The following is a 48460-nucleotide window of genomic DNA, read 5'->3' as shown; positions in this document are numbered from 1 at the left end:
ATCCAGCATCCGGCTCTTGGCGGTTTTCGGGGCAGCGCGATACCGTGGTCCGAGGGAGGCGATGTATTCGCGGATGCTCTGCGGGCCCATGATGCCTCCTGCGCCCTCGGTAACAGGGGTTATGAGGCATCAGGACTTCGCCCGGTAACATTATTTATGAGGCAGATCGCGCCGTTGACGGATCGCGGTTCCCGTGTTAGGATGGCCGGAGTGCTTTATTACTCTATCGCTTTATCGAGGTAAAGTATGCGCGAGCGCTGGCAACTGATCCCGGCCGGGACCCGCGATTGGCTGCCCCGGCAGGCCGCCCGCATCCGCGCGGCGACCGGCGGCGTGCTCGCGGAAGCCGCGCGTTGGGGGTACCGTGAGGTCGCCACCCCGACGCTCGAGTACCTCGACGTGCTGGTGCTGGGCGAGGGCGCCGGCGCCGCGGACCGGCTGTTCAAGCTGGTCGACCGCGGCGGCGAGCTGCTGGCGCTGCGGCCCGAGATGACGACGTCGGTCGCGCGACTCGTCGCGACGCGGCTTCGAGACGAGCCGCTGCCCCTGCGCACAGCCTACGCCGGTCAGGTCTTCCGCGGCCGCGAGGCCGGTTCCGCGCGCCTCCGGGAGTTCCCGCAGGTCGGGTGCGAATTGATCGGCGCGCGGGGCGTCGACGCCGACGCCGAGATCGTGGCGCTGGCGGTCGCGTCCCTCCGCGCGGCCGAGGCGCCGGCGTTCACCCTGAGCCTCGGGCACGTCGGATTTCTGCAGGGTGTGCTGGCCGGCCTGGACCTCTCGGAGGCGGACGCCGCCGACGTGCGGGCCCTCCTCTACCAGAAGGACTTCGTCGGCCTCCGCGATCTGCTGGAGCGCCACCGCGCGCCGGCCGAACGCCTCGACGCCCTCATGGCCCTGCCGGCCCTGCGGGGCGCCGGTGCCCTGGAGGACGCCCGCCGGCTGGTGCACACGCCGGCCGGCCGCGCCGTCGTCCGGGATCTCGAGGCCCTCGTCGAGGCGCTCACGGCGCACGGAGTCGCCGACACGGTGACGATCGACCTGAGCATCATTCGCGACTTCGACTATTACACCGGCATCGTCTTCGAGGGGCACACGGCGTCCCTCGGCGCGCCGCTGCTGGGCGGCGGCCGGTACGACGCCCTGCTCGAGCGGTTCGGGGTGTCGCTGCCCGCCACCGGGTTCGCGGTCCGGATCGAGCGGGTGCTGGCCGCGGAGACGGCGGAGGGTCCGGGAGGCGGTGCGCCGGAGTGGGCGCCGGACGCGATGGTCGCGTGGGAGCCGGGATGCCGCGGCGGCGCGGCGGCCTGCGCGCGGGCGCTTCGAGCGCACGGCCTCGCCGTCGTGCTGGAAGTGCTTGACCGGTCCTGGGACGAGGTGGCGGCGGAGGCGGCGCGGCGGGGTGTGCCGCGTGCGATCCTGGTCGGCAACGGAACGGCCCGCGTCCGGGAGGGCGAGGCCCCCGAGCGCACCGTGCCCGTGGCGGACCTCGCCGCCGGGGTGGCGGCCGGGACCGTGGCGCGCGAGACGGTGTCATGACGCGCGCGCGCGACCCACGCGGCGCGGACCTCGTGACGATCGCGGTGCCGTCCGGCCGCCTGCTCGACGACACGATGCAGACGCTCGAGGCGGCCGGATACGTCGACGGCGACGCCTGGCGCACGAGCCGCCGCCTCATCGTGCCCGGCACGACCCCGGCGATCCGGTGCCTGATCGCCAAGCCCGTCGATCTGCTCACCTATGTCGAGCACGGCGCGGCCGACCTCGGCGTGGCCGGCAAGGATGTGCTGCTCGAGCAGGGCCGCGACGTCTACGAATTGGTCGACCTCGGCTTCGGCGCGTGCCGCGGCGTGCTGGCGTTTCCCGAGCCGCTCGCCGGGACCTGGGAGCGCCTCGTGCCGCTCCGGATCGCCACGAAGTATCCCCGGATCACCGAACGGCACTTCGGGAGCCGGGGCCGGCCGGTCGAGATCATTCCGATGAACGGGACCGTGGAATTGGCGCCGCAGGTCGGCCTGGCCGACGGCATCATGGATCTCGTGATGAGCGGACGCACGCTGCGCGAGAACGGCCTCGTCGAAGTGGCCGAGCTCTTCCCGTCGACGGCGCGCCTCGTGGTCAACCGCGTCAGCCTGCGCAGCCGCGCCGGCGCCGTCGCGTCGGTGATCGACGGCCTGCGCGCCGCAGTGGCCCGGCCGGCGTCCCCCGCCGAGGGACTCACGCCGCCCGGCGTAGACGGAGGGACCCCGTGGACGTGATCCGGTTGGCCGACGCCTCGCCCGAGCGCCTGCAGCGGATTCTCCGCCGCTCGAGCGCGGAAATCTTCGATCCCGCGCGGATGGCCCACGTCGGCGCCATCATCGCGGACGTCGAGCAGCGCGGCGATGCCGCGATCGTGGAGGCGACGGCACGGTACGACGGCGTGGCGCTGCCGCCGGAGGGGCTCGCGGTCGCGGGCGACGAGGTGCGGCGCGCGCACGACGCGATCGACGACGGACTGCGGACGGCGCTGGTCGCCGCGATCGAGCGCACCCGCCGCTATAACGAGCGGCTGCGGCCCCCGTCGCTCGTCCTCGACGAGCTCGAAGCCGGTATTACGACCGGCGTGAAATGGTCGCCGGTGGACGCGGCCGGTCTCTACGTCCCGAGCGGCAAGGGTACGTTTCCGTCGACCCTCGTGACCCTCGTCACCCCGGCCGTCGTGGCCGGTGTGGACGAGATCGCGGTCGTGGTGGCGCCCCGGCCGGACGGCAGCGTGGATCCGGCGATTCTGGTCGCCGCCGACCTGCTCGGCGGGCCGCAGGTGTTCCGGTGCAACGGGGTGGCGGGCATCGCCGGGCTGGCCTGCGGGACGGCGACGCTGCCGCGCGTCCGCCTGCTGGGCGGGCCCGGCAACCCCTACGTCACGGCGGCGCAGATCGCGGTGCAGTCGCGGGGGGTGCGCCTCCTGTCGGTCCTCGGGCCAACCGAGTCAATGATCCTCGCCGACGAGGGCGCCGACGCGGACCGGCTCGCGCTCGACCTGTTGAACGAAGCGGAGCACGGCAGCGACTCCGCGGCGCTGCTCGTTACGGCGTCGGACGCGCTGGTGGCCGACGTCCAGGAGCACCTGCCGCGCTACCTGGCGCAGCTGCCGGAGCGCCGGCGCGCCTTTGCGGACGCGGCCATGCGCGACTACGGCGGCGCCGTCGTGGCCCGCTCGATGGAGGAGGCGGTCGCCTTCGTCAACCTCTACGCGCCCGAACACCTGCAGATCGCCACGCGCGATCCGCTCGCCACCCTCGCCGGCGTGCGGCATGCCGGCGAGGTGCTGCTGGGTCAGGACACGCCGTTCTCGGCCGCCAACTACGCGATCGGCGTCCCGGCTGCGCTGCCGACCAGCGGGTTCGCCCGCGTCGCCTCGGGGGTCACCGTGTTGAGCTATCTCAAAGCCACCTCGGTCGCCGCGCTCGATGCGCGGGGCCTCGCCGCGGTCCGGCCCGTCGTCGAGCGGCTCGGCCGGTACGAAGACTTCCCGGCACACGTGCTGGCGGTCACCGCCCGAGGATTGGACACGTGAGCCCCGTCTCGCGCGGGGCGAACGGCCGCACGGGACGCGCCTCGCGCGGCACGGGCGAGACGAAGGTCGAGGCGCGCTGGGACCTCGACGGCACGGGCCGGGCGGATCTCGCGACCGGCGTGCCGTTCCTCGATCACATGCTCGAGCAGATCGGGAGGCACGGCCGGTTCGACCTGTCCGTGGCGGCGTCCGGGGATCTCGAGGTGGACGCCCACCACACGGTCGAGGACGTGGGCGTCGCCCTCGGCCGCGCCTTCAAAGACGCCGTCGGCGACGGTGCCGGCATCTTCCGCTACGCGTCGGCCTACGCGCCGCTCGACGAGGCCCTCGTCCTCGCCGTGGTGGACGTGAGCGGCCGGCCGTACCTGCACTACGCGGTGCCGGTGGCGCGGCAGCGCCTCGGCGCCTACGACACCGACCTCACCGAGGAATTCTTTCGCGCCTTCGCGATGAACGCGGGCCTGACGCTCCACCTGATGCTCATCCACGGACGAAACGGCCACCACGTGATCGAGGCCGCGTTCAAGGCGCTGGCGCTCGCGCTCGATCGGGCGACGCAGCGGGATCCCCGCGTGACCGGGATCCCGTCGACCAAGGGAACGCTGGCGTGATCGTGATCGCGGACTATGGGGCCGGCAACCTCCACAGCATCAGCATGGGGCTTCGCCGGCAGGGGCTCGAGGTGCGGGTGACCGACGATCCGCGCGACCTCGACGGCGCCGCGGCCCTCGTCGTGCCGGGGGACGGCGCGTTCGGTCCGGCCATCGCCGAACTCCGCCGGCGCGGTTTCGCCGACCGGATCGTCGAGTACCTCCGCTCCGGCCGGCCGTTCCTCGGGATCTGTCTGGGAATGCAGCTGTTGTTCGAGGAGAGCAGCGAGGGCGGCCTGCACCGCGGTCTCGGCGTGCTGCCGGGCCGGGTCGTGCGTCTGCCCGCGGCGGTCAAGGTGCCGCACATGGGCTGGAACCAGTTGCGGGTCGACCGGCCGTCGCCGCTCCTCGACGGGATCGCGTCCGGCGCGTACGTCTACTTTGTGCACTCCTATCACTGCGCCCCGCCGGACCCCGCGCTCGTCGCGGCGACCGCGTCGTACGGCACGGAGATCGCGGCGGTGGCCGGAACCGGCAACGTCTGGGCGACGCAGTTTCATCCGGAGAAGTCCGGCGCGGTCGGCGAGCAGATCTTGCGCAACTTTGCGAGGTGGACGGCGGGTGTTGGTGCTGCCGGCGGTTGACATCCGAGGCGGCCGGGTGGTCCGGCTGATCCAGGGCGCGCGCGACCGCGAGCTCGTCTACGACGATCCCGTCGCCGCCTCGCAGCGCTGGACGGCGGCGGGGGCGCGGTGGCTCCACGTCGTGGATCTCGACGGGGCGTTCGGCGGCCGGCCCGGCAACCCGGACGCCGTGGAGCGGGTGCTCGCCTCGGCCGCGGTGCCGGTGCAGGTCGGGGGCGGGGTGCGGGATCTCCCGACGATCGAACGCCTCCTCGCCGCGGGGGCGGCCCGGGTTATCCTCGGCACGGCCGCGATCGGCTCCCCGGACCTCCTGCGGGACGCCTGCACGCGCTTCGGCGACCGGATCGCCGCGGCGATCGACGCCCGCGACGGACGCGTGGTGACCGAAGGCTGGACGACCGTGACGGACCTGAGCGCGACCGACGCCGCCGCGCGGGTGACGGACGCCGGCGTGCGGCGGATTGTCTACACGAACACGCGCCGCGACGGCATGCTGGGCGGTCCCGACCTCACCTCGCTCGCGGAGGTGCTGGCCGCGGTGCGCGTTCCGGTCATTGTGGCCGGCGGCGTGACGTCGGTCGAGGACGTGCGCCGGCTTCGGCCGTTCGAGTCCGCCGGTCTCGAGGGCGCGATCGTCGGCCGCGCGCTCTACGAGGGCAGCGTCCGGCTCGAAGCCCTGCTGACGGCGGCGGGCGACGCCGCGGAGGGTCCGTGATGCTGGCGCGCCGGGTCGTCGCGTGCCTCGACGTGAAGGACGGCCGCGTCGTGAAAGGCACGCGGTTCGTGAACCTGCGTGACGCCGGGGATCCCGTCGAGCTGGCCACCGTCTACGATCGGGAAGGCGCCGACGAGGTGGTGTTCCTCGACATCACGGCCAGCCACGAAGGCCGCGGGATCATGGAAACCGTCGTACGGCGCACCGCGGAGGTGCTGACGATCCCGTTCACGGTCGGCGGGGGACTGGCGACGGTCGGCGATCTTCGCCGGATGCTGCGGGCCGGCGCCGACAAGGTGGGCATCAACACCGCCGCGGTGCGGACGCCGAACCTGATCCGGGACGGCGCCGCGGAGTTCGGCAGTCAGTGCATCGTCGTCGCGATCGACGCCAGGTGCACCGGGACCGGCCGGTGGCAGGTCTACACGCACGGGGGCCGGCGGCCGGCGGGCCTCGACGCGGTCGCCTGGGCCGCGCGCGCCGCGGCGCTGGGGGCCGGGGAGATCCTGCTGACGAGCATGGATCACGACGGCCGCGAAGACGGCTTTGATCTCGAGCTCGTGCGGGCCGTGACCGGCGCCGTGCGGGTGCCGGTGATTGCCTCGGGCGGCGCCGGAACGCCGGCGCACTTCGTGGAGGCCGCGAGAGACGCCGGCGCGGACGCGGTGCTGGCCGCCTCTGTGTTTCACTATCGCACTTACAGCATCGCCGCGGTGAAGGCGGCGATGGCGGCGGCCGGAGTTCCGGTGCGGCCGGCGGTGGAGGGCCTCCTGGGATGAGCGACGCCGACAGGATCACGTACGACGCGTCGGGGCTGGTGACCGTCGTGGCCCAGGACGCGCACACCGGCGACGTGTTGATGGTCGCGCACATGACGCGGGAGGCCCTGGAACGCACGCTGGCCACGGGCCAGGCCTGGTACTGGAGCCGCAGCCGCCGCCGGCTCTGGAGAAAAGGCGAAACGTCCGGTCACACGCAGCGGGTCGTCGACGTCCGCGGCGACTGCGACGGCGACGCGATCGTCTTGAAGGTCGAGCAGACGGGCCCGGCCTGTCACACCGGCCGGCGGTCGTGCTTCTTCCGGACCGTCGCACCCGGCGGCCGCCTCGTGGAAGCGGACGGCGGCGCGTCCGGGGAGCCGGGGCCCGAGATCCTCGTGGAGTTGGCGGCGGTGCTCGCCGATCGGCGCCGCGCACCCAAGGCCGGGTCGTACACGGCGGGCCTCTTTGCCGAAGGCCTCGCCCGGCTCAACGAGAAGGTCATGGAGGAAGCGGCGGAGGTGGTCCGCGCGGCGCGCAAGGAGACGCCGGGGCGGCTCGTGGAAGAAGCGGCCGACCTCTGGTTCCACTCGCTGGCCCTGCTCATCTACCAGGGTATCGATCCCGCGCAGGTCTTCGCGGAGCTCGCCCGGCGGAGACGCTGAGGAACGGGGCTCGTGTGCGCTACGCGGTCTTCTCGGACGTCCATGGGAATCTCGAGGCCCTCGAGGCCGTGCTGGCGGACGCCGGCCGCCGGTCGCCGGACGCCTACCTGTGTCTGGGCGACGTGGTGGGCTATGGGCCCGATCCCAACGCATGTGTGGACCGCGTCCGCGGCCTCGGCGCCGCGGTCATTGCCGGGAACCACGATCGCGGGGCGGTGGGCCTGCTCGATACGGCGGCGTTCTCGCCGCTGGCCCGCGCGGCGATCGAGTGGACGGCCGGGGTGCTGACGCCGGAGAGCCGCGCCTTCCTCGCCGCGCTGCCCGACCGGCTGGAGTTCCCGACGTTTCTCGCCGTGCACGGGAGCCCGCGTGAACCGGTGGAGGAGTACATCCTGGATCTGCCCACCGCGCTCGCCGTGTTTGCCGAAAGCACCTTCACCGTGTGCCTCGTCGGGCACTCCCATCTGCCGGGAGTCTTCGTCTGCGACGCGGACGGACGCATCCGGGGGCAGGACCTGCGGCGGGGACACCCGGTGCGTCTTCTGCCGGCCGCCCGGTACATCATCAACGCCGGCAGCGTGGGCCAGCCGCGCGACGGCGATTCGCGCGCCGCCTATATGATCTTCGACGATGACGCCCGCACGGCGGCGCTCCACCGGCTGGCGTATCCGGTGGCCGAAACGCAGGCGAAGATGATGGCGCTCGGGCTCCCCCCGGTTCTGTCGCGCCGGCTCGCCGCCGGGACCTAGAAGCGCATCCGGAGGGAGCGCTTTTCGCACCGGCGAAGCGCTCGAACGTATCCCTGTCGCGGAGGGACGAGCGGTGAACGTACCAACCCGGTTGATGACCATCGACGATCTCCTCGCCATCCCGGTGCTCAACGATCCGCAACTGTCTCCGGACGGGACGCAGATCGCCTTCACGGTGACCCGCGCCGACCCCGACGCCAACACGTACCGCACCCACCTCTGGGTCGTGCCGGCGGCGGGCGGGGAACCGCGCCAACTCACCACGGCGTCGGCAAAGGAGACCTCCCCCCGCTGGTCCCCCGACGGCACCCGGCTCGTGTTCCTGTCCGACCGCGGCGGCGACAAACAGGTGTGGGTCATTGCCACGACGGGCGGCGAGGCGCGCCCGCTCACGTCCGGCAAGCTCGCGCCGGCGGATCCGGTCTGGTCCCCGGACGGCCGCTCGATCGCATTCGTGGGAAAACCCGAGGCGGATCGCGCGCGCAGCGAGAGCGGCGCCGCCGCCCCCGGCGTTGAATCCGACGTCAGAGTCATCTCGCGCCTGCGCTACAAGCAGGACGGCGAAGGTTTCTGGGACGGGCGTTGGAAGCAGATTTTTGTCGTCTCCGCCACCGGAGGCCCCGCGCGCCGGGTCACGGCCGGCGACTACGATCATCTGAGTCCCGCGTGGTCGCCCGACGGCGCGCTGCTCGCCTACACGGCCAACGCGTCCCCGGACGCGGATCTCAGCAACACAAGCGACGTGTGGGTCATCGGCGCCGGCGATGGCGGGACGCCGCGCCGGCTCACCGCGGGATTGGGCCCCCTGCAGGCGCCGGCATGGTCGCCCGACGGCCGGCTGCTCGCGTGCGTGGGGCACGATAACGCCTCCTGGGGCGCGACGAATTGGGGCGTGTGGACCGTGCCGGCGTCGGGCGGCGGCCCGGTCTGTCTCACCGCCCAGGAAGATCGCAGCGTCGGCCATCACATCATCACCGATGCGCGGGCCCACCCGTCCTCCGGCGGGCTGTGGTGGGCCGCGGACGGCCGGCGGGTGTTCTTCATGGTGACCGACGGCGGCAGCACGCAGATCGCCTCGATCGCGGCGCCGGAGGACGGCGCCGGGGTGAGCGGGACGCCGCCGGACCGCGCGTTCCGGTTCGAGACCCGCGGGGCGCACGAATTGATCGGTTGTTCGTTTGACCGCACCGCGCGGCGGGCCGCCTGCATCGAGAGCGATCCGCTGACGCCGGGCGAGATCGCGGTGTGCGATCTCGGGGGCGACCTCCGGCGCGTGACCGATCTCACGGGACCGGTCCTCCGGCCGATCGCGCTCGCGCGGCCGGAACGGATGCAATTCGAAACCGCCGAGGGCTGGACAGTCGAAGGCTGGGTGATGCGTCCGACCAACCCGATCCACGGGGAGCCGGTACCGGCCGTTCTCGAGATCCACGGCGGGCCGCACGGCGCGTACGGCCACGCGTTTTTCCACGAGTTTCAGGTGCTGGCGGCGCAGGGATACGCCGTGGTCTATCTCAATCCCCGGGGCAGCCAGGGCTACGGGCAGACCTTCACGGCCGGGACGCGCCACGACTGGGGCGGCAAAGACTACGAAGACCTCATGCACGGCCTGGATGCGGCGCTGGCCGCGCACCCCTGGATCGACGGCGAGCGTCTCGGGGTCGCCGGAGGCAGCTACGGCGGGTTCATGACGAACTGGATTGTGGGCCACACGCAGCGGTTCCGGGCGGCGGTGACGATGCGGAGCGTCAGCAACGCCTACAGCCAGTGGGGCACGTCCGACCTCGCGTACATGAAGGGGATGTGGGAGTATCCCGGCGATCCGTGGGAGGCGCCGCAGTTCTACCTCGAACGGTCACCGATTACCTACGTGCGCCAGATGCGCACGCCACTGCTCATTCTCCACAACGAGCAGGACCACCGCTGCCCGATCGAGCAGGGCGAGCAGTTGTTCGTCGCGCTGAAGAAGCAGGGGGTGCCGACCCTCTTTGTGCGGTTCCCCAACGAGAGCCACGACCTTTCGCGCAACGGACAGCCGCGCCACCGCCTGGAGCGCCTCCGGCACATCGTGGAGTGGTTCCGCACCTATCTCGCTCCCGCGGCGGCCGCCGCCCCGCCGGCCCCCGGCGCCCGGGACGCCGTCGCCGCCGACGAGTGACACGGATCTATACGAAGACGGGGGACGCCGGAGAGACCGGCCTGTTCGGCGGCCGGCGCGTCCGGAAAGACGATCCGCGGGTGTGCGCGTACGGCGCCGTCGACGAGCTGAACGCGGTGCTGGGCGTGGCGCGCGCGGCCGGGACGCCCGCGTCGATCGACCCCGTCCTCGAGCGCCTGCAGCACTACCTGTTCGACCTCGGGTCTGAGCTCGCGACGCCGCCCGCGGCCGCGGCGGCCGCGGGCGGCCACGCGAGCCACGTCACGGCGGCCTGGGTCGAGGCGCTGGAGCGGGAGATCGACCGCTTCGACGACGCGCTGCCGCCGCTGCGGGTCTTCATTCTGCCGGGCGGGACCCCCGCCGCCGCGGCCCTGCACCACGCCCGCACGGTCGCCCGCCGCGCCGAGCGCAAGATCGTGAGCCTCGCCGCACGCGAACCGGTGAACCCCGACCTGTTGAAATTCGTGAACCGGCTGTCAGACCTCTTGTTCGTCCTGGCGCGGGCCGCGAACCACGCCGCCGGCCGTCCGGACGTGGAGTGGCATCAGGCGCGGTAGGGCTACCGGCCGAATCGCCGCTGCCGCTGCTGGTAGCTGCGCAGGGCCCGCAGGAAGTCGACGTGGCGGAACGCGGGCCAGTAGACATCGCAGAAGTAGTACTCGCTGTACACGCTCTGCCACAGCAGGAATCCGCTGAGGCGCGTCTCCCCGCTCGTGCGGATGATCAGGTCGGGATCGTCGGCGCCCCCGGCGTACATGTGGCGCCCGATCTCTTCCGGAGTGAAGTGGCCGGCCAGGGCCTCGGCCGTCATGCCCGGCCGGAAGTGCGTCCGGACCAGGGACCGGACGGCGTCCGCGATCTCCTGGCGCCCGTTGTACCCGACGGCGATGTTCAAGAGACAGCCGTCGTGGCCGGCGGTGGCGCGCTCCGCGCCGGCGATCGCCCCGCGGAGCGAGGCGGGCAATGCCTCGAAGTGGCCGACCGCGCGGATACGGCGCCGGCTGCGGGCCGTCGCGGGATGCCGCGTCAGGTCGCCGATCTTCTGCTCGATGACCCCCAGCAACGGCAACACCTCGTCGGCGGGGCGTTCCAGGTTCTCGATGGACAGCACCCAGACCGTGACCTGGGGAATCCCGAGCGCCTCGCACCACTCGAGGACGTCGTCAACTTTGTCCGCGCCCCGTTGGTACGCGTCACGTGTGCTTAGCCCGGCCTCCTGCGCGTACCGCCGGTTGCCGTCCAGGATCAGGCCCACGTGCCGCGGCAGCGGCCCGCGGCGCAGCCGTCTGAGGAGCCGGCTTTCGTAGACGCGGTACAGGAGGCCGAGCAGCATCACTGGGTCTTCCGACGCAGCGATTTCCCGGTCGGTTCCGGCCTCGAGACCGCCGCCGGCGCTCCGGGCCGGTGTCGGGGTCGAGGCCGCGTTAGCCGGCGCGGCGGCTCAGCGCCCGTTCGATCTCCCCCATGAACGCCTCGGTCGTCAGGAACGGCTCGTCCGGCCCGATGAGCACGGCGAGGTCCTTCGTCATCTTGCCGCTCTCGACCGTCTCGACGCAGACCCGTTCGAGCGCGAGGGCGAAGTCGACGACGGCCGGCGTGCCGTCCATCTTCCCGCGGTACTGCAGGCCGCGGGTCCACGCGTAGATCGAGGCGATCGGGTTCGTCGACGTCGGCTTGCCCTGCTGGTGCAGGCGGTAGTGGCGCGTGACGGTGCCGTGCGCCGCTTCGGCTTCGACCGCCCGCCCGTCCGGGGACGTGAGGACCGACGTCATGAGGCCGAGCGACCCGTAGCCCTGCGCGATCGCGTCGGACTGCACGTCGCCGTCGTAGTTCTTGCACGCCCACAGATACCCGCCGGTCCACTTGAGGCTGGCCGCGACCATGTCATCGATCAGGCGATGCTCGTACGTGAGGCCGGCGGTCTCGAACCGCGCGCGGAAGTCGGCGTCGTAGACTTCCTGAAAGATATCCTTGAAGCGCCCGTCGTAGGCCTTGAGGATCGTGTTTTTCGTCGACAGATACACGGGGTACCCGCGGCCGAGCCCGTAGTTGAAGCACGCGCGGGCGAACCCGCGGATCGAGCCGTCGAGATTGAACATGCCGAGGGCGACGCCCGGCCCGTCGGCTTTGATGATCTCCCGCGTAATCGCCGCCTGCCCTCCCGCCCCGCCTGCGGGGTGACCAGGGGCCCCGCCCGCGGGGTGGTCGGGGGCCGGCGTGAACACGAGCGTGAGCGTGCCGGGCCCCGGGAAGCGGAAGTCCTGCGCCCGGTACTGGTCGCCGAACCCGTGGCGGGCGACGACGACCGGCTTGTCCCACTGGGGGACCAGGCGCGGGACGTTGCGGCAGATGATCGGCTCGCGGAAGATGGTGCCGTCGAGAATGTTGCGGATGGTCCCGTTGGGGCTCCGCCACATCTGCTTGAGCGAGAACTCCCTGACCCGCGTCTCGTCCGGCGTGATCGTGGCGCACTTGACGCCGACGCCGTGCTCGCGCACGGCGTGCGCCGCATCGACCGTGATCCGGTCGTCGGTCTCGTCGCGCCGCTGGATCGAGAGATCGTAGTACTTGAGGTCGACGTCGAGGTACGGCACGATCAGCCGCTCGCGGATCCAGTGCCACATGATCCGCGCCATCTCGTCGCCGTCCATCTCGACGAGCGGACGTTTCACCGTGATCTTCGCCATGACGGGCTCCTTCGTGCCGGCCGTCCCGCCCCGCGAAGCGGGGTCGCGGGCCCGCCGGCGGGTTACTTGCGCTCGCCCTCGCGCGGGAGTGGGGCGGCCGGGCCCCGGTAGGGCAGCGGCACGTACTCGACGGACGGCCGCCGCCGTCCCGCCTGCGGGTACAGCTCCATCAACTGGTAGACGGTGCGCGGCATCTCCGTCGACACCGTGAAACCGAGCGTGCGCGCTTCCGTCACGGTGATCGGATAATCGTGCGTCCACCGCCCGGTGGCGAGCTGGTCGGCGAGGGCCGCGGCCGGCTCGGGCGCGAGGCGGCGGGCCGCCAGCTCGACGACGGCGGCGTGGACCTGGCGCAGCGCCTTTTTCGCCACATCCGCGAGGATCAGCGTGTCGTCGTCCACCCGTTCGATCGGCTTGCGCTCCGCGACCCCGACCAGGGATGCCGCGGGGTACTGGCCGATCTGCGGATCGACCGGACCGAGCACCGCGTGCGCGTCCATGATGATCTCGTCGGCGGCGAGCGCGATCAGCGTCCCCCCGGACATCGCGTAGTGCGGGACGAAGACGGTAACCCGGCCGCGGTGGTCGGCCAGCGCGCGCGCGATCTGCTCCGCGGCCAGCACGAGTCCGCCCGGCGTGTGCAGGATCACGTCGATCGGCAGGTCGGATGGCGTGAGACGGATCGCGCGCAGCAGATCCTCGGAATCCTGGATGTCGATGTAGCGGGCGATCGGAATGCCGAGCAGCGCGACGGTCTCCTCCCGGTGGATCAGCGCGATCACGCGGCTCCCGCGCGCGCGCTCGAGGCCCTGCAGCGCCCGCAGGCGCGCGACCTGCTGCCACTGGCGTTGGAGAATCGGTTGAATGAACGAGATCAGGAAGAGAATCCAGAAGAGATTGCTGAGGTTCACCGGCGTCCTCCGCTGTGGAGCCCTTCGCGCCCGGGCGTATAGTATGCCGCGGAGAAGGAAACCCCCTTGTATGACCCGAACCGTGGAGAGAGATTCTTCGGATCGCCGAGTCGGCCAACCCGGACGGTTCCCATGAGCGAGCAGGCGGTCGAACGTTCATACGCGGCCGGAATTCCGTGGTGGCTGCAGCCGGCCGCCACGGTCACGGTGCTCACGGCGTTCGGCATCTACTCGATTTGGGTGGCGCTGCAGGGGCACGGGTATGTGGCCCCCTACCTCTCGCCCTTCTATTCGCCGCCGGTCCGGGTCAGCGGCATCCCCCTTTCGCCGGCGTTCTGGGTGCTCTGGGCGCCGCTCGGGTTCCGCGCCACGTGCTATTACTACCGCAAGGCGTACTACCGCTCATACTTTCTCGATCCGGTCTCCTGCATGGTGCCGGAGCGCCGCGGCGGCTACGCCGGCGAGACGCGGTTTCCGTTCATCCTCAGCAACTTCCACCGGTACTTTCTCTACGCCGCCATCATCGTGCTGCTCTTCCTATGGAAGGACGCGATCGACACGTTCTTCCCCGGCGGCCGGCCGTCGGTGCATCTCGGATCGCTGCTCTTTCTCGCGAACGTCGTCCTGCTCTCCGGCTACACGTTCGGCTGCCACGCCTTCCGGCACCTGGCGGGCGGCAACCTCGACTGCTACTCGTGCGCGCGGGGGGGCGCGCTGCGCGCGCGGCTCCGCACCGGCGTCGGCCGGCTGACGGCGCACCACGCCGCGTGGGCGTGGCTCAGCCTGTTTTCGGTCGGGCTGGCCGACGTGTACGTCCGGCTGCTCGGGGCCGGCGTGATCATCGATCCGCGAGTGTTCTGACCGGCGCGACCGCGATGAGAGGGAGACGGGCTCGTGGCTGACTGGTACGAACCGCATCAGTACGACGTCCTGATCGTCGGCGCGGGCGGCGCCGGACTGCGCGCCGCGATCGCGGCCGCCGACGCCGGCGTGTCGGTCGGCCTCATCAGCAAGTGTCTGCTCGGCAAGGCGCACACGGTGATGGCCGAGGGCGGGATCGCCGCCGCGCTCGGCAACCTGGACGCGCAGGACAACTGGGAAGTGCACTTCGCCGACACCATGCGCGGCGGGCAGCTGATCAACGACTATCGCATGGTCGAGATCTTCGCCCGCGAAGCGCCCGAGCGCGTCTACGAGTTGGAGCGCTGGGGCGGGCTCTTCGACCGGACGCCGGACGGGCGGATTCTCCAGCGGCCGTTCGGCGCGCACACGTACCGGCGGCTCTGCCACGTCGGCGACCGGACCGGGCTCGAGCTGATCCGCACGCTCCAGGAAAAGGCGATCCACTGCGGCATCGACGTGCACATGGAAGTGACGTTGACGCGCCTGCTCCGGGACGGTGACCGGATCGCGGGCGCGTTCGGCTACCGGAAGGAGACGGGCCGGTTCGTCATGTTTCGCGCGAAGGCCGTGGTGTTCGCCACCGGCGGCTGGGGCAAGCTGTACAAGGTGACCAGCAACTCGTGGGACTGCACCGGCGACGGGTGCGCGATGGCCTACGAGGCCGGGGCGGAACTGATGGACATGGAGATGGTGCAGTTCCACCCCACCGGCATGGTGTGGCCGCCCGGCGTCCGCGGCATCCTCGTCACCGAGGCGGTGCGGGGCGAAGGCGGGATCCTCCGCAACTCGGAAGGCGAGCGCTTCATGGAGCGCTACGATCCGAAGAAGAAGGACCTCAGCAGCCGGGACGTTGTCGCCCGGTCGATTTACAAGGAGGTCCAGGCGGGCCGCGGGACACCGCACGGCGGCGCGTGGCTCGACGTCACCCAGCGGGGCGCGGACTTCATCAAGAAGAAGCTGCCCAGCATGTACGAGCAGTTCCTCAAGCTGGCGGACATCGACATCACGAAGTCTCCGATGGAAGTCGCCCCGACGATCCATTATGTCATGGGCGGCGTGCGGGTCGAGCCGGGGACCGGAGTCACGACCGTGCCGGGGTTGTTTGCCGCCGGCGAGGTGGCCGCCGGACTCCACGGGTCCAACCGGCTCGGCGGCAACTCGCTGAGCGACCTCATCGTGTTCGGCAAGCGCGCCGGGGAGCACGCGGCGCAGTATGCGCAGGGGCTGGCGGAGGCGCCGGGCGTCGACGATGCCCAGGCGGGCGAGGAGCGGCGGCTGCTGCAGCGGCCGTTCGAAAGCGGGGGGACGGAGAATCCGTACGTCCTGCACGACGAGCTGCAGGCGGTCATGGCCGAGCACGCGGGGATCGCGCGCACCGGCGAGGGCCTCCGTCAGGGACTCGAGAAGATCCTGGCCCTGCAGGGGCGGACCGAGCGCCTGCGCGCCGGCGGCTCGTTGCTCTACAATCCCGGATGGCACGAGTGCCGGGACGTGCGCTTCATGCTGACGCTGGCCGAAGCGATCTTCCGCTCCGCGATCGAGCGCGAGGAGAGCCGGGGCGCGCACTGGCGGCTCGATTTCCCCGACCAGAGCCCGGAGTGGGGCCGGCGGAACATGATCGTCGTCAGGGAGGGGGACCGCATGGCGGTCCGCGCGCGCCCGGTGCCGCAGATGCCGCCGGAGCTCGCCCGCCTCGTGCAGGGCGAGACGGCCGTCAAGACCACATGAACCGCGCCGGGCGGGAGGACGAAAGCCGAGATGGCTGATCAGATCTTCCACGTCTTCCGAGGCGACGCCTCGGGCGGAACGCTCACGGAGTACGCCGTCCCGCCGATAGAAGGCATGGTGGTCCTCGATGCGATCCACTACATCCAGGCCCACCACGACACGACGCTGGCGTGCCGTTGGAACTGCAAGGCGGCCAAATGCGGGTCGTGCAGCGCCGAGATCAACGGCAAGCCGCGTCTCATGTGCCAGGCCCGGGTCGACGCGTTCCACGGCGCGCCCATCACGGTGCGGCCGATCAAGGTGTTTCCGCTCATCCGGGACCTCGTGACGGACGTCTCGTGGAACTACCGTGTGAACAAGGAGATCCCGCCGTTCACGCCGCGGCCGGACGAGCCGACGCCGTACCGGATGTCGTCCGACGACGTGGAGCGGCTTTTCGAGTTCCGGAAGTGCATCGAGTGCTTCCTGTGCCAGGACGTCTGTCACGTGCTCCGCGAGCACGGCGGCACCGACCGGTACTACGGTCCGCGCTTCATGGTGCGGATCGCGGCGCTGGAGATGCATCCCAAGGACACGCTGACGCGCACGGACCTGCTGCGGGGCAAGGGCGGGATCGGCTACTGCAACATCACGAAGTGCTGCGAAGAGGTCTGCCCCGAGCACATCCACATCACGGACAACGCGATCATCCCGCTGAAGGAGCGCGTGGCGGACGATCAGTTCGATCCGTGGCGCGCGCTGCTCCGCGCCTTCGGCGGGCGGAAGGAGCCGCGGGGCACGTAGCGGTCGGGAGAGGGGAGTCTCCGGTGGCACGCACCCGCGCGAAGGTCTCCATCGTCGGCGCCGGCAACGTCGGACACTCGGCGGCGCAGTGGATCGTCTCCCGGCGGCTGGCCGACGTCGTCCTCGTCGACGTCATCGAGGGCATGCCGCAGGGCAAGGCGCTCGACCTCGGCGAGGCCGGTCCCATCGAGGGATTCGACCTCCGGGTGACCGGCACGAACCGGTACGACGAGACCGAAGGTTCCGACGTCGTCGTCATCGTCGCCGGCGTGGCCCGCAAGCCGGGCATGAGCCGCGAGGACCTCCTGACCGTGAACGCCGGGATCGTGCGCGGCGTCACGCAGGAGGTGACGAAGCGGTCGCCCGACGCCTGCCTGATCGTCGTGACGAACCCGCTCGACGCGATGGTCTACCTCGCCTACAAGACGAGCGGGTTCCCGCCCGAGCGCGTGATGGGCCAGAGCGGCGCGCTCGACGGGACCCGGTTTCGGACGTTCATCGCCGAGGCCGCCGGGGTGTCGGTGCTCGACGTCGCGGCGATGGTGGTGGGCGCGCACAGCGACACCCACATGGTGCCGCTCGCCAGCCGCGCCACGATCGGGGGGCTGCCGCTCGCGCAGTGGCTGCCGGCCGACACAATCGCAGCGGTCGTCGAACGAACCCGCAAGGGCGGGGCGGAGATCGTCAGTTTGTTGAAGACCGGGAGCGCCTTCTTCGCGCCCGGCGCGGCCATCACGCAGATGGTCGAGGCGATCCTCCTCGATCGCCGCCGCGTCCTGCCGGTCTCCGCGTATCTCAGCGGCCAGTACGGCGTGCGCGACCTCTACGTCGGGACGCCGGTCGTGCTCGGCGCGGCCGGCATCGAACGCATCCTCGAAGTCCCGCTGGCCGCGGACGAGCGCACGGCCTTCGACGCCGCGGTGGCCAGCATCCGCGAGAGCGTCGCGCTCCTCAAGCTGTAACCGATGAAGCTGCACGAATACCAGGCCAAGGACGTCTTTGCGCGGTACGGCCTGCCGGTGCAGGCCGGCCACGTGATCGACCGGCCGGAGGCCGTCCGCGGGCTCCCCGTCACCTATCCCGTGGTCGTGAAGGCGCAGGTGCTGGTCGGCGGGCGCGGCAAGGCCGGCGGTGTCCGGCTCGCGGCCACGCCGGCCGAGGCCGAGGCGCACGCGCGGGCGATCCTCGGGATGGACATCAAAGGCGAGCGGGTGGGCCGCGTGCTCGTCGTCGAGGCCGCCGACATCGCAGCCGAATACTACCTCGCCTTCGTGACCGATCGCGCGGCGCGCCGCGTCGCCGGGATCGCGTCGGCCGCCGGCGGGGTCGAGATCGAGACCGTCGCCAAAGAGTCGCCGGAGAAGATCGCGCGGCTCGACGTGGATCCGTGCCTCGGGGTGCCGGCGTTCGCCGCGCGCGGACTGGGGCGGCGCCTCGGGCTGACCGGATCGCTGCTCGACGATTTTGCGCGGATCGCCTCCGCCCTCTACCGGCTGTACTGGGAAGAGGACGCCGATCTCGCGGAGATCAATCCGCTGGCGCGGGTCGGGGACCACCTGCTCTGCGTGGACGCGAAGCTCGTGCTCGACGACAGCGCCGCGTACCGGCACCGCGACCGGCCCCCCGCGGAGGAGATGACGGCGCTCGAGCGCGAGGCCCGCGACCACGGGCTGGCCTACGTCGAGCTCGACGGCGACATCGCGGTGATCGGCAACGGGGCCGGCCTCGTGATGAGCACGCTCGACCTTCTGGCGCACGTCGGCGGCCGCGCGGCCAACTTCCTCGACGTCGGCGGCGGGGCCAGCGCGGAAGGGATGCAGACGGCGATCGACCTCGTGCAGCGGAAACCCGGCGTGCGGGCCCTGTTCATCAACATCTTCGGCGGGATCACGCGCGGCGATGACATCGCGCGCGGCATCGTGCAGCATCCGCCCCGCGTCCCGGCGAGCATCCGGATCACCGGCACCAACGAGGCGGAGGCCCGGCGCATCCTGAGCGACGCGGGGTTCGCCGCGGGCACCGACCCGGAGGCCGGCGCCAGGACCGCCGTGGCGCTGGCGCGGCAGGCCGGGGGAGGCGGGCGGTAGTGGCCGTGCTGGTCGGCCGGGAGACCCGGCTGCTCGTCCAAGGGATCACGGGGTACCAGGGGGCCTTCCACACCAAGCAGAGCCTCGACGCCGGGACCGCGGTCGTGGCCGGCGTGACGCCGGGCAAGGGCGGGATGCGCGTTCACGACGTGCCGGTGTTCGACACCGTGGACGAGGCGGTGCGGGCCACCGGCGCCAACGCGTGTGTGCTGTTCGTGCCGGCCCGCTTCGCGCGCGACGCGGCGCTCGAGGCGATCGCGGCGCGCCTCGACCCGGTCGTGATCATTACCGAGGGCGTGCCCGTGCACGACGCGATCGAGATCGTAGCCTACGCCCGGCGGCAGGGCGTGCGGCTGGTCGGGCCCAACGGGCCGGGCGTCACGACAGCCGGACAGTGCCGCGTCGGGATCATGCCGTGGCACCTGTTCACGCCGGGTCCCGTGGGCGTCGTCTCGCGCAGCGGCACCCTGACGTACGAAGTCGTCGCCGGCCTCACGCAGGCGGGGCTGGGGCAATCGACCGCCGTCGGCCTCGGCGGCGATCCGGTCGTCGGGACGTCGTTTGTCGAGGCGCTGGCGTGGTTCGGCGCCGACCCCGGCACCCGGGCCGTCGTGCTGATCGGGGAGATCGGCGGCAGCGCCGAGGAGGACGCCGCCCGCCACATTGCCCGCGACTTGAAAAAACCGGTCGTCTCGTACATCGCCGGCCGCACCGCCCCGCCCGGCAAGCGGATGGGCCACGCGGGGGCGGTGATTTCCGGCACAGAGGGCACCGCAGAGCACAAGGTCGCAGCGCTCGAGGCCGCGGGGGTGGCCGTGGCGCCGCTCGTCAGCGCCGTGCCGGAGCTGGTCCGCGCCCGGCTGTAGCCCGCGCCCGCGCCGGGCCGCCCAGGGGGCGGTCCTGGTATAATGGGGTGACATGGGGTTTCTGATCCGCTGGCTGATCAACGCCGTGGCGCTGTATCTCACGGCGCTGATCGTGCCCGGCGTCCAGGTCGCAAGCTTCGGCGGGGCGGTGCTGGCCGCGCTCGTACTCGGCATCGTCAACGCCGTGATCCGGCCGGTGGTGCTGGCCCTGACCCTGCCGTTCAATATTCTGACCCTCGGCCTGTTCACATTCGTCGTCAACGCCTTCATGCTGTACATCGTCGCCTGGGTGACCCACCAGCTGGTGCTCCGGAGCGTGCTCGCGGCGTTCGTCGGCGCGATCGTCCTCAGCGTCGCGAGCTTCATCCTCTCGCGCCTCGTGGCCGACGCATGAAGTCGCTCCAGCCTGCGCCTCCCGCTGGCGCCCCATCTGGCGCGGGGCAGGCGGGACCGGCCGCCACCGACGACATCGAGTTCCTGATCGTCACCGGCCTGAGCGGCGCCGGCAAGTCCCAGGCCACGAACGCGCTCGAGGACCTCGGGTTTTTCTGCGTCGACAACCTGCCGCCGGCGCTCGTGACGAAGTTCGCCGAGATCGTCCGTGAGTCGCAGGGCCGCATCCGCCGGGTCGCCCTGGTCATGGACGTACGGGGCGGCGAGTTCTTCAATTCGCTCGACGCCGCGCTGGCCGCGCTGGCGGGGATGGGGATCCGCGCGCAGATCCTGTTTCTCGACGCGTCGGACGAGGTTCTCGTCCGACGGTTCGAAGAGACGCGGCGGAAGCACCCGCTCGGCGGCAGCGTCCTCGACGGCATCCGCAGCGAGCGGCGCCGGCTTCAGCCGCTCAAGGAGCGCGCGCACAAGGTGATCGATACGAGCGCGCTCACCGCGCGGGAGCTGCGCGAGGAGCTGGCCGAGGCGTTCGTGCGGCCCGCCGCGCACCGCACCCTGACCGTGGGCGTGACGTCGTTCGGCTACAAGTACGGCATCCCGATCGACGCGGATCTCGTGTTCGACGTCCGGTTTCTGCCAAACCCTCACTACGTCGAGACGTTGCGCGCGCTGCCGGGCAGCAGTCCCGAGGTGCGCGAGTACGTGCTGAGCTCGGACGACACGCGCGAATTCCAGCGGCGGCTTCACGACATGCTCGGGTATCTCCTGCCGCGCTACACGGCGGAGGGCAAATCGCACCTGACGATCGCGGTCGGCTGCACCGGCGGGAAGCACCGGTCGGTCGTCATCGGCGAGGACCTGGCGCGCTTCATCCGCTCCCTCGGCTACGCCGTGCGGCTGAAGCACCGCGACGTGCGAAAAGAATGAGCCCCGACTCCGCGGGGCGGCACGGCCCCGACTCCGCGGGGCACGGCCGCGCCGGCCGCGGGACCCACCGCCTGCGCAACACGGTGCGGTATTGGATCCGGTGGCTAGAGCCGGGCCTCGGCATAAAGCGCTACATCGTCGTCATCGCCCTGGGCGTGCTGCTGGTCAGCACCGGCGTGGCGCTGATCGTGGACGTGAAGCTGCTCGGCGTGCTGGAACTTGCGGTCATCCGGGCGGCCGACGTCGCGTACGCCGTGACGGGCCACGTGCTCTCGCCCGTGATGGGCGGGACCGTGCTCCTGCTCGCCGGCCTCGGGCTGATCGCCTACGGGCTGCGCGCGACGATCCGGTCGATCGTCGACGTGTTTCTGCCCCGCGGCGATCCGCGGCTGGTCGAGCTGCTGGTCCAACAGCGCGCGCTCCAGCGCGGGCCGAAGATCGTGGCGCTCGGCGGCGGGACGGGCCTCGGCACGCTGCTGCGCGGCCTGAAGAAGGTCTCGACGAACATCACCGCGGTCGTGACCGTCTTCGACGACGGCGGCTCCTCGGGGCGGCTGCGGCGCGAGCAGGGCATCCTGCCGCCGGGCGACATCCGCAACTGTCTCGTGGCCCTCGCCGAAGCGGAGCCGCTGATGACCCGGCTGTTCGAGCACCGGTTCAAGGGCGGCGAGCTCGACGGGCACAGCTTCGGCAATCTGTTCATCGCCAGCATGTCGCAGGTGACCGGCGACCTCGAGACCGCGGTCAAGGAGAGCGGCAAGGTGCTGGCCATCCGCGGGCGCGTGCTCCCGACGACGCTGCACGACGTCACCCTCTGCGCCGAGTTCGACGACGGCACCGCGATCGACGGGGAATCGGCGATCACCGGGGCCGGCAAGACCGTCCGCCGGGTCTACCTCCGGCCGGCGTCGGTGCCGCCGCTCGCGGACGTGCTCGAGGCGATCGCGGACGCGGACCTCATCGTGCTCGGGCCCGGCAGCCTCTACACGAGCGTGCTGCCGAACCTGCTCGTGGACGGCGTGGTGGACGCCATCCGGCGCGCGCCCGCGGTCAAGACGTACATCTGCAACGTGATGACCCAGCACGGCGAGACGCGCGGGTTCAAAGCCTCCGACCACGTCCGCGTCCTGCTCGACGAGGGCGGGCGCGGGCTGTTCCACTACGTGCTCGTCAACACGCGGCCGCCGCGCAGCCCGTCGCTACTCGCGCGATACGCGCAGGAGCGGGCGGAGCCGGTCGGCGCCGACGTCGCGGCCGTCGAGGCGCTCGGCTGCCGGTGCGTGGCGGAAGATCTGCTGAGCGAGGACGGACTGGTCCGCCACGACGCGCGCAAGGTCACGGCCGTCCTGCTGCGCCTCTTGTCGACCGTCTCGCCGGAGCTGCGCCGGATCCCGCCTCCGCAGCCGCTCCTCGGCGATTCTCGCGGGGACGGCGTCGCGACCGCGGCCCCGGCGTACGAGCGGGCCAGGAAGGGTTGACACTCGGCGGCGGCGCATACTACGATCAGCCACGCGCCCACGCGACGACTCCAGCGAACGCGCCACGCGTCCACGCACTCGACCCGGCCTAGGAGTACTGCGGCGCCGTGGGGCGCGGCCGCGGAGCCGGGCCGGAAGGGGGGACGACGATGCTGCTCGATTGGGGCTACGTCGCCATCTTTGCGCTGGTCGGCGCAGGGATGGTCGCGCTCCCGCTCCTCATCATCTGGCTGATTTCCCCCCGCAGCAATTATCCGCAGAAGTTCGAGACGTACGAGTCCGGCGTGCCGACGATCGGGCAGGCCTGGTCGCAGTTCAACGTGCGGTACTACCTGTTTTCGCTGGTCTTCGTCGTCTTCGACGTGGAGATCATCTACCTGTATCCCTGGGCGGTCGTCGCCCGCAGCCTCGGCGCGCTCGCGTTTTGGGAGATGCTGGTGTTCCTCGTGATCCTGGTGCTCGGCCTGGTCTACGCGTGGCGGCGCGGCGCCCTGGAGTGGGTGTAGGAGACCGCGGCGGCGATGGCCTGGACGTCCGAAGTTCTGCGCGCGATCGTCGGAACGATCATCATCTTTTCGGCGGTCGCGTTCATCGGCGTGATGTTCGGCGTGCTGCTGGAGCGAAAGATCAGCGCCTGGATGCAAAGCCGCCTCGGGCCGAAGCACGTCGGTCCGCAGGGGCTGCTGCAGACGCTCGCCGACACCCTCAAGCTCATGCAGAAAGAGAACATCGTGCCGAGCCGCGCGGACCGCCTGATCTTTGCCAGCGCGGTCATCGTGGTGCCGCTCGCGGCGCTCCTCGACTACGTCGTCATCCCGTTCGGCACCACCCGGTCCGGCCCGCTCATCTATCGCGACCTCAACATCGGGGTGCTGTACTTCGCGGCCACCTCGTCGCTCGTCGTGGTCGGAATCCTCATGGCGGGGTGGGGGTCGAACAACAAGTACGCGCTGCTCGGCGGCCTGCGGGCGGCGGCGCAGATGGTCACCTACGAGATTCCGATCGGCCTGGCGCTCGTGACCGTCGCGCTAATGGCCGGCTCGCTGTCCACGGTCACCATCGTCAACGGCCAGGCCCGCCTGTGGTACATCGTGGTGCAGCCGGTGGCGTTCCTGATCTTCCTCGTCGCCTCCACGGCCGAGGTGAACCGCATCCCCTTCGACCTGGTGGAAGCGGAGAGCGAACTCGTCGCCGGGTACTCCTCCGAGTACAGCGGCATGCGGTTCGCGCTCTTCCAGATGGGCGAGTACGGCGAGATGTTCGCGATGGCGGCGATGGCCGTGACGCTGTTCCTCGGCGGCTGGCGGGGATGGCCGTGGCTGCCGCCGTTGGTGTGGTTCCTGATCAAACTGTACGCCCTCGTCTTCGTGTTCATGTGGGTGCGGTGGACGTACCCGCGCTTCCGCATCGACCAGATGCTCAATTTTTCCTGGAAGGTGCTGATCCCCGTGGCGGTCCTGAACCTCGTCGTGACGGCGTTCTTCGTGGTGGTGCGGTGAGCGGGGAGGCCATCGCCTTCTACCTGCTGTCCGCGATCACGCTCGGCGCCGGGGCCGTGGTCGTCACCAGCCGCAACATCGTGCACAGCGCGGCGGCGCTCGTGCCCGCCTTCCTCGGCGTCACCGGGCTGTACATCCTGCTGAACGCGGAGTTCGTGGCCGGCATCCAGGTCCTGATCTACGCCGGGGCGATCACCGTGCTGATCCTGTTCGCGATCATGCTGACGGAGGGCGGCACCGGGCTCGGCTTCCGCCAGCGCAACGAGCAGGGCGTCGTGGGCGCGGCGGTGGCCGCGGCGATGGCGGTGCTGCTCATCGCCGTCGCGGTCCGGACCGGCTGGGTGCCCGGGACGGGCACGCTGCCGAGTTACACGCCGGGGGCGATCGGGCAGAGCTTCCTGCGCCAGAACATCCTGGTCTTCGAAGGCACGTCGATCGTGCTGCTCGTCTCGCTGATGGGCGCGATCCTGATCGCGCGGCGGGAGGACTGAGCGGCCGATGGCGCCGGGGCTGACGCACTACCTGGTCGTCAGCGCGCTCCTGTTCGCGCTGGGGCTGTTTGCGGTCGTGACCCGCCGCAACGGCGTCGCCATTCTGATGGGGATCGAGCTCATGCTCAACGCCGCGAACATCAACCTCGTGGCGTTCAACCGGTTCGTCGCGCCGGGCGCGATGCAGGGGCAGATCTTCGCGCTGATCGTGATCACGCTCGCCGCCTGCGAGGCGGCGGTCGGGCTGGCGTTGGTGCTCACGGCCTACCGCACGCTGGAGACGATCTACGTCGACGAGATCAACCTCATGAAGTGGTAGCGGTGCCGTGACGCAGATCGCGTGGGTCATCCCGCTCCTGCCGCTGGCGGCGTTCGCGCTCATCATGCTCGCGGGGCCGCGCCTGCCGGGCCGGGGGGCCTACGTCTCCATCGCCGGCATCGTCCTAGCGGGGCTCGGCGGACTCGCGGTGCTCGGCGAAGTCCTGGGCGGCGCGCGCGCCGATCTCATCTACACCTGGGCCGTGCTCGGCAGCCGGCCGATCACGGTCGGGTTCGTCGTCGACCCGCTGAGCGCGATCATGCTGGCGATGGTCGGCGTGGTCGCCTCGTTGATCACGATCTACTCGGTCGGCTACATGGCGGGCGACCCGCACTACCCGCGCTTCTTCGCTTTCATGTCGCTGTTCCAGTTCTCGATGCTCTTCCTCGTCCTCGCCGACAACTTTCTCTTCATCTACGCGGGGTGGGAACTCGTCGGCCTCTGCTCGTACCTCCTGATCGGATTCTGGTTCGAGCGCCCGGCGGCCGCGCGCGCGGCGCTGAAGGCGTTCATCACCACCCGGGTCGGCGACTTCTCGATGATGATCGGGATCCTCATCATTTTCCTGCACACGGGGTCGCTGCGCTTCGACGAGGTGTTCCGCGGCATCCAGGGCGGTGCCTTGACGGGGCCGCTCCTCACGGCCGCGGCGGTTCTGGTGTTCGGCGGCGCGGTCGGCAAGTCGGCGCAGGTGCCGCTGCACGTCTGGCTGCCGGACGCGATGGAAGGCCCCACCCCGGTCAGCGCGCTCATCCACGCGGCGACGATGGTGGCGGCCGGCGTGTACCTCGTGGCGCGCACGTACCCGTTGTTCCTTCTGTCGCCCAACCACACCGCGCTCACGGTCGTCGCTTACGTCGGCGGGATTACCGCGCTCTTCGCGGCGACGATGGGTGTGGTCGAAGACGACATCAAGCGCGTGCTGGCCTACTCGACGATGAGCCAGCTGGGCTACATGATGCTCGGGCTCGGGGTCCTCGGCTACTCCGCCGGGATGTTTCACCTCATCACCCACGCGTTCTTCAAGGCGCTCCTGTTCCTCGGCGCGGGCAGCGTGATCCACGCGGTCGCGACGAACAACATCAAGCAGATGGGCGGCTTGGCCCGCGCGATGCCGTGGACGGCGTGGACCTTCCTCGCGGCCACGCTCGCGCTGACCGGCATTCCGCCGTTTGCCGGCTTCTTCAGCAAAGATCAGGTGCTGGCGGCGGCGTTCGCGCAGGATCGCGTGCTGTGGTTGCTCGGCGCGGCCGGGGCGTTTCTCACGTCGCTGTACATGGGCCGCCTCGTCTGGTACACGTTCGCCGGCACGTATCGCGGCGGCGGGGCCGCCGCGGGGCACGGCCAGGAGCACGCGTCCGGGCCCCCGGCCGGGGACAGGCCGCACGAGAGCCCGCCGGTGATGGTGGTGCCGCTCGCGATCCTCGCGGTGTTCGCGGTCTTCCTCGGCTGGGTGGGCGCCGAGTCGTTCGGCAATCCGTTCGCGCGATTTATCCACTTCCCCGGCGCGGAGCCCCCGCCGGCCGGCCTGGGGCTGCTGCTGCTCTCGATCGCGATCGCCGTCGCGGGCTGGCTCGCCGCCGCGGCCATCTACGCCTGGCGGTGGGTGCCGTCGGACGACATCCGGCGCGCCCTGCCGTGGCTGTACACGCTGCTCGTGCGCCGGTACTTCGTGGACGACCTCTACGGCTGGGTCTTCCTCGGCGCGGGCGGCGTGGTCGTGCGCCTCGCCGGCCTCTTCGACCGCTACGTCGTCGACGGGCTGGTCAACCTCGCCGGCTGGCTGGCACGGCAGGTTGGGCTGGGGCTCCGCTACGTCCAAACCGGGCGCGAGGAGACCTACCTGCTGCTGGTCTTCCTCGGGGTGGTGGTCATCGTCGTCGTGAGGCTGGTCTGGTGAGCGGCCTGCTGAGTCTCGTGCTGTGGATCCCCGTGGCCGGGATGGCGGCGCTGCTCGCCGTGCCGCGGGAGCAGGTGCGCACGATCCGGGTCGTGGCCCTCGCCGCCACGCTCGCAGACCTGCTCGCGTCGGTCTGGGCGGCGGGCGCCTTCGATTTCGGCCGCGCCGGCACGTTCCAACTCACCGAGCAGATCCGATGGATTCCGAGCCTGGGGGCCACGTATCACCTGGCCGTCGACGGGCTCAGCCTGCCGCTCGTCCTGCTGACGACGCTGCTCACCGTGCTCTGCGTGATCTACTCGTGGCGGGTGGACCTGCGGCCGAAGGAGTACATGATCCTGTTTCTCCTGCTTGAAACCGGCCTGCTCGGCGTCTTCCTCGCGCTGGACTTCTTCCTCTTCTACGTCTTCTGGGAAGTCAGCCTCATCCCGATGTACTTCATCATCGGCATCTGGGGCGGACCGCGGCGGGTCTACGCGGCGATCAAGTTCTTCCTCTATACGCTGGTCGGCTCGCTGGCGATGCTGCTGTCGATCCTGATCGTGTACTTCCACTCCTCGCCGCGCACGTTCGACATGGTGACGCTGTTCCAGCAGAAGCCGCTCGCCGGCGACCTGCACCTCGCGACCCTGGCGTTCTGGGGGTTCTTCCTGGGGTTTGCGATCAAGGTGCCGATGTTCCCGTTCCATACCTGGCTTCCGGACGCGCACGTCGAAGCGCCGACCGCCGGCAGCGTCCTGCTCGCCGCCGTGCTCCTGAAGCTCGGGACGTACGGGTTCGTGCGCATCGTGCTGCCGCTGCTGCCGAACGCGTTCCACGTCCTCGCCGGCCTGGTCGGGGTGCTCGCGGCGATCGCGGCGGTGTACGGCGCGCTCGTCGCGATGGCGCAGACGGACCTCAAGAAGCTCATCGCCTACTCGAGCGTCAACCACATGGGCTACGTCATGCTGGGCGTCGCGGCCGCCGCGGCGGCGCAGGGGCAGCCGGCCCTGCGGAACGCGGCGACGATCGCCCTCAACGGGGCGACGATGCAGATGCTCGCCCACGGCGTGATCACCGGAGCGCTCTTCTTTCTCGTGGGGGTGCTCTACGACTATCGCGCCCACACCCGGGGCGTGGACGACTTCGGAGGGCTCTGGGAGCGCCTGCCCGTGTACACGGGGGTCACCATGCTCGCGGTGCTGGCCTCGCTCGGCCTGCCGGGCCTGATGGGCTTCGTGGCGGAATTTTCGATCTTTCTCGGCGCGTACCAGATCTACCCGACGCTGACCGTGCTCGCGCTCGTCGGGGTGGTGATCACCGTCGCGTACTTCCTGTGGGCGATGTACCGGATCTTCTGGGGGCCGTTCAACGCGCGGTGGGCCGGGCTGCCGGATCTCGACCGCCGGGAAGCCTGGACGCTCGCGCCGCTGGCCGTCCTCATGATCGCGATCGGTCTGTACCCGGCGCCGGTCGTCGGAACCCTGAACGCGGCCATGGCGGGCATCCTGAGCCTCGTGCGATGAGACGCGGAGGCCGCGCGTGGATCTGAGACCGCTGCTGCCGGAGCTGATCCTCGGGGCGCTGGCGCTCGGGCTCCTCGTCCTCGATCTGATCGTCGGGCCGGAGGACCAGCGGCTCGTCGGCTGGACGGCGATCGGGGGACTCGCCGTGGCGCTGATCCCGTCGGCGGCCCTGGTCGGCGGGGAGCACTATCTGGCCGTCTACGACACGTACGCGATCGATCCGTTCGCGGCGTTTTTCAAGATCATCGCGATCACGAGCGGCATCCTCGTCACCGCGGCCACGATGGAATTTTTCCGCGGCCGCCGGGCGGCGAACGAGGGCGACATCTACGTGCTGATCGTGTTCATCATCCTCGGCCTGGCCGTGATGGCGGCGGCGGCGGACCTCATCGTGCTCTTCCTGGCGATCGAGTGGGTCTCGTTGATCTCGTACGTGCTCGCCGGCTCGCTCAAAGGCGACCGCAAGGGCAGCGAGGCCGGCCTCAAGTACTTCTTTTACGGCGCGGCGGCCTCGGCCGTGATGCTCTACGGATTCACCTACCTCTACGGCGCCGCGGGGACGACGAACATCTATCAGCTGGCGGCGCATCTCGGCACCGCCCCGCCGGCGTTCCTCGTCGTGGCCGTGGTCCTCGTGCTCGCCGGGTTCGGGTTCAAGATCTCCGCCGTGCCGTTCCACCAGTGGACGCCGGACGTGTACGAAGGGGCGCCCGCGCCGATCGTGGCGTTCCTGTCCGTGGCCAGCAAGGCCGCGGGGTTCGCGGCGCTGGTGCGGATGCTGTACGTGGCGCTGCCGCAGCCGGCGTGGGTGGGCATCGTCGCGGCCCTCTCCGTGCTCTCGATGAGCCTCGGCAACCTGCTCGCGCTCTCGCAGCCGAACATCAAGCGGATGCTCGCGTACAGCGCGATCGCGCACGCCGGCTACATGCTGATCGGCGTGGTCGCGGTGTCGACCGCGCCGGGCGTGCTCGGATCCGGCGTCTCCGCCCTGCTGTACTACCTGCTCGCCTACGTGTTTACGAACGTGGGCGCCTTCACCGTCGTGATCGCGGTCGAACGCGCCACGGGGTCGGATGCGATCCAGGACTACGCCGGCCTGAGCCGGCGCTCGCCGTTCGCGGCCGGCGCGATGGGGACGTTCATGCTGGCGCTCACGGGGATTCCGCCGACGACGCTGTTCTGGGGCAAGGTCTTTCTCTTCTCCGCGGCGATCCAGACCGGCTTTCTCTGGCTGGCGATCGCCGGCATTCTGAACAGCGTGGTGTCCTTGTACTACTACGTCGGCGTGATCCGGGCGATGTGGCAGACTCCCGGCGAAGACCGTCCGCCGGAGGCCCCCGCGCCGCCGGTCGATACGCCCCTGCTGCGGGCGGTCCTGGCCGTCACCACGGCCGGAGCGCTCGTGCCCGGGCTTTTCCCCGATGCCCTCGTCCGCTTCGCGCAGGCGGCGTCGCTGTTGCTGAAGCTCTGACCCGGGGCGACCCAGGCGGCGGTGGAGCGCCCGCGCGTCCGTCCGCGCGGCGGCCTCGACACGTTAGCCTTGACACGTTTTTGGGGGGTTGTTACGATGTTGGCCGCAGTGAGTGGCACGCGTCCGCGGGCCGGCGCACGGCTCAACCTCGGTCTACGGACGGTGTTTTTTTGTGCGAGACAGGAGCACGCGCGATGAGCCCTCAGCACGAGACCCCTGATCGCCCCACGGGCGAAGCCCTGCTTCGCGAGATCGCGCAGAAGGAGCAGGAGCTCGAGCGCCAGGTCGCCGAGGCACACGCGGAAGCGGCGCGGCGCCTCGAGCACGCGCAGCGGAAGGCCGAGGAGATGCGGTCACGCGCCCGCGACCGCGCCCGGGACCTGAGCGCGGCCGCCGCCGCGGAAGCGGCGCGCGACGCCGATCGCATCGCCAAAGAAGTCCTGCATCACGCCGAAGCCGCCGCCGCGGAGATCCGCCGCCAGGCCGACGAGCACCGGGCCCAAGCCGTGGAGGTCGTGGTGCGCGAGGTCCTCGGGGAGCGCGCATGATCGTCACGATGAGCCGCGTAACGGTGCTCGGCCCGCGCCGCCTGCAGGGCGACGTGGTGGACGCCGTCCAGGCGTTGGGCACCCTGCACATCGATCACGTGCGGCCCGTCGAGCCGGGCATCGCGGCCCGGCCGCTCGGCGAGCGCGACCAGGCGGCGCGCGACGCGATCGACGGTGTCCGCACGCGCGCCGAGGCGACCCTCGCCCTGCTGCCCCCGCTCGAGATCCCCCCGGTCGCCACCGAGCCGTTCGCCGCGGAACCGCCGGAGGCGCTGCGCACCCGGCTCGACGCGGTGGAGGGCCGGGCCAAGGACCTCACCCGGCGGCTACTCGACGCGGAGGAAGAGCAGGAGATTCTGCAGGCGTACGGGCGCGCCATCGAAGTGCTCGCCCCGCTGCTCGCGCCGCTCGAAGGCAGCCGCGCGCTGGACGCGACGGGCTTTCTGCTCGAAGCGAAGCCCGGCGCCCTCGAGGCGCTGCGCGCCGATCTCGAGAGCGCCACGCACGGGCGCGTCGAGGTCGTCAGCCGTCCGCTCGACACGCACCGGCTCGCCGTCGTGGCGGCCTTCGCACGCCGGGACGGCGACGCCGTCCGGCCCGTCCTCACCCGCGCCGGGGCGACCGAGCTGCGGCTGCCGGCGAGCGTGCGGGGCATGCCGCTCGCGCAGGCGGTGGCGCTGCTCCAAGAACGGGCGAGGCTGCTGCCGGGGGAGATCGAGGCCCTCCGCGGCGACCTGATGGAGATGAGCCGCCGCTACCGGCCGGAGGTGACCGCCATCGCCGTCGTGGCGCGCGACGCGGTCCACCGCTACGAGTTGATGGCGCAGACGCCGCAGTCGCGCTACGCGTTCATCCTGTACGCGTGGGTGCCGACCGCGCGCGTCGCGGCCGTCCGGGACGGGCTGCGCCGGCGGTTCGGCGCCGACGTCATGGTGTACGACGAACCGGCGCCGGTGCATCACGCGGAGAGCGTGCCGGTGCTGCTCGACAATCCCGGCTGGCTCAAGCCCTTCGAGCTCTTCCTCGCGATCTTCGATCCGCCGAAGTACGGAACGTTCGATCCCACGATTTTCTTCGCGATCGCGATGCCCCTGTGGGTCGGCCTCATCATCGGCGACGTCGGGTACGGGCTGCTCCTCCTCGCGATCACCCTCTGGCTCGCCGGCAAAGCGAAGACGGGGAAGGCGTGGCGGGTCATCCTGGCGGGCATGGACTTCGGCTTTACGTTGACGCCGATGGTAATGCGGCGCGTGGTCGCGCTGCTCAGCTGGATGACCGGGTTCACGTTCCTGTTCGGCCTGGTGTTCGGCGAGTTCTTCGGCGATCTCCCGCAGCGGCTCGTGCCGGGATTTCATCCGCTGTTCGACCGTCTGGAGGGCATCAACACCTACCTGTACCTGTCGGTCGGCTTCGGTCTGGCGCAGGTCTACCTCGGCCTCTTTCTCGAGATGATGAAGGCGGTGCGGCATCGGGAGCGCACCGAGTTTCTGGAGGCGGCCGCGATGCTGACCGGCGGCACGACCGTATTCCTGTGGCTGGCGACCCAGGTGCACGTGCTGCCGGCGTCGTTCTTCAGCCCGGTGATGCTGGGCAGCGCCGTGCTGTTTCTACTCTCGCTCCTGCTTTCGTTCAGCCTGGGCAGCCTGATGTGGATCATGGAGTCCATCTCCACGTTTGGGGCGATCATCTCCTACGCCCGAATCTTCGCCGTCGGCGTGGCCTCGCTCGCCCTGGCCGTGGTGGCGAACACGATCGGCGGCCGCGTGCCGGTGCTGATCCTCGGCATCTTCGTGGGCGCGGTGGCGCACCTGATGTTCTTCGGGCTGACGATCATCGGGCACATCCTGCAGCCCGCGCGACTCAACTGGGTCGAGTTTTTCTCCAAATTCAAGTACTACCAGGACACCGGTCATCCATACCGGCCATTTCAGCGCACTGGGGGTGGGGCGTGAAGTCTCGTAAAGTGTGGCAGGTCCTCGGTCTTGCAGCCGCCGGCGTGATGCTGTTTGCTCTGGGCGCGGGTGCCCAGCAGGCGGCCGCCGCGGCCGGCGTCGGCACGGGCGCCGGGCTGTTGGGCGTCGGCGCCGGCCTGGCGATCGGTCTCGGCGCGGTCGGGACCGGCCTCGCGCAGTCCCGCATCGGCGGCGCCGCGGCCGGCGTCATCGCCGAGCGGCCGGAGATGTTCGGCACGATGCTGATCCTGCTCGTAATCCCGGAGACGCTCGTCATTTTCGGGTTCGTCATCGCGTTCTTCCTGTACGGCAAGATCTAAGCGGCGCGCCGGAGCAGCCGAGTGGGAACCGAACTGATTCAGCTCCTCGAGCAGGAAGCGCGGGTCGAGACGGATCAGGCGCTCCGCGAGGCGGAGGCCAAGGCCGCCGAAGTCGTCGCCGCCGGCGCGCGCGAGGCCGAGGAGATCGAAGCGGCCGCGCGGCGGCGCGTCGACAGCGAGCGGGCCCAGGCCCGGGCCCGGGCGACCAGCACGGCGAGCCTGCGCGCCGCGGCCGTGGTTCTCGCCGCGAAAGACGAGGCGATCCGGCGGGTGTTCGAACAGGCCGAGGCCGAGCTCCGGTCCGCCGCCGCGAACCCCGTCCGGCGCGGCGCGGTGCTGCGCGCGCTGCTGCGGGAGGCGGCCGCCGGCGTCGCCGGCGGCCGCGCCACGGTGGAGGTGGCCCGCGGCGACGTGGAGGCGGTGCGGGACGCGAGCCGCGAACTCGGATTGGACGCCGAGGTCCGCGAAGCCGCCGACGTGGCGGACGGCGTCCGGGTGGCCGCCGCAGACGGGCGCGTTGTGGTCGAGAATACGCTGGCGAGCCGCCTGGCCCGCGCGCGGCGCGAGATGGTCTCCCGGGTGGCGGAGATCCTGTGGAACCGGTGACCCCGGCGCGGGGTCGCGGCGAACGCGATGGGTGATTTTTCGTATATCAACGCCCGGGTCAAGGTTATGAAATCACAGCTGCTGCCCCCGTCGCGCATCGAGGAGCTGCTGGCGGCGCCGGACGTCGGCGCGATCATCCAGGGTCTCGGCGATACCCCGTACAACGTGGAGCTGCAGGAGGCGCTGAGCCGGTTCACCGGCGTGCGCGCCGTCGATGAGGCGCTGTCGCAAAATTTCTACCACGCCAGCCGCCGCATCCTGAGCTTCGCCGACGGCGCGGAGCGCCGTCAGATCGAGGTCGTGCTGCTGCGCTACGATCTCCAGAACATCCGCGCGATCGTGCGGGGCCGGCACACCGGCAAGAGCGACGATGAGATCCTCGCCACGCTGTATCCGGGGGGATCGCTCAGCGAGGTCCGGTTGCGGGAGCTGCTCCAGCAGCCCGACCTGCGCGCCATCGCCGACACGCTGCAGACCTGGATGCATCCCCTGGGGCGGGCGCTGCGCGAAGGCGTGGACGCCGCGCAGCGCAGCGGTAGCCTGCTTGATATCGAGCTGGCGCTCGACCGGGCCTACGCCCAGTACGGGTACCGCGTGGCCGACGGGGAAGGCGACGGCGACGCGAGCTTCCGCCGGTTTCTGAGCGCCGAGGTCACCGTGACGAACCTGAAGACGGCGCTCAAGCTCCGGCGGATCAAAGAGCTGTCCCGCGAGGAGCGGGAGCGGTTCTTCGTCCTGGGCGGGGCGATCTCGCGGGATCGATTTCTCACGCTCGCCGACCCGCAGACCAGCGTCGCCGACGTGGCCGGCACCAGGGTGCTGGGGATCGACCTGTCGGGCACGGAGAATCTGCTGGAGATGGAACGCCTGATCGACCGGGGATTTCAGAAGATGGCGGCGCAGATGCTGCTCGGCGATCAGCTCGGCCTGGACGTCGTGATCGGGTACCTCACGAAGAAGGCCGCCGAGGTGGCCAACCTTCGGGTGATCGCGCACGCCCGGCAGCTCGAGCTCCCGGCCGACGTCGCGCGGCAGGAGATCGTGCATGTATAAGGTGGCGGTGATCACCGACGCGGAGACCGCCACCGGATTCCGGCTGGCCGGCGTGGAGGTCCGCGAGGCCGGCACGCCCGCGCAGGCGCTCGAGCTGATCCGGGACTACGCGGCGGCCGGGTACGGCCTGGTGGCCGTCAACGAAGATCTCCTCCGGGGGACCGACGAGGCGCGCAGCCGGCTGCTGCGGGGCCGCGACCTGCCGCTCGTCGTCCCGCTGCCCCCGGCGCGCGCGCACCTCGAGTCGGGCGAGGCCTACATTTCCAGGTTGGTGAAGGAGCACATCGGATTCGCGGTCAAGTTGCGCTGAGAGACGGGATCTAACGAGTTCGTCCCGCGACTCCCCGCGCGGCGGCCGACCGACGCGAACGGAGGACAACGTATGACGGCACCAACCGGCAAGATCACACGAATCTCAGGTCCGGCGGTCATCGCGCAGGGCCTGGCCGGCGCGCGGATGTACGATATCGTGCGCGTCGGCAAAGAAAAATTGATCGGCGAGATCATCCGGCTCGACCACGACACGGCGTTCGTCCAGGTCTACGAGGACACCTCGGGACTCTACGTCGGCGAGCCGATCGAGTCGACGGAAGCCCCGCTCGCGCTCGAGCTCGGACCGGGGATGCTGAGCAGCATCTACGACGGCATCCAGCGGCCGCTCGACAAGATCCGCGACGCCCAGGGCGACTTCATCTCGCGCGGCGTCATCGTCGACTCCCTCGACCGGACTAAGAAGTGGGCCTTCCGGCCGAGCGTCAAGGCCGGCGACAACGTGGGTCCGGGCGACGTGATCGGGGAGGTCCAGGAATACTCCTACGCCCACCGGATCATGGTGCCGCCGGACGCGCCGGCCGGCGAGATCGCCGAGATCAAGAACGGGGAGTTCACGGTCACCGATGTCGTCGCGCGCCTGGCGAACGGTACGGAGCTGCGGATGATGCAGACGTGGCCGGTGCGCGTGCCGCGGCCGGCCGCGCGCAAGCTGGATCCGACGGAGTTGTTTATCACCGGCCAGCGCATCCTCGACGTGCTCTTCCCGGTGGCGATGGGCGGCACCGCTTCGGTCCCGGGCCCGTTCGGGAGCGGCAAGACGGTGGTGCAGCAGACGCTCTCCAAGTGGTCCAATGCCGATATCATCGTCTACGTGGGCTGCGGCGAGCGCGGCAACGAGATGACGGACGTGCTGACCGAGTTCCCCGAGCTCGAGGACCCGCGCAACGGCCGTCCCTTGATGGAGCGCACGATTCTCGTGGCCAACACGTCCAACATGCCGGTCGCCGCGCGCGAGGCCAGCATCTACACCGGGGTCACGATGGCCGAGTACTTCCGCGACATGGGCTACCGCGTCGCGCTGATGGCCGACAGCACGAGCCGGTGGGCCGAGGCACTGCGCGAGATTTCTTCGCGCCTGGAGGAGATGCCGGCCGAGGAAGGTTACCCGCCGTACCTGGCCAGCCGCCTCTCCGCGTTCTACGAGCGGGCCGGCCGCGCCGTCGTCCTCGGCAAGGACGAACGCGTGGGCGCCGTCACCGTGGTCGGCGCCGTCTCGCCGCCCGGCGGCGACCTGTCCGAGCCCGTCACGCAGAGCACGCTCCGCATCGTCGGCACTTTCTGGTCGCTCGACGCGCAGCTCGCCTACCGCCGGCACTTTCCGGCGATCAACTGGAACCGCTCGTACAGCCTGTACGAAGCATTGCTCGCGCCGTGGTATGCGAAGGAGGTCGCGGAGGACTTCGCCGAACAGCGGACGTGGCTCAGCACGATCCTCGCGCGTGAAGCCGGCCTGCAGGAGGTTGTGCAGCTGGTCGGGCCGGACGCGCTGCAGGACGCCGAGCGTATGGTGATCGAGGCCGGCCGCATGATCCGCGAGTTCTACCTGCAGCAGAGCGCGTTTAGCGACGTGGACGCGTCCTGCTCGCTCGAGAAGGCGTTCGGGATGATTCGGGGAATCCGGGCGTTCTACGAGGCATCGCTCGAAGGCCTCCAACGGGGCATGACGATCGACGAGGTCCTCAACCTGCCACAGAACGAGCAGATCGCGCGCTTCAAGGAAGTGCCGAACGAGAAGTTCCCCGACACGCTCAGGCAGTTTCTCGAGGGCGTCCACCAGACGTTCGCACAGGCCCAGGGCGCCGCGGCCCCCGCGGGCGGGGCAGTCGGGGACGGGGCAGGACGGAGGAGCTGACATGGACCTGGCCACCAAGCGCTACACCAGCATCAACTACATCTCGGGGCCCCTGCTGTTCGTGGAGGGGGCACGCGACCTCGCGTACGGCGCGATCGTCGAGATCCACGTGCAGGACGGCAGCGTGCGCGGCGGACAGGTCATCGAGGTCTCCGAGCGCAACGCGGTCATCCAGGTCTTCGAAGAGACCCGCGGGATGGACCTCGCCAAGACCTCGTTGAGCCTGCGCGAAGACGTCGCGCGCATCGGCGTCAGCCGCGAGATGATCGGCCGGCGCTTCAACGGCCTCGGCGATCCGATCGACGGTCTGCCGCCGATCATCCCCGAAAAGCGGCTGCCGATCCTCGGCGCACCGATCAACCCGGTGGCGCGGGAGAAGCCGGCCGAGTTCATCCAGACCGGCATTTCGACGATCGACGTGATGAACACGCTCGTCCGCGGCCAGAAGCTGCCGATTTTCTCGGGCGCCGGCCTGCCGGCCAACGAGATCGCGGCGCAGATTGCCCGCCAGTCGAAGGTCCTCGGCGAGGCCGAGCAGTTCTCCGTCGTGTTCGGCGCGATGGGGATCACGCAGCGGGAGGCCGCGTTCTTCATCCACGAGTTCGAATCGACGGGCGCGCTGGCCCGCAGCGTCGTGTTCATGAACCTCGCCGACGACCCGACGATCGAACGCCTCATGACGCCGCGCACCGCGCTCACCGTGGCCGAGTATCTCGCGTACGAGCTGGACATGCAGGTGCTCGTGATCCTCACCGACATGACGAACTATGCGGAGGCCCTTCGCGAAATCGGCTCGGCGCGCGAAGAAATCCCCGGCCGCCGTGGATATCCGGGGTACATGTACACCGATTTCGCGAGCATCTACGAGCGCGCCGGCCGCATCAAGGGCAAGAAGGGCACCATCACACAGTTCCCGATCCTGACGATGCCGGATGACGATATCACGCATCCGATCGCGGACCTCACGGGCTACATCACCGAGGGCCAGCTCGTGCTCAACCGGCCCCTGCACCGGCAGGGCATCTACCCGCCGATCAATCCGCTCCCGAGCCTGTCGCGCCTGATGAACAACGGCATCGGCAAGGGGCGCACGCGCGAGGATCACCGGCAGGTGGCCGACCAGCTCTACTCGGCGTACGCGCAGGGCCTCGACCTCCGCCGTCTTGTCGCCATCATCGGCGAGGAGGCCCTCACGGAGAACGACCGGCTCTACCTCAAGTTCGCGGATGCCTTCGAGAAGGAATTCATCAACCAGGGCAACGCCGACCGCTCGCTTCAGGACTCGCTGACCCTCGGCTGGAAGCTGCTGTCGGTGTTCCCCAAGAGCGCGCTGACCCGGATCAGCCGGGACCACGTGGACAAGTACTACTACGGCGAGCAGGTGGAGAAGATCTTCCGGCCCGGCGAAGCGCCGTAGGGAGTCAGACGGCAATCACGTTCGTAGGGGGACGCTCCAATGGCTGAGACGATCAGCCCAACCCGGATGAATCTCCTGCAGCGCCAGAACCAGGTCAAACTGGCGCAGCAGGGCGTCGATCTCCTGAAGAAAAAGCGGGATGCGCTCGTGGCCGACTTTTTCAACATCGTGCGGCGGGCGCTCGCCGCCCGCGAGAAGCTGACGAAGTCCGCCGAGGAGTCGTACACGCTGCTGGGGCTGGCGAAAGCGGTGGAAGGGCGCGAAACGCTCGAGGCCGCGGCCCTCGGCGATCCGCGCCGGCTCGAGGTGGGCATCGATACCAAGAACGTGTGGGGCACGCGGATCCCCACGATCGTCGCGGACGGCGTTCACCGGACGCCGCTGGCGCGCAACGCCGACCCCGCCGCCGTATCGGCGCGCACGATCGAAAGCGCGGACCGGTTCGAAGACGTCGTGGCCGCCCTGCTGGATGTCGCCGGGACCGAAATTACCCTGCGCAAGATCGGTGAAGAGATCAAGAAGACCACGCGGCGGGTCAACGCGCTCGAACAAGTGGTGATCCCGCGTATTCGGGGCGAAATCCGGTACATCCGCGACGTGCTCGAGCAACGTGCGCGGGAGGACGTGTTTCGGTTGAAGCGGATCAAGCAGAAGTTGGAGGGCGCGTCCAAGCACTGAGCGAGACATGGCCGGCGGCGGCGCGCGCCGTCGTCGCATCGCCCGGGGTCGTGATGATGCTCGGGGCGGTGGACGTGGGCAAGACGACCACCGCGACGGCGTTGGCCGGCGCCGCCGTCCGCGCCGGGCTGCGGACGGCGATCGTCGACGCGGACATCGGGCAATCCGATCTCGGTCCGCCTGCGACGGTGGGCCTCGGCGTGGTCCGGGGGCCGGTGCGGCACATGGCGGACGTCCCGCCGAGCGCCCTGTACTTCGTCGGCGATACCTCACCGCAGCGGGTGTACGGGTACGTCGTGGACGGGACACGCGAGTTGACCGCGCGGGCCCGGCGGCAGGGGGCGCAGATCGTGGTGGTCGACACGACGGGCTGGGTCGCGGGCACGACCGCGGTCGCCGCCAAACTCCGGAAGATCCGCCGCCTGTCCCCCCGTCATGTGGTGGCGATCCAGCGCGATCGCGAGGTCGAACCCATCCTGGTCCGCCTGTCGCCGCGAATCACCGTGCATCGCCTGTACCCCGAGACCGCCGTCCGCGCCCGCTCCGCGGCGGAGCGCCGCGCGTTTCGCGAGCGGAAGTTTGCCGAGTACTTTGAGCGCGCCCGGCCCATGGTCCTCGATCTGCGCCGCCTCATCGCGGAGCGGTCCCCGGTCTACGCGGGGACGCCGGTGGCGCCGTCCCGGGTGCCGGCCGACGTGCCGCCGGATGCGCTGCGTCACCTTCTGGTTGGTTTGGCCGGCCGTCGTGGTACCATGAGGGCGATGGGCACCGTCCTTCTCGTCGAGCCGGAGCTGCACCGGTTGACCGTCCTCGCACCTGACGTCTCGCGCGACGCCGTGTCGTCCGTGCAGTGGGGCGTGCTGCGCGTGACCCCCGCCGGCCGTGAGCACGGCAGGCTGTCGGACACGGCCGGTGCGTCCCCATGAGATTCTGGGATGTCGTGGCCCGCGCCGGCCTGCGCCGGTGGCAGATCGCGCTGACGGCGGTCGCCGTGGCGGTCGGGTTCGTGTTTGCCGTGCAATCCCGCACGGAGCAGTCCATCGAAACGGGGCTGCAGGTCAGTTCGGGGCGCCTCGGCGAGGTGGCGTACCGGTATCGCGCGGAGGACGAGCGTCAGGCGGCGATGCGCCAGGAGATCGGCCAGCTCCGCGGCGAGATCGCCGGGCAGGAGCAGCGCGCCGCGGCGGACCGCCGCGTAACGGCGGCCTTGGCCGAGGACCTGGCCACGCTTCGGACCGCCGCCGGGCTGACCCCGGTCCGGGGGCCGGGAGTGGTGATCACCGTTACCGACAGCAGACGTCCGCTCCGGCCCGGGGAAGATCCGAATCTGGTCCTCGTGCATTACTCCGACGTCCGGGACGTGGTCAATGCGCTGTGGGCCGCCGGCGCCGAGGCGATTGCGGTCAACGACGAACGGATCATGAGCACCACCGGTCTGTCGTGCGTCGGCACGACGATTCTCTGCAACACGCGGCGCATGGCGCCGCCGTACCGGGTCGTCGCGATCGGCGACCCCGCGGCCTTGATGGGCGCGGCCCAGGTGCGCGGGGGGGTGCTCGCCCAGCTGCGGGCCTTCGACTTTCCGGTGACGGTCACGGTGGGGACCGATCTGCTGGTGCCGGCCTACAGCGGGGGCTTCGTCCACCGGTTCGCGAAGCCGGCCGGCGAGGGGGGGTAGGCGCGGTGTGGCTGCCGATCTTGGGGCTCCTGGCCGGCCTGGCGCTCGGCCTGATGGTGACCGTCCAAGTCCCGCTCGGCTACGTCAAGTACAGCGCGATCGCGATCCTCGCGTCGGTGGACACCATCCTCGGCGGGATGCGCGCGCAGTTCGAGCGGCGGTTTGACCTCTGGGTGTTTCTCTCGGGGTTCGTGGTGAACACCGTGTTCGCGGCGGCGCTGACGGCGCTCGGCGACCTGCTCGGGCTCGACATTTATTTGGGCGCCGTGATCGCGTTCAGCATTCGGATCTTCAACAACGTCGGCTTCATCCGCCGCGATCTGCTCGGCCTGGTGTGGCGGGGCCGGCCGCCGGAGGCGGAAGAGGCCGGGTAGGGTCAATCGAGGGGAAAACAGAGCCGACGTGCAACGGGGAGGCGGGCCGATGGCACGGATAGGGATCAACGGGTTCGGCCGGATCGGGCGGCAGGTGCTGCGGACGATTCTCGAGCGCCATCAGGACCTCGAGGTGGTCGCGGTCAACGACCTGACCGACGTGCGCACCAACGCGCATCTGTTCAAGTACGACAGTACGTACGGGCGGTACCCGGGCTCGGTGGAGGCGCGGGATGGGACGCTGGTCGTCGACGGCCGGGCGATCAGCGTGCTCTCCGAACGCGATCCCGCGAAGCTCCCCTGGAAGCAGCACGGCGTCGACATCGTGATCGAGTCCACCGGCCGGTTCACGGACGCGGCGAAGGCCGCGGGCCACCTCCAAGGCGGCGCCCGACGGGTGGTCATCAGCGCGCCGGCGACGGGCGAGGATCTCACGGTGAACATGGGCGTCAACCACACCGCCTACGATCCGGCCAAGCATCACGTGATCAGCAACGGCTCCTGCACGACCAACTGCCTGTCGGTGACCGCCGTGGTCTTGAGTCGGAGCTTCGGCATCGTCGCGGGGTTCATGAACACCGTCCACTCGTACACCAACGACCAGGTCATCCTCGACGTGGTGCACAAAGATCTGCGACGAGCCCGCGCCGCCGCCCTGAACATCATTCCCACGACGACCGGCGCGGCGAAGGCGATCTTTCTCATCCTGCCCGAGCTCAAGGGCAAGCTCAACGGCCTCTCGCTTCGCGTGCCGACCCCCACCGTGTCCGTCGTCGACCTGACGGTGTCGCTGGAGAAGCCGGCGACCGCGGACCAGATCAACGCCGCATACAAGCGGGCCGCGGCCGAGGAGCTCAAGGGATATCTCGGCTACGTCGACGAGCCGCTCGTCTCGACCGACTTCAAGGGCGACCCACGCAGCGGCATCGTGGACGGGCTGTCGACGATGGTCGCCGGGAACATGGTCAAAGTCCTCTCCTGGTACGACAACGAGTGGGGCTACTCGTGCCGGACCGCCGATCTCGTGGCCTACATGGTCTCGCGCGGAGTCTGATGCGCCCGCGCCCGGTCCGGTGACAACCAAGAAGACGGTGCGAGACGTCGACGTCCGGGACAAGCGCGTCTTTATGCGCGTCGACTTCAACGTGCCCCTGGATCACGGCCGCATCATGGACGACCAGCGTATCCAGGCGGCCCTGCCGACGATCCGGTATCTGCTCGATCACGGTGCGATGGTCATCCTGGCCTCGCATCTCGGCCGGCCGAAAGGTCCGGACGGCGACCTGCGGATGGATCCCATCGCGGCGCGGCTCGGCGAGCTCCTGCACCGGCAGGTCAAGAAGGTGGACGACTGCGTCGGCCCGGTGGTGGAAGATCAGGTGTTCGCGATGCGCCCCGGCGACGTGGTTGTCCTCGAGAATCTGCGGTTTCACCGCGACGAGGAGGCGAATGATCCCGCGTTCGCGCACGCGCTGGCCCGGCTGGCGGACGTCTACGTCAACGACGCGTTCGGCACCGCCCACCGCGCGCACGCCAGCACCGTGGGCATCACGCACTATCTGCCCGCGGTCGCGGGCCTCTTGATGGAGCGCGAGCTTGTCTCCCTCGGCAAGGTCCTCGACCGGCCGGCCCGTCCTCTGGTCGTCATTCTCGGGGGCAAGAAGGTCGAGGACAAGATCGACGTGATCCGGAACCTGCTGCGGCTCGCGTCGACGATGCTGATCGGCGGGGCGATGTGCTACACGTTTCTCAAGGCCACGGGGGCCGAGATCGGCGCGTCACTGCTCGAAGCCGAGAAGCTCGGCCTGGCCCGCGATCTGCTTCGAGAGGCGGAGGAGCGGGGGGTCACGATGGTGCTGCCGGTTGACGTTCTGGCCGCCCAGAAGCTTGAGGCGGGGGCCGCGCCGCGCGTCGTCGACGCCCGCGCGGTGCCGGAGGGGTGGATCGGGGTGGACATCGGCCCGCGGACGGTCGCCGCGATGGGCGCGCCGATCGCCGGCGCGGCCACGATCCTGTGGAACGGCCCGATGGGCGTTTTCGAAATCCCGGACTTCGCCGGCGGCACGCGCGCCATCGCCAAGGCGGTCGCCGAGTCGTGCGCCGAGTCGGTCGTCGGGGGCGGCGATACCGCGGCGGCGGTCGAACAGTTCGGGTACGCCGACAAGATCAGTCACATCAGCACCGGCGGGGGGGCGACGTTGGAATTCATGGAAGGCAAGGTCCTGCCCGGCGTGGCGGCCCTGCAGGACGCGTAGGATGGCGTCTCCGCTCGGCGCCCGCGGCCGGCGCGTCCCGCTCGTCGCCGCCAACTGGAAGATGAACATGACCCGGGAACCGGCGGAGCGCCTGGCGCGCGAAGTCGTCCGGGCCGTCGCCGAGATGCGCGGGGTCGATGTGGTGATTTGCCCGCCCACGACCGCGCTCGATGTGGTCGGCCGTGTTCTGGCCGGCACGCCCCTGCTGCTGGGGGCCCAGACGATGCACGAGGAGCCGCAGGGCGCGTACACGGGCGAGATCAGCGCGCCGATGCTGCTCGACGTCGGGTGCCGGTGTGTCATTCTCGGTCACTCCGAGCGCCGCCAGTATTTCGGGGAGACCGATGAGGCGCTCGGCCGCAAGGTGCGCGCGGCGATCTCACACGGGCTCCTGCCGATCATCTGCGTCGGCGAGCGGCTGGCGGAGCGGGAGGCCGGTCAGGCGGATCTGCTCGTGACCCGTCAGGTCGAAGCGGCGATCAGCGGGATCGGTGAGCGGACGGACGTGCCGCTGGTCGTCGCCTACGAACCGGTGTGGGCGATCGGCACGGGCCGCACCGCCACCGGGGACGAAGCCAATCGGGTCGCGGCGCTGATTCGCCGGGCGGTGGGATCGCACCGCGGCGGGGCGGCGGGCGAGGCCGTGCGGGTGCTCTACGGCGGCAGCGTCAAGCCGGACAACATCCGCGAGTTCCTCGGGCAGCCCGACGTCGACGGCGCGCTCGTCGGCGGCGCCAGTCTCGACGCCGGCGCGTTTGCCGCGATCGTCGCGGCCACCGCCGATCGCGCCCGCGGAGCATCCCGCCGCGTCGATGCGCCGTGAGGGCCGCGGCCGGCGGGCCGTTCCGCTTGGACAGCCGCTCCGGGCTGTGCTACCCTGAGGGGGCGCCCAGACGGCCTCGAGTGAGGAGGCCGCGGGCCGCATCGGTGGAGGTGGCACGGTGAGTACAGCCGTTTTGATCATTCATCTGATCGCCGCGGCCGCGGTCGTCGGCGTGATCGTGCTGCAGGGCCCGAAGGGCGAAGGCCTCGGCGCGATCGGCGGCGGGGGAGCGCGGCTGTTCCACGGACCCCGACCGCGGGAGACGATGTTCCTGCGCATCACGTCGGTGCTGGCGATCGTCTTCGGTCTGACGTCGTTCTATCTGGTGCTCGTCCACTTCGGCCGGTAGCGGCTGCCGTGGCCGACGCCCCCCGGCCGCTCGCCTCAAACGAAGACGTCGAGCGCCTGACCGCCGACCGCCGCGCCCGCCTCCACAGCGCGACGCACGCGGAGATTCTGTCGGGCGCCACGACCGACGTCTACTTCATCCGCACGCTCGAGATCCTTCGTTCGCTGGGACTCGCCGACACGCCGGTCGTCGCCGAGATCTTCGCGGCACGGGACGGCCTGTTGGTGGGCGTGGACGAGGTCCGATACCTGCTGCGCGACGCCGGTGTCCGGATCGAATCCCTCGCCGAGGGCGAGCCGTTCGCCGGGCGTGAGGTCGTCATGCGGATCGAAGGCCCGTACGCCCGTTTCGGGATGTACGAGACGGTGATCCTCGGCATGCTGGCCCAGCCGAGCGGGTGGGCCGCGGCGGCGCGCCGCATCGTGCAGAGCGCCGGGGAGAAGCCGGTGTATTCGTTTGGCGCGCGCCACGTCCACCCCGCCGTCGCGCCGGTGCTCGAGCAGGCTGCGATCGCGGGCGGGATGCGGGGCGCCGCGTGCGTGCTCGGTGCGAAGCTGGCCGGGCAGGAGCCGGTCGGGACGATGCCCCACGCGTTTATCCTGATTGTCGGCGATACCCTTCGCGCCGCGGCCGCCTACCACGAGCAGATGCCGGCCGGAGCCCCGCGTCTCGTCCTCGTGGATACGTTTGCCGACGAGGCGGTGGAAGCGCTGCGCGTCGCCCAGGCGATGGGGGGTCATCTCGCCGCCGTCCGGCTTGACACGCCGAAAGAGCGGGGCAGCGTGACGCCGGACCTCGTGCGCGAGGTCCGGGCGCGGCTGGATCTCGCGGGGCACCCCGGCGTCCGCATCTTCGTCTCCGGCGGGCTCACGCCGGAGCGGGTCGCGGAGCTTTCGGACGCAGGAGCCGATGCATTCGGCGTGGGAAGTTACGTCAGTTCGGCGCCGCCGATCGACATGACCATGGACCTGCGCGAAATCAACGGAAAGCCGATGGCCAAGCGGGGACGCGTTCCCGGCCGGACGTCCTCGCCGCGGCTGCGCGAACGATGACGAAACGGTTTCGGCGCGTCAGTCTGGGTTGGGCGGCCCTGGTCGCCGCAGTCGCCGTGTGGTCCGGTGCCGCTTCCGCCTCCGCGCCGTCCGGCTGCGTGCCGGCCGCAACGTCGAGCCTCACGGTCTTTACCGTCGGGGTATCGGCGGCCGGCACTCCGGTCGTGCGATCGTCCGCCGCCCCGCCGCCGGCCGCCACGGGCGGAGCGGCGTGCGTGCCGGCATCGGCACCGTCCGGATCGCCGACGTTCCTTGTGAACGGCCCGGGCGTATCCGTGTATCCTTTATCGTCGTCCGTATCGTCCGTATCGCCCGGCGGTCCCGGCCTTCCGACAACGATCCATCTTCTGCAGGTCGGATCGTATCTGCTCATCGTGCCGTATAGCGGCACGATCCAGGTCTATCAGATCGGGCCGGGATTATACGTCGTGCGGTCGCTCGACCCGTCACAGAACGTGAACGTCGTGCCGCCCCTGCCCGCCGCTCCGACTGCGCCGAACACAGGGCCGATTCCAACCGTCGGCCATTAGCGGATCCGGCCCGCGGTCCGCGCGCATCCATTTGATTGACACCCTATTTTGGGGTTCCTATAATGAGGAAGCATTTTACGCCCTGCCTGCTGCCGGTGCAGGGCATGATGGTCGTGCCGGGATGGCGGAATCTGGCAGACGCGCACGTTTGAGGGGCGTGTGGGGCAACCCGTGGGGGTTCAAATCCCCCTCCCGGCACCATGATTACCCCCATAGAGACTCGCCGTAGCAGGGTCATCCAATCCCAACAGCGCTTCCAGATTCCCTTGAACCTCTGCCACGAGATGCGTTCCGTCGCGCCGAAGCGTGACCGGTCCGATCAGCTTTGCCAGGAGTCTCCGCGCGCGTTCCGCGTCCGTGCCCATCGTCTCCCGGAGCTGACGCAGGTAGCTCTCGACTGCTGACGGCGGAGAAACCAGCCGCGGCGGCTTTGTGGGCAGGTCCCTGAGGCTTGCTTCAAGGCCGGCAACGCGCTCCTCGCATTCGAACAGCAGCCCCCGTGTCGCTGGAGTCGTCAGTCCCTGGCGGATGGCCGTCAGGACGTTCTCCAGCTCTGTCCTTGCCTGCCGAAGGTCCGCCTCGATCCGGCGGCGCTGCTCATCCGGGTTGATGGATAGACGGGCCAAGGCCTCATCGACCTGGCGAGTGAGATAGGCTACTGTCTCTGGAGAGAACAGTTCTTTGTAGATGCAGTCAATCAGGATCTCCTCGACCCGATCGCGCCGGGCCAGCTTCGTATTCCGGCACACAGCCGAACCGCGGTTCACGTTGGCGCTGCACGCATAGTAACCGCGATCCTTGATCGTGTAGTGGCTGCCGCACTCGCCGCACACCAGAAGGCCACTGAACAGGTACTTTGGCTTTGCGCCTGGCGTGAGGCCGGCCGCTTGGCGCCGCCCTTGGCGACGAGCCTGCACCCGATCCCACAGGTCCTGCGGGATGATCCGAAGCTCCGGCACCGAGGTCCACTGCCATTCGCCCTCAGGGCGTAGGCGCATCATCCGTTTGCCCGTATCAGGGTCACGTACTTTCTGACTTCGGTTCCACGCCAGTTTGCCAACGTAGAGCGGATTGTTGAGGATGCCGATAGCTTTCCTGGGCGATCCGTTGATAGTCGTCCAAGTCCATCCCATCAGCCGGCGGCCTCGAGAAGGGCGGGGTGGTGCAACGCGTTCCTCGTTAAGCATGTGGACAATCGTCTTCGGTGAGTAGCCCGAGTCGTACAGTTCGAAGATCCGCCTCACGACCGCGGCTTCCTGAGAGTCTACGACACGTTTGTATCCGACGATCTGGTGCTGGTCGCTGTACATCGGCTCGCTACGGTAGCCGTATGCGCGTCCGCCGGCGCTGAGCCCGCGGCGTACCTGGCCTGCCATTCCGCGCCGCGTCTTGTCGCGCAGGTCTTCAAGGAACGCTTCGTCCTTCCAGCCCATGACGGACGCCAGAGACGTCCAGTGCGGTCAGTGAGGTCTGCACCCGTGCTGACCGCGATTACCCGGATACCCCAGAACCGCAGGCGGTTCAGAGCGTGATGCATCTCGCCTTGATCGCGCCACAGACGGTCCTGGGACTCCACGAGGATTGCCCCGAACCGGCGGCTCTTGGCGGCCTCAATGAGCCGCATATAGCCCGGGCGCTGTTCCACGGCCCCAGAGATCTCTTGGTCCGTGTACAGGTGATCTTCGGCGAGGGCATAGTCGAGACGGAGAGCTGCCTGCCGACAGAGGCTCACTTGATCCTCGATCGAGGTTGCCCGCTGTCTGTCCGAACTGTAGCGAGCGTACGGCCGGAAGACATCTTCACGAGCCTGCCGTATACGAGGAGATCTACGCGTCAGCCACCATTGGAACAGTGGCTCAGAGGTTTGCCACAGCCAGTAAGCTGGGATGACGTTTACGAGAACTTCTTGGACTTCTTGTCAATCGGGATCCACAATTATCTCGCATGGATTGTAAGAGCGGTCGCGAGATTAGCCCCACACGAACTACTCCCCAACGGGGGCATCGATTGGCTGGACGTTGCCTTGCAGTTGGAGAATGGAGTTGACACCAGCTGGGCGATTTCAGCCATGGAAAGAGGTTGTCGCTCTCCCCGGTGGGTGGTTGCGCCCTTCGGGCGTGCTGTTGAATCAGTAATCAATGAGACGGGATTGGAAGAGCCCTTTCTATTGGCAGACTCTGAACGGGTAGCAGACTTGGTCACGCGTGCCATCGCCGCTACGGCGATGGGTACTGCTCCCGCGCGCGATGAGTTCGAGGACCTAATTTCGTGGTTGCGAAATCCCTAACAGGATTTCGCCCGGCACCTACTGTGACAATGTGATGGCGGAGCGGCTCAAGACACGAGCTCTGAATTCGGCGATCGCCCACCTCCGCAAGTGGAGCGACACCGATCTATTTCCGCGACCCTTCGAGATTGAAGCTCTGTATTCGACTTGGCCTATGGCAGGGAAATTCATTGAGGCAACGGATCTTGGCGCTCATCAATGGAGCGCCAGTAGTCGGCGCGCAATTATCCCTAAGGATCGCCTCGGATATCGAGTTGGAATGCAGCTCGATCCGATAGATTCCCTGGTATTGACGGCACTCATCTACCAGTATGGCCGGCAGATCGAGCGCACCAGAGTCAAGACGACTGAGAACATTGTCTTTAGCTACAGACTAAGGCCTCTCGTGGGCGGACAACTTTACGATCCGGCCTTCAACTGGGCGGCCTTTTGGCAAAGATTGCTAGCTCTGGCCAATGAATCCAAAGTCCGACACGTGCTGGTTGCAGATGTGTCAGACTACTATAACCAAGTTTATCATCACACAGTCGAGCAGCAATTGGCTCGCGCCAATTTACCTCGAGAGGTTGT

General features: G+C 69.8%; 50 protein-coding genes and 1 tRNA gene. 47 read left to right on the top strand and 4 right to left on the bottom strand.

Annotated elements, in window-relative coordinates:
- Positions 1–246 precede the first annotated feature (246 nt).
- The 11 genes from hisZ to VGZ23_05915 all read left to right on the top strand — a co-directional run bounded on the left by hisZ (position 247) and on the right by VGZ23_05915 (position 10392).
- Entirely contained in the window at positions 247–1536 is a 1290-nt protein-coding gene (hisZ, locus tag VGZ23_05965) for an ATP phosphoribosyltransferase regulatory subunit (GenBank protein ID HEV2357140.1), read from the top strand.
- Entirely contained in the window at positions 1533–2255 is a 723-nt protein-coding gene (gene hisG / locus VGZ23_05960) for an ATP phosphoribosyltransferase (protein HEV2357139.1), read from the top strand. Before hisZ ends, hisG begins: the two co-directional genes overlap by 4 nt.
- On the top strand, positions 2246–3556 hold the full coding sequence (gene hisD / locus VGZ23_05955; protein ID HEV2357138.1) for a histidinol dehydrogenase: 1311 nt from the start codon (positions 2246–2248) through the stop codon (positions 3554–3556). The genes hisG and hisD overlap by 10 nt, the downstream gene beginning before the upstream one ends.
- Positions 3553–4167: an imidazoleglycerol-phosphate dehydratase HisB gene (hisB, locus tag VGZ23_05950; GenBank protein ID HEV2357137.1), complete on the top strand. Its 615-nt coding sequence runs from the start codon at positions 3553–3555 to the stop codon at positions 4165–4167. The genes hisD and hisB overlap by 4 nt, the downstream gene beginning before the upstream one ends.
- Positions 4164–4790 carry an imidazole glycerol phosphate synthase subunit HisH gene (hisH, locus tag VGZ23_05945; protein HEV2357136.1) on the top strand — a complete coding sequence of 209 codons (627 nt, stop codon included), beginning with the start codon at positions 4164–4166 and terminating at the stop codon, positions 4788–4790. The genes hisB and hisH overlap by 4 nt, the downstream gene beginning before the upstream one ends.
- Positions 4774–5505, top strand: a complete 732-nt coding sequence (gene hisA, locus VGZ23_05940; protein ID HEV2357135.1) for a 1-(5-phosphoribosyl)-5-[(5-phosphoribosylamino)methylideneamino]imidazole-4-carboxamide isomerase — start codon at positions 4774–4776, stop codon at positions 5503–5505. Before hisH ends, hisA begins: the two co-directional genes overlap by 17 nt.
- On the top strand, positions 5505–6284 hold the full coding sequence (gene hisF, locus VGZ23_05935) for an imidazole glycerol phosphate synthase subunit HisF (GenBank protein HEV2357134.1): 780 nt from the start codon (positions 5505–5507) through the stop codon (positions 6282–6284). The genes hisA and hisF overlap by 1 nt, the downstream gene beginning before the upstream one ends.
- Entirely contained in the window at positions 6281–6928 is a 648-nt protein-coding gene (hisIE, locus tag VGZ23_05930; protein ID HEV2357133.1) for a bifunctional phosphoribosyl-AMP cyclohydrolase/phosphoribosyl-ATP diphosphatase HisIE, read from the top strand. The genes hisF and hisIE overlap by 4 nt, the downstream gene beginning before the upstream one ends.
- A 14-nt stretch (positions 6929–6942) precedes the next feature.
- Positions 6943–7677 carry a metallophosphoesterase family protein gene (locus VGZ23_05925; GenBank protein HEV2357132.1) on the top strand — a complete coding sequence of 245 codons (735 nt, stop codon included), beginning with the start codon at positions 6943–6945 and terminating at the stop codon, positions 7675–7677.
- Positions 7678–7750: 73 nt separating this feature from the next.
- Entirely contained in the window at positions 7751–9835 is a 2085-nt protein-coding gene (locus tag VGZ23_05920; protein HEV2357131.1) for a S9 family peptidase, read from the top strand.
- Positions 9832–10392 (top strand): cob(I)yrinic acid a,c-diamide adenosyltransferase, encoded by a 561-nt coding sequence (locus VGZ23_05915; GenBank protein HEV2357130.1) that lies wholly within the window; start codon positions 9832–9834, stop codon positions 10390–10392. The genes VGZ23_05920 and VGZ23_05915 overlap by 4 nt, the downstream gene beginning before the upstream one ends.
- A gap of 2 nt (positions 10393–10394) precedes the next feature.
- Here VGZ23_05915 and uppS read toward each other — a convergent pair whose 3' ends face one another.
- The 3 genes from uppS to VGZ23_05900 all read right to left on the bottom strand — a co-directional run bounded on the left by uppS (position 10395) and on the right by VGZ23_05900 (position 13433).
- Positions 10395–11168 (bottom strand): polyprenyl diphosphate synthase, encoded by a 774-nt coding sequence (uppS, locus tag VGZ23_05910; GenBank protein HEV2357129.1) that lies wholly within the window; start codon positions 11166–11168, stop codon positions 10395–10397.
- A gap of 91 nt (positions 11169–11259) precedes the next feature.
- Positions 11260–12522: an NADP-dependent isocitrate dehydrogenase gene (locus VGZ23_05905; GenBank protein HEV2357128.1), complete on the bottom strand. Its 1263-nt coding sequence runs from the start codon at positions 12520–12522 to the stop codon at positions 11260–11262.
- Between the two features lie 62 nt (positions 12523–12584).
- The gene (locus VGZ23_05900; GenBank protein ID HEV2357127.1) at positions 12585–13433 is read right to left on the bottom strand and encodes a hypothetical protein; all 849 of its coding nucleotides are present in this window, start codon (positions 13431–13433) and stop codon (positions 12585–12587) included.
- 132 nt (positions 13434–13565) lie between these two features.
- On the opposite strand from VGZ23_05900, the gene VGZ23_05895 reads away from it, so the two are divergent.
- The 35 genes from VGZ23_05895 (at position 13566) to VGZ23_05725 (ending at position 45804) form a co-directional block, all read left to right on the top strand.
- Positions 13566–14294: a succinate dehydrogenase gene (locus tag VGZ23_05895; GenBank protein HEV2357126.1), complete on the top strand. Its 729-nt coding sequence runs from the start codon at positions 13566–13568 to the stop codon at positions 14292–14294.
- Between the two features lie 33 nt (positions 14295–14327).
- Complete coding sequence (locus VGZ23_05890) at positions 14328–16064, top strand: FAD-binding protein (GenBank protein HEV2357125.1); 1737 nt, start codon at positions 14328–14330, stop codon at positions 16062–16064.
- 30 nt (positions 16065–16094) lie between these two features.
- Complete coding sequence (locus VGZ23_05885) at positions 16095–16847, top strand: succinate dehydrogenase/fumarate reductase iron-sulfur subunit (GenBank protein HEV2357124.1); 753 nt, start codon at positions 16095–16097, stop codon at positions 16845–16847.
- A 23-nt stretch (positions 16848–16870) separates the two neighbouring features.
- Complete coding sequence (gene mdh, locus VGZ23_05880; protein ID HEV2357123.1) at positions 16871–17809, top strand: malate dehydrogenase; 939 nt, start codon at positions 16871–16873, stop codon at positions 17807–17809.
- Between the two features lie 3 nt (positions 17810–17812).
- The gene (sucC, locus tag VGZ23_05875; GenBank protein ID HEV2357122.1) at positions 17813–18934 is read left to right on the top strand and encodes an ADP-forming succinate--CoA ligase subunit beta; all 1122 of its coding nucleotides are present in this window, start codon (positions 17813–17815) and stop codon (positions 18932–18934) included.
- A complete protein-coding gene (gene sucD / locus VGZ23_05870) occupies positions 18934–19800 on the top strand; it encodes a succinate--CoA ligase subunit alpha (protein ID HEV2357121.1) in 867 nt (288 codons plus the stop codon). Before sucC ends, sucD begins: the two co-directional genes overlap by 1 nt.
- 52 nt (positions 19801–19852) lie before the next feature.
- Positions 19853–20194, top strand: coding sequence for a phage holin family protein (locus VGZ23_05865; protein ID HEV2357120.1), 342 nt, complete (start codon positions 19853–19855; stop codon positions 20192–20194).
- A complete protein-coding gene (gene rapZ / locus VGZ23_05860; GenBank protein ID HEV2357119.1) occupies positions 20191–21120 on the top strand; it encodes an RNase adapter RapZ in 930 nt (309 codons plus the stop codon). Before VGZ23_05865 ends, rapZ begins: the two co-directional genes overlap by 4 nt.
- On the top strand, positions 21117–22598 hold the full coding sequence (locus VGZ23_05855) for a gluconeogenesis factor YvcK family protein (protein ID HEV2357118.1): 1482 nt from the start codon (positions 21117–21119) through the stop codon (positions 22596–22598). Before rapZ ends, VGZ23_05855 begins: the two co-directional genes overlap by 4 nt.
- A gap of 200 nt (positions 22599–22798) precedes the next feature.
- A complete protein-coding gene (locus tag VGZ23_05850; GenBank protein ID HEV2357117.1) occupies positions 22799–23104 on the top strand; it encodes an NADH-quinone oxidoreductase subunit A in 306 nt (101 codons plus the stop codon).
- A gap of 15 nt (positions 23105–23119) precedes the next feature.
- On the top strand, positions 23120–24097 hold the full coding sequence (gene nuoH, locus VGZ23_05845) for an NADH-quinone oxidoreductase subunit NuoH (GenBank protein HEV2357116.1): 978 nt from the start codon (positions 23120–23122) through the stop codon (positions 24095–24097).
- The gene (locus VGZ23_05840) at positions 24094–24588 is read left to right on the top strand and encodes an NADH-quinone oxidoreductase subunit J (protein ID HEV2357115.1); all 495 of its coding nucleotides are present in this window, start codon (positions 24094–24096) and stop codon (positions 24586–24588) included. The genes nuoH and VGZ23_05840 overlap by 4 nt, the downstream gene beginning before the upstream one ends.
- A gap of 7 nt (positions 24589–24595) precedes the next feature.
- Positions 24596–24907, top strand: coding sequence for an NADH-quinone oxidoreductase subunit NuoK (nuoK, locus tag VGZ23_05835; GenBank protein HEV2357114.1), 312 nt, complete (start codon positions 24596–24598; stop codon positions 24905–24907).
- 7 nt (positions 24908–24914) lie between these two features.
- Positions 24915–26807: an NADH-quinone oxidoreductase subunit L gene (gene nuoL, locus VGZ23_05830; protein HEV2357113.1), complete on the top strand. Its 1893-nt coding sequence runs from the start codon at positions 24915–24917 to the stop codon at positions 26805–26807.
- Positions 26804–28312: an NADH-quinone oxidoreductase subunit M gene (locus VGZ23_05825; GenBank protein ID HEV2357112.1), complete on the top strand. Its 1509-nt coding sequence runs from the start codon at positions 26804–26806 to the stop codon at positions 28310–28312. Before nuoL ends, VGZ23_05825 begins: the two co-directional genes overlap by 4 nt.
- A 16-nt stretch (positions 28313–28328) precedes the next feature.
- Positions 28329–29783, top strand: a complete 1455-nt coding sequence (locus VGZ23_05820; protein ID HEV2357111.1) for an NADH-quinone oxidoreductase subunit N — start codon at positions 28329–28331, stop codon at positions 29781–29783.
- Between the two features lie 194 nt (positions 29784–29977).
- A complete protein-coding gene (locus tag VGZ23_05815; GenBank protein HEV2357110.1) occupies positions 29978–30331 on the top strand; it encodes a V-type ATPase subunit subunit G family protein in 354 nt (117 codons plus the stop codon).
- Positions 30328–32283 (top strand): hypothetical protein, encoded by a 1956-nt coding sequence (locus tag VGZ23_05810; GenBank protein ID HEV2357109.1) that lies wholly within the window; start codon positions 30328–30330, stop codon positions 32281–32283. The genes VGZ23_05815 and VGZ23_05810 overlap by 4 nt, the downstream gene beginning before the upstream one ends.
- Positions 32284–32330: 47 nt before the next feature.
- Positions 32331–32603, top strand: a complete 273-nt coding sequence (locus VGZ23_05805) for a V-type ATP synthase subunit K (GenBank protein HEV2357108.1) — start codon at positions 32331–32333, stop codon at positions 32601–32603.
- A gap of 21 nt (positions 32604–32624) precedes the next feature.
- Positions 32625–33209, top strand: a complete 585-nt coding sequence (locus VGZ23_05800) for a V-type ATP synthase subunit E (protein HEV2357107.1) — start codon at positions 32625–32627, stop codon at positions 33207–33209.
- Positions 33210–33236: 27 nt separating this feature from the next.
- Positions 33237–34262, top strand: a complete 1026-nt coding sequence (locus VGZ23_05795) for a V-type ATPase subunit (protein ID HEV2357106.1) — start codon at positions 33237–33239, stop codon at positions 34260–34262.
- A complete protein-coding gene (locus tag VGZ23_05790) occupies positions 34255–34572 on the top strand; it encodes a V-type ATP synthase subunit F (protein ID HEV2357105.1) in 318 nt (105 codons plus the stop codon). The genes VGZ23_05795 and VGZ23_05790 overlap by 8 nt, the downstream gene beginning before the upstream one ends.
- Before the next feature lie 72 nt (positions 34573–34644).
- A complete protein-coding gene (locus VGZ23_05785) occupies positions 34645–36447 on the top strand; it encodes a V-type ATP synthase subunit A (protein HEV2357104.1) in 1803 nt (600 codons plus the stop codon).
- A gap of 1 nt (position 36448) precedes the next feature.
- Positions 36449–37864, top strand: a complete 1416-nt coding sequence (locus VGZ23_05780) for a V-type ATP synthase subunit B (GenBank protein HEV2357103.1) — start codon at positions 36449–36451, stop codon at positions 37862–37864.
- Between the two features lie 39 nt (positions 37865–37903).
- Positions 37904–38542 carry a V-type ATP synthase subunit D gene (locus VGZ23_05775; GenBank protein HEV2357102.1) on the top strand — a complete coding sequence of 213 codons (639 nt, stop codon included), beginning with the start codon at positions 37904–37906 and terminating at the stop codon, positions 38540–38542.
- A gap of 53 nt (positions 38543–38595) precedes the next feature.
- Positions 38596–39468 (top strand): Clp1/GlmU family protein, encoded by an 873-nt coding sequence (locus tag VGZ23_05770; protein ID HEV2357101.1) that lies wholly within the window; start codon positions 38596–38598, stop codon positions 39466–39468.
- Positions 39465–40220 carry a DUF881 domain-containing protein gene (locus VGZ23_05765; GenBank protein HEV2357100.1) on the top strand — a complete coding sequence of 252 codons (756 nt, stop codon included), beginning with the start codon at positions 39465–39467 and terminating at the stop codon, positions 40218–40220. Before VGZ23_05770 ends, VGZ23_05765 begins: the two co-directional genes overlap by 4 nt.
- Before the next feature lie 5 nt (positions 40221–40225).
- On the top strand, positions 40226–40594 hold the full coding sequence (locus VGZ23_05760) for a small basic family protein (protein ID HEV2357099.1): 369 nt from the start codon (positions 40226–40228) through the stop codon (positions 40592–40594).
- Between the two features lie 49 nt (positions 40595–40643).
- Entirely contained in the window at positions 40644–41648 is a 1005-nt protein-coding gene (gene gap, locus VGZ23_05755) for a type I glyceraldehyde-3-phosphate dehydrogenase (GenBank protein HEV2357098.1), read from the top strand.
- 19 nt (positions 41649–41667) lie between these two features.
- On the top strand, positions 41668–42849 hold the full coding sequence (locus VGZ23_05750; protein ID HEV2357097.1) for a phosphoglycerate kinase: 1182 nt from the start codon (positions 41668–41670) through the stop codon (positions 42847–42849).
- Between the two features lies 1 nt (position 42850).
- Positions 42851–43672, top strand: coding sequence for a triose-phosphate isomerase (gene tpiA / locus VGZ23_05745; GenBank protein ID HEV2357096.1), 822 nt, complete (start codon positions 42851–42853; stop codon positions 43670–43672).
- Between the two features lie 118 nt (positions 43673–43790).
- The gene (secG, locus tag VGZ23_05740) at positions 43791–44021 is read left to right on the top strand and encodes a preprotein translocase subunit SecG (GenBank protein HEV2357095.1); all 231 of its coding nucleotides are present in this window, start codon (positions 43791–43793) and stop codon (positions 44019–44021) included.
- An 8-nt stretch (positions 44022–44029) separates the two neighbouring features.
- Positions 44030–45073, top strand: a complete 1044-nt coding sequence (locus VGZ23_05735) for a nicotinate phosphoribosyltransferase (protein ID HEV2357094.1) — start codon at positions 44030–44032, stop codon at positions 45071–45073.
- On the top strand, positions 45070–45603 hold the full coding sequence (locus VGZ23_05730; GenBank protein ID HEV2357093.1) for a hypothetical protein: 534 nt from the start codon (positions 45070–45072) through the stop codon (positions 45601–45603). Before VGZ23_05735 ends, VGZ23_05730 begins: the two co-directional genes overlap by 4 nt.
- A gap of 115 nt (positions 45604–45718) precedes the next feature.
- A tRNA-Leu gene (locus tag VGZ23_05725) sits at positions 45719–45804 on the top strand.
- Here VGZ23_05725 and VGZ23_05720 read toward each other — a convergent pair.
- Positions 45783–47036, bottom strand: a complete 1254-nt coding sequence (locus VGZ23_05720) for a recombinase family protein (protein ID HEV2357092.1) — start codon at positions 47034–47036, stop codon at positions 45783–45785. The genes VGZ23_05725 and VGZ23_05720 overlap by 22 nt on opposite strands.
- 888 nt (positions 47037–47924) lie before the next feature.
- Here VGZ23_05720 and VGZ23_05715 point away from each other — a divergent pair.
- Positions 47925–48460, top strand: a 536-nt coding sequence (locus VGZ23_05715; GenBank protein ID HEV2357091.1) for a Retron-type reverse transcriptase, incomplete at its 3' end; no start/stop codon positions are given.

The organism is bacterium (genome assembly GCA_035945995.1).
GTDB lineage: Bacteria > Sysuimicrobiota > Sysuimicrobiia > Sysuimicrobiales > Segetimicrobiaceae > DASSJF01.
Note: the sequence above shows the minus strand (reverse complement) of the source record. Positions and strands in the feature narration are given on the sequence as shown.

What these genes read in the sequence shown, in the direction of transcription:
- nuoH (HEV2357116.1), top strand. Translation starts at nt 23,120, where the DNA reads ATGGCCTGGACGTCCGAAGTTCTGCGCGCGATCGTCGGAACGATCATC.
- VGZ23_05855 (HEV2357118.1), top strand. Translation starts at nt 21,117, where the DNA reads ATGAGCCCCGACTCCGCGGGGCGGCACGGCCCCGACTCCGCGGGGCAC.
- sucC (HEV2357122.1), top strand. Translation starts at nt 17,813, where the DNA reads ATGAAGCTGCACGAATACCAGGCCAAGGACGTCTTTGCGCGGTACGGC.
- VGZ23_05770 (HEV2357101.1), top strand. Translation starts at nt 38,596, where the DNA reads ATGATGCTCGGGGCGGTGGACGTGGGCAAGACGACCACCGCGACGGCG.
- VGZ23_05885 (HEV2357124.1), top strand. Translation starts at nt 16,095, where the DNA reads ATGGCTGATCAGATCTTCCACGTCTTCCGAGGCGACGCCTCGGGCGGA.
- hisIE (HEV2357133.1), top strand. Translation starts at nt 6,281, where the DNA reads ATGAGCGACGCCGACAGGATCACGTACGACGCGTCGGGGCTGGTGACC.
- VGZ23_05720 (HEV2357092.1), bottom strand. Translation starts at nt 47,036, where the DNA reads ATGGGCTGGAAGGACGAAGCGTTCCTTGAAGACCTGCGCGACAAGACG.
- uppS (HEV2357129.1), bottom strand. Translation starts at nt 11,168, where the DNA reads ATGCTGCTCGGCCTCCTGTACCGCGTCTACGAAAGCCGGCTCCTCAGA.
- VGZ23_05905 (HEV2357128.1), bottom strand. Translation starts at nt 12,522, where the DNA reads ATGGCGAAGATCACGGTGAAACGTCCGCTCGTCGAGATGGACGGCGAC.
- VGZ23_05850 (HEV2357117.1), top strand. Translation starts at nt 22,799, where the DNA reads ATGGTCGCGCTCCCGCTCCTCATCATCTGGCTGATTTCCCCCCGCAGC.
- nuoK (HEV2357114.1), top strand. Translation starts at nt 24,596, where the DNA reads ATGGCGCCGGGGCTGACGCACTACCTGGTCGTCAGCGCGCTCCTGTTC.
- hisZ (HEV2357140.1), top strand. Translation starts at nt 247, where the DNA reads ATGCGCGAGCGCTGGCAACTGATCCCGGCCGGGACCCGCGATTGGCTG.
- VGZ23_05775 (HEV2357102.1), top strand. Translation starts at nt 37,904, where the DNA reads ATGGCTGAGACGATCAGCCCAACCCGGATGAATCTCCTGCAGCGCCAG.
- VGZ23_05785 (HEV2357104.1), top strand. Translation starts at nt 34,645, where the DNA reads ATGACGGCACCAACCGGCAAGATCACACGAATCTCAGGTCCGGCGGTC.
- tpiA (HEV2357096.1), top strand. Translation starts at nt 42,851, where the DNA reads ATGGCGTCTCCGCTCGGCGCCCGCGGCCGGCGCGTCCCGCTCGTCGCC.
- rapZ (HEV2357119.1), top strand. Translation starts at nt 20,191, where the DNA reads ATGAAGTCGCTCCAGCCTGCGCCTCCCGCTGGCGCCCCATCTGGCGCG.
- VGZ23_05795 (HEV2357106.1), top strand. Translation starts at nt 33,237, where the DNA reads ATGGGTGATTTTTCGTATATCAACGCCCGGGTCAAGGTTATGAAATCA.
- VGZ23_05865 (HEV2357120.1), top strand. Translation starts at nt 19,853, where the DNA reads ATGGGGTTTCTGATCCGCTGGCTGATCAACGCCGTGGCGCTGTATCTC.
- gap (HEV2357098.1), top strand. Translation starts at nt 40,644, where the DNA reads ATGGCACGGATAGGGATCAACGGGTTCGGCCGGATCGGGCGGCAGGTG.
- VGZ23_05790 (HEV2357105.1), top strand. Translation starts at nt 34,255, where the DNA reads ATGTATAAGGTGGCGGTGATCACCGACGCGGAGACCGCCACCGGATTC.
- VGZ23_05780 (HEV2357103.1), top strand. Translation starts at nt 36,449, where the DNA reads ATGGACCTGGCCACCAAGCGCTACACCAGCATCAACTACATCTCGGGG.
- hisG (HEV2357139.1), top strand. Translation starts at nt 1,533, where the DNA reads ATGACGCGCGCGCGCGACCCACGCGGCGCGGACCTCGTGACGATCGCG.
- VGZ23_05895 (HEV2357126.1), top strand. Translation starts at nt 13,566, where the DNA reads ATGAGCGAGCAGGCGGTCGAACGTTCATACGCGGCCGGAATTCCGTGG.
- VGZ23_05805 (HEV2357108.1), top strand. Translation starts at nt 32,331, where the DNA reads ATGCTGTTTGCTCTGGGCGCGGGTGCCCAGCAGGCGGCCGCCGCGGCC.
- VGZ23_05765 (HEV2357100.1), top strand. Translation starts at nt 39,465, where the DNA reads ATGAGATTCTGGGATGTCGTGGCCCGCGCCGGCCTGCGCCGGTGGCAG.
- VGZ23_05730 (HEV2357093.1), top strand. Translation starts at nt 45,070, where the DNA reads ATGACGAAACGGTTTCGGCGCGTCAGTCTGGGTTGGGCGGCCCTGGTC.
- VGZ23_05810 (HEV2357109.1), top strand. Translation starts at nt 30,328, where the DNA reads ATGATCGTCACGATGAGCCGCGTAACGGTGCTCGGCCCGCGCCGCCTG.
- hisF (HEV2357134.1), top strand. Translation starts at nt 5,505, where the DNA reads ATGCTGGCGCGCCGGGTCGTCGCGTGCCTCGACGTGAAGGACGGCCGC.
- VGZ23_05815 (HEV2357110.1), top strand. Translation starts at nt 29,978, where the DNA reads ATGAGCCCTCAGCACGAGACCCCTGATCGCCCCACGGGCGAAGCCCTG.